General features: G+C 69.3%; 55 protein-coding genes (1 of these 55 only partly in view). 24 read left to right on the forward strand and 31 right to left on the reverse strand.

The features are described 5' to 3' along the window. Positions 1-286: 286 nt before the first annotated feature. From ACX27O_RS26955 to ACX27O_RS26965, 3 genes are all read left to right on the forward strand, one after another. The gene (locus ACX27O_RS26955) at positions 287-1,018 is read left to right on the forward strand and encodes a class I SAM-dependent methyltransferase (RefSeq protein ID WP_030328476.1); all 732 of its coding nucleotides are present in this window, start codon (positions 287-289) and stop codon (positions 1,016-1,018) included. A 443-nt stretch (positions 1,019-1,461) separates the two neighbouring features. Next, positions 1,462-1,929 (forward strand): hypothetical protein, encoded by a 468-nt coding sequence (locus ACX27O_RS26960; protein WP_247680436.1) that lies wholly within the window; start codon positions 1,462-1,464, stop codon positions 1,927-1,929. After that, the gene (locus tag ACX27O_RS26965) at positions 1,922-2,830 is read left to right on the forward strand and encodes an alpha/beta fold hydrolase (RefSeq protein ID WP_210865250.1); all 909 of its coding nucleotides are present in this window, start codon (positions 1,922-1,924) and stop codon (positions 2,828-2,830) included. The genes ACX27O_RS26960 and ACX27O_RS26965 overlap by 8 nt, the downstream gene beginning before the upstream one ends. Positions 2,831-2,963: 133 nt before the next feature. On the opposite strand, the gene ACX27O_RS26970 is transcribed toward ACX27O_RS26965, so the two are convergent. Beyond that, entirely contained in the window at positions 2,964-3,125 is a 162-nt protein-coding gene (locus ACX27O_RS26970) for a hypothetical protein (protein WP_210865249.1), read from the reverse strand. A gap of 237 nt (positions 3,126-3,362) precedes the next feature. Between ACX27O_RS26970 and ACX27O_RS26975 the strand changes: the two genes are divergently transcribed. Continuing rightward, positions 3,363-4,385, forward strand: a complete 1,023-nt coding sequence (locus tag ACX27O_RS26975) for a hypothetical protein (protein WP_210865248.1) — start codon at positions 3,363-3,365, stop codon at positions 4,383-4,385. A 76-nt stretch (positions 4,386-4,461) separates the two neighbouring features. After that, positions 4,462-4,605: a hypothetical protein gene (locus ACX27O_RS26980; RefSeq protein ID WP_156057279.1), complete on the forward strand. Its 144-nt coding sequence runs from the start codon at positions 4,462-4,464 to the stop codon at positions 4,603-4,605. Positions 4,606-4,693: 88 nt separating this feature from the next. Here ACX27O_RS26980 and ACX27O_RS26985 read toward each other — a convergent pair whose 3' ends face one another. After that, entirely contained in the window at positions 4,694-5,218 is a 525-nt protein-coding gene (locus ACX27O_RS26985; RefSeq protein WP_210858597.1) for an RNA 2'-phosphotransferase, read from the reverse strand. Positions 5,219-5,301: 83 nt separating this feature from the next. On the opposite strand from ACX27O_RS26985, the gene ACX27O_RS26990 reads away from it, so the two are divergent. Then, positions 5,302-5,862 (forward strand): hypothetical protein, encoded by a 561-nt coding sequence (locus ACX27O_RS26990; RefSeq protein WP_030328464.1) that lies wholly within the window; start codon positions 5,302-5,304, stop codon positions 5,860-5,862. A gap of 36 nt (positions 5,863-5,898) precedes the next feature. Here the strand turns inward: ACX27O_RS26990 and ACX27O_RS26995 are convergent, their stop codons facing one another. The 5 genes from ACX27O_RS26995 to ACX27O_RS27015 all read right to left on the reverse strand — a co-directional run bounded on the left by ACX27O_RS26995 (position 5,899) and on the right by ACX27O_RS27015 (position 9,425). Further along, complete coding sequence (locus tag ACX27O_RS26995; protein WP_210865247.1) at positions 5,899-6,468, reverse strand: AAA family ATPase; 570 nt, start codon at positions 6,466-6,468, stop codon at positions 5,899-5,901. Positions 6,469-6,620: 152 nt separating this feature from the next. Beyond that, entirely contained in the window at positions 6,621-7,109 is a 489-nt protein-coding gene (locus ACX27O_RS27000) for a hypothetical protein (protein ID WP_210858583.1), read from the reverse strand. Positions 7,110-7,375: 266 nt separating this feature from the next. After that, positions 7,376-8,227 (reverse strand): hypothetical protein, encoded by an 852-nt coding sequence (locus ACX27O_RS27005; protein WP_210865246.1) that lies wholly within the window; start codon positions 8,225-8,227, stop codon positions 7,376-7,378. Between the two features lie 370 nt (positions 8,228-8,597). After that, entirely contained in the window at positions 8,598-8,915 is a 318-nt protein-coding gene (locus tag ACX27O_RS27010; RefSeq protein ID WP_210865245.1) for an NIPSNAP family protein, read from the reverse strand. 39 nt (positions 8,916-8,954) lie between these two features. Then, positions 8,955-9,425 carry an ester cyclase gene (locus ACX27O_RS27015; RefSeq protein ID WP_210865244.1) on the reverse strand — a complete coding sequence of 157 codons (471 nt, stop codon included), beginning with the start codon at positions 9,423-9,425 and terminating at the stop codon, positions 8,955-8,957. 134 nt (positions 9,426-9,559) lie between these two features. Here ACX27O_RS27015 and ACX27O_RS27020 point away from each other — a divergent pair, with 134 nt between their 5' ends. Continuing rightward, complete coding sequence (locus tag ACX27O_RS27020) at positions 9,560-10,186, forward strand: TetR/AcrR family transcriptional regulator (RefSeq protein WP_036410805.1); 627 nt, start codon at positions 9,560-9,562, stop codon at positions 10,184-10,186. Positions 10,187-10,280: 94 nt separating this feature from the next. Then, a complete protein-coding gene (locus tag ACX27O_RS27025; RefSeq protein WP_036410739.1) occupies positions 10,281-11,168 on the forward strand; it encodes a DUF1963 domain-containing protein in 888 nt (295 codons plus the stop codon). 140 nt (positions 11,169-11,308) lie between these two features. Here the strand turns inward: ACX27O_RS27025 and ACX27O_RS27030 are convergent, their stop codons facing one another. Further along, a complete protein-coding gene (locus tag ACX27O_RS27030) occupies positions 11,309-13,156 on the reverse strand; it encodes a heavy metal translocating P-type ATPase (protein WP_210865241.1) in 1,848 nt (615 codons plus the stop codon). Positions 13,157-13,435: 279 nt separating this feature from the next. On the opposite strand from ACX27O_RS27030, the gene ACX27O_RS27035 reads away from it, so the two are divergent. The 4 genes from ACX27O_RS27035 (at position 13,436) to ACX27O_RS27050 (ending at position 17,031) form a co-directional block, all read left to right on the forward strand. Then, positions 13,436-13,831, forward strand: a complete 396-nt coding sequence (locus ACX27O_RS27035; RefSeq protein ID WP_030328446.1) for a GntR family transcriptional regulator — start codon at positions 13,436-13,438, stop codon at positions 13,829-13,831. Next, positions 13,828-14,727 carry an ABC transporter ATP-binding protein gene (locus ACX27O_RS27040; protein WP_030328444.1) on the forward strand — a complete coding sequence of 300 codons (900 nt, stop codon included), beginning with the start codon at positions 13,828-13,830 and terminating at the stop codon, positions 14,725-14,727. The genes ACX27O_RS27035 and ACX27O_RS27040 overlap by 4 nt, the downstream gene beginning before the upstream one ends. Continuing rightward, positions 14,724-15,701, forward strand: a complete 978-nt coding sequence (locus ACX27O_RS27045) for an ABC transporter permease subunit (protein ID WP_030328441.1) — start codon at positions 14,724-14,726, stop codon at positions 15,699-15,701. Before ACX27O_RS27040 ends, ACX27O_RS27045 begins: the two co-directional genes overlap by 4 nt. 265 nt (positions 15,702-15,966) lie before the next feature. Further along, positions 15,967-17,031, forward strand: a complete 1,065-nt coding sequence (locus ACX27O_RS27050; RefSeq protein ID WP_458940286.1) for a trypsin-like serine peptidase — start codon at positions 15,967-15,969, stop codon at positions 17,029-17,031. Positions 17,032-17,173: 142 nt separating this feature from the next. On the opposite strand, the gene ACX27O_RS27055 is transcribed toward ACX27O_RS27050, so the two are convergent. Then, on the reverse strand, positions 17,174-18,160 hold the full coding sequence (locus ACX27O_RS27055; RefSeq protein WP_458940287.1) for an AEC family transporter: 987 nt from the start codon (positions 18,158-18,160) through the stop codon (positions 17,174-17,176). Between the two features lie 789 nt (positions 18,161-18,949). On the opposite strand from ACX27O_RS27055, the gene ACX27O_RS27060 reads away from it, so the two are divergent. Together ACX27O_RS27060 and ACX27O_RS27065 are read left to right on the forward strand one after the other, a co-directional pair. Further along, on the forward strand, positions 18,950-20,605 hold the full coding sequence (locus tag ACX27O_RS27060; RefSeq protein WP_036410737.1) for a glycoside hydrolase family 43 protein: 1,656 nt from the start codon (positions 18,950-18,952) through the stop codon (positions 20,603-20,605). 252 nt (positions 20,606-20,857) lie between these two features. Then, the gene (locus ACX27O_RS27065; RefSeq protein ID WP_210858170.1) at positions 20,858-22,195 is read left to right on the forward strand and encodes a cytochrome P450; all 1,338 of its coding nucleotides are present in this window, start codon (positions 20,858-20,860) and stop codon (positions 22,193-22,195) included. A gap of 66 nt (positions 22,196-22,261) precedes the next feature. Here the strand turns inward: ACX27O_RS27065 and ACX27O_RS27070 are convergent, their stop codons facing one another. From ACX27O_RS27070 to ACX27O_RS27100, 7 genes are read right to left on the reverse strand one after another with little or no spacing between them, the layout of a single operon-like run. Continuing rightward, on the reverse strand, positions 22,262-23,440 hold the full coding sequence (locus tag ACX27O_RS27070; protein ID WP_210858171.1) for an acyltransferase family protein: 1,179 nt from the start codon (positions 23,438-23,440) through the stop codon (positions 22,262-22,264). Next, positions 23,437-24,753, reverse strand: a complete 1,317-nt coding sequence (locus ACX27O_RS27075; protein ID WP_210858172.1) for a glycosyltransferase — start codon at positions 24,751-24,753, stop codon at positions 23,437-23,439. The genes ACX27O_RS27070 and ACX27O_RS27075 overlap by 4 nt, the downstream gene beginning before the upstream one ends. 20 nt (positions 24,754-24,773) lie before the next feature. Next, a complete protein-coding gene (locus tag ACX27O_RS27080; protein ID WP_030328433.1) occupies positions 24,774-25,694 on the reverse strand; it encodes a diacylglycerol/lipid kinase family protein in 921 nt (306 codons plus the stop codon). Continuing rightward, the gene (locus ACX27O_RS27085; RefSeq protein ID WP_030328432.1) at positions 25,681-26,676 is read right to left on the reverse strand and encodes an NAD-dependent epimerase/dehydratase family protein; all 996 of its coding nucleotides are present in this window, start codon (positions 26,674-26,676) and stop codon (positions 25,681-25,683) included. The genes ACX27O_RS27080 and ACX27O_RS27085 overlap by 14 nt, the downstream gene beginning before the upstream one ends. Then, positions 26,676-27,725 (reverse strand): thiamine-phosphate kinase, encoded by a 1,050-nt coding sequence (locus ACX27O_RS27090; protein ID WP_458940288.1) that lies wholly within the window; start codon positions 27,723-27,725, stop codon positions 26,676-26,678. Before ACX27O_RS27090 ends, ACX27O_RS27085 begins: the two co-directional genes overlap by 1 nt. A 1-nt stretch (position 27,726) precedes the next feature. Continuing rightward, positions 27,727-28,713, reverse strand: coding sequence for a UbiA prenyltransferase family protein (locus tag ACX27O_RS27095; RefSeq protein ID WP_210858177.1), 987 nt, complete (start codon positions 28,711-28,713; stop codon positions 27,727-27,729). Beyond that, positions 28,710-29,885 carry an aminotransferase class I/II-fold pyridoxal phosphate-dependent enzyme gene (locus tag ACX27O_RS27100; RefSeq protein ID WP_030328429.1) on the reverse strand — a complete coding sequence of 392 codons (1,176 nt, stop codon included), beginning with the start codon at positions 29,883-29,885 and terminating at the stop codon, positions 28,710-28,712. The genes ACX27O_RS27095 and ACX27O_RS27100 overlap by 4 nt, the downstream gene beginning before the upstream one ends. Positions 29,886-31,006: 1,121 nt before the next feature. Between ACX27O_RS27100 and ACX27O_RS27105 the strand changes: the two genes are divergently transcribed. After that, positions 31,007-31,390 carry a VOC family protein gene (locus ACX27O_RS27105; RefSeq protein WP_030328428.1) on the forward strand — a complete coding sequence of 128 codons (384 nt, stop codon included), beginning with the start codon at positions 31,007-31,009 and terminating at the stop codon, positions 31,388-31,390. Positions 31,391-31,946: 556 nt separating this feature from the next. Here the strand turns inward: ACX27O_RS27105 and ACX27O_RS27110 are convergent. Continuing rightward, complete coding sequence (locus ACX27O_RS27110; RefSeq protein WP_358127756.1) at positions 31,947-32,852, reverse strand: LysR family transcriptional regulator; 906 nt, start codon at positions 32,850-32,852, stop codon at positions 31,947-31,949. Between the two features lie 79 nt (positions 32,853-32,931). On the opposite strand from ACX27O_RS27110, the gene ACX27O_RS27115 reads away from it, so the two are divergent. From ACX27O_RS27115 to ACX27O_RS27130, 4 genes are all read left to right on the forward strand, one after another. Continuing rightward, positions 32,932-33,879, forward strand: a complete 948-nt coding sequence (locus ACX27O_RS27115) for an EamA family transporter (RefSeq protein ID WP_458940289.1) — start codon at positions 32,932-32,934, stop codon at positions 33,877-33,879. Next, positions 33,876-34,505 (forward strand): NAD(P)-dependent oxidoreductase, encoded by a 630-nt coding sequence (locus ACX27O_RS27120; protein WP_458940290.1) that lies wholly within the window; start codon positions 33,876-33,878, stop codon positions 34,503-34,505. The genes ACX27O_RS27115 and ACX27O_RS27120 overlap by 4 nt, the downstream gene beginning before the upstream one ends. Before the next feature lie 183 nt (positions 34,506-34,688). After that, a complete protein-coding gene (locus tag ACX27O_RS27125) occupies positions 34,689-35,918 on the forward strand; it encodes a cytochrome P450 (RefSeq protein WP_210865235.1) in 1,230 nt (409 codons plus the stop codon). Then, positions 35,915-36,142, forward strand: coding sequence for a ferredoxin (locus tag ACX27O_RS27130; RefSeq protein ID WP_458940291.1), 228 nt, complete (start codon positions 35,915-35,917; stop codon positions 36,140-36,142). The genes ACX27O_RS27125 and ACX27O_RS27130 overlap by 4 nt, the downstream gene beginning before the upstream one ends. A 102-nt stretch (positions 36,143-36,244) precedes the next feature. Here ACX27O_RS27130 and ACX27O_RS27135 read toward each other — a convergent pair whose 3' ends face one another. Continuing rightward, positions 36,245-39,043 (reverse strand): ATP-binding protein, encoded by a 2,799-nt coding sequence (locus ACX27O_RS27135; RefSeq protein WP_458940292.1) that lies wholly within the window; start codon positions 39,041-39,043, stop codon positions 36,245-36,247. Between the two features lie 146 nt (positions 39,044-39,189). Between ACX27O_RS27135 and ACX27O_RS27140 the strand changes: the two genes are divergently transcribed. Beyond that, on the forward strand, positions 39,190-39,546 hold the full coding sequence (locus ACX27O_RS27140; protein WP_030328415.1) for a VOC family protein: 357 nt from the start codon (positions 39,190-39,192) through the stop codon (positions 39,544-39,546). Between the two features lie 113 nt (positions 39,547-39,659). Further along, positions 39,660-40,265 (forward strand): VOC family protein, encoded by a 606-nt coding sequence (locus ACX27O_RS27145; RefSeq protein ID WP_210865233.1) that lies wholly within the window; start codon positions 39,660-39,662, stop codon positions 40,263-40,265. Positions 40,266-40,362: 97 nt separating this feature from the next. Here the strand turns inward: ACX27O_RS27145 and ACX27O_RS27150 are convergent, their stop codons facing one another. From ACX27O_RS27150 to ACX27O_RS27180, 7 genes are all read right to left on the reverse strand, one after another. Then, on the reverse strand, positions 40,363-41,616 hold the full coding sequence (locus tag ACX27O_RS27150) for an iron-containing alcohol dehydrogenase (protein WP_458940293.1): 1,254 nt from the start codon (positions 41,614-41,616) through the stop codon (positions 40,363-40,365). Between the two features lie 63 nt (positions 41,617-41,679). Next, on the reverse strand, positions 41,680-43,140 hold the full coding sequence (locus tag ACX27O_RS27155; protein WP_458940294.1) for an NAD-dependent succinate-semialdehyde dehydrogenase: 1,461 nt from the start codon (positions 43,138-43,140) through the stop codon (positions 41,680-41,682). Positions 43,141-43,335: 195 nt separating this feature from the next. Next, entirely contained in the window at positions 43,336-44,412 is a 1,077-nt protein-coding gene (locus tag ACX27O_RS27160; RefSeq protein WP_458940295.1) for an ABC transporter ATP-binding protein, read from the reverse strand. Next, a complete protein-coding gene (locus tag ACX27O_RS27165) occupies positions 44,412-45,479 on the reverse strand; it encodes an ABC transporter ATP-binding protein (RefSeq protein WP_030328404.1) in 1,068 nt (355 codons plus the stop codon). The genes ACX27O_RS27160 and ACX27O_RS27165 overlap by 1 nt, the downstream gene beginning before the upstream one ends. Continuing rightward, positions 45,479-46,390: a carbohydrate ABC transporter permease gene (locus tag ACX27O_RS27170; protein ID WP_030328402.1), complete on the reverse strand. Its 912-nt coding sequence runs from the start codon at positions 46,388-46,390 to the stop codon at positions 45,479-45,481. The genes ACX27O_RS27165 and ACX27O_RS27170 overlap by 1 nt, the downstream gene beginning before the upstream one ends. Next, positions 46,390-47,289, reverse strand: coding sequence for a carbohydrate ABC transporter permease (locus ACX27O_RS27175; protein ID WP_036410793.1), 900 nt, complete (start codon positions 47,287-47,289; stop codon positions 46,390-46,392). Before ACX27O_RS27175 ends, ACX27O_RS27170 begins: the two co-directional genes overlap by 1 nt. 47 nt (positions 47,290-47,336) lie before the next feature. After that, entirely contained in the window at positions 47,337-48,695 is a 1,359-nt protein-coding gene (locus ACX27O_RS27180) for an extracellular solute-binding protein (protein WP_245233510.1), read from the reverse strand. A gap of 356 nt (positions 48,696-49,051) precedes the next feature. Here ACX27O_RS27180 and ACX27O_RS27185 point away from each other — a divergent pair, with 356 nt between their 5' ends. From ACX27O_RS27185 to ACX27O_RS27195, 3 genes are all read left to right on the forward strand, one after another. Continuing rightward, positions 49,052-49,795 carry a GntR family transcriptional regulator gene (locus ACX27O_RS27185; protein ID WP_030328395.1) on the forward strand — a complete coding sequence of 248 codons (744 nt, stop codon included), beginning with the start codon at positions 49,052-49,054 and terminating at the stop codon, positions 49,793-49,795. Between the two features lie 96 nt (positions 49,796-49,891). Further along, on the forward strand, positions 49,892-50,461 hold the full coding sequence (locus ACX27O_RS27190; protein ID WP_210857678.1) for a DJ-1/PfpI family protein: 570 nt from the start codon (positions 49,892-49,894) through the stop codon (positions 50,459-50,461). Positions 50,462-50,480: 19 nt separating this feature from the next. Next, complete coding sequence (locus ACX27O_RS27195; protein WP_458940296.1) at positions 50,481-51,365, forward strand: alpha/beta fold hydrolase; 885 nt, start codon at positions 50,481-50,483, stop codon at positions 51,363-51,365. On the opposite strand, the gene ACX27O_RS27200 is transcribed toward ACX27O_RS27195, so the two are convergent. From ACX27O_RS27200 to ACX27O_RS27225, 6 genes are all read right to left on the reverse strand, one after another. Continuing rightward, positions 51,280-52,074: a hypothetical protein gene (locus ACX27O_RS27200; RefSeq protein ID WP_210865228.1), complete on the reverse strand. Its 795-nt coding sequence runs from the start codon at positions 52,072-52,074 to the stop codon at positions 51,280-51,282. The genes ACX27O_RS27195 and ACX27O_RS27200 overlap by 86 nt on opposite strands. Positions 52,075-52,162: 88 nt before the next feature. Next, positions 52,163-53,455: a serpin family protein gene (locus tag ACX27O_RS27205; RefSeq protein ID WP_458940297.1), complete on the reverse strand. Its 1,293-nt coding sequence runs from the start codon at positions 53,453-53,455 to the stop codon at positions 52,163-52,165. Between the two features lie 134 nt (positions 53,456-53,589). Continuing rightward, a complete protein-coding gene (locus ACX27O_RS27210; RefSeq protein WP_458940298.1) occupies positions 53,590-54,021 on the reverse strand; it encodes an NUDIX domain-containing protein in 432 nt (143 codons plus the stop codon). Between the two features lie 78 nt (positions 54,022-54,099). Continuing rightward, positions 54,100-54,579 (reverse strand): carboxymuconolactone decarboxylase family protein, encoded by a 480-nt coding sequence (locus ACX27O_RS27215; RefSeq protein ID WP_458940299.1) that lies wholly within the window; start codon positions 54,577-54,579, stop codon positions 54,100-54,102. 431 nt (positions 54,580-55,010) lie between these two features. Next, complete coding sequence (locus ACX27O_RS27220; RefSeq protein ID WP_051708153.1) at positions 55,011-55,364, reverse strand: OsmC family protein; 354 nt, start codon at positions 55,362-55,364, stop codon at positions 55,011-55,013. Positions 55,365-55,910: 546 nt separating this feature from the next. Then, a protein-coding gene (locus ACX27O_RS27225; protein WP_210857673.1) for a TetR/AcrR family transcriptional regulator crosses the window boundary here: on the reverse strand, positions 55,911-56,080 show its 3' portion. Its footprint extends 487 nt past the window's final position; the window shows 170 of its 657 coding nt (coding positions 488-657); its start codon lies off the right edge, out of view — the gene reads right to left on this strand; it ends in the stop codon at positions 55,911-55,913.

Consider the following 56,080-nt stretch of genomic DNA (forward strand, 5'->3'; position numbering starts at 1 on the left):
ACAGCGAGGCTTGTGCGAGCTTCAGAGTCGCACTGAGCGTTATCGGCGGGATCGACGTCGCACAGCGCGATGGGGGTGTCGCCGAGCGCGTTCACCACCTTTCGGCCGCGTCGACGGGACCGGGCGGGCCTAGCGTTCCATGGCGGCGACGTGCCTGGGCGGTAACGGCTGCGCGATCTGCCTCAACGAACGGCACCCACGCCGACACCCACACTCAGGACACCAGGCACGTTCATGCCGCTGGTCGAGGTTCGGCCTGAGGAACTGATCCTGGGATGATGTTGGTGTGGTCGACCAACGCGCCAGTTTCGAGTTGCTTGGCAACGAGGCCTTGGAGCAGTCCGCGGTGGTGGCGAACTGCGTCATGAACCGGGAGCGGCAGCTCTCCGGGGTCAACAGCTACACCCGGGAGTTGGGGTTCAACCCTCTTGACGTTCTCGCCGCCGGCCCAGTTCGCGTCGGCGGAGCCGAGCCGTTGGCAGCCGCTGGCTGGTTGGATCTGTGCTGCGGCACCGGTCGAGCGCTTATCCAGGCTGCCGGGGAGCTGCGGCTGGCAGGGTTGACCGAGCGGACAGTCCTCGTCGGGGTGGACCTGGTTGACGCCTTCGATCCCGTCCCCACACCACCGCTGAACCTGGAGTTGATCTGTGCCTCGGTGGTCAACTGGGCACCAACGCGGACGTTCAATTTGATCACCTGTATGCACGGACTGCACTACGTCGGAGACAAACTCGCCGTCCTGACCCGCGCGGCCGGCTGGCTGACTCCCACCGGCCGCCTCGTGGCCGACCTGGACCTGTCCAGCATTCGGCTTCCTGACGGGCGACCCGCGGGGCGGCGCCTCACCGCCCAACTCCGCGCCGCCGGGTTCTCCTACGACTCCCGTCGCCGCCGGATCAGCTGCACCGGCCGCCGCGACGCCCGCCTCCCGTACCGCTACCTCGGTGCCGACGATCGCGCTGGTGCCAACTACACCGGACAACCCGCCGTGCATTCCTACTACACCGAAAACCACTGACCGCACCACCGGTAATGTCCGCACATGCCGCGATCCGCCCGCACAGGCGAGCGCGTCGCCACGGCCCCCGATTCGGTCGAAGCGTCCTACCGCCTCATCGACGCAGAGCGTCACGGGTGCGCGGGCTGAAGCCCCCGCGAGTCCGTCGTCCGCCACCGATTCCCTTGGCGAAAATTTGAGCAGGGCTTCCTGGACCAGGGCTCCGGCAAAGTCGTGAGGTGCTCGGCTTGAGGTGGTTGGCGTAGACGGGTCCTTCTTGGTGGTAGCAGGTCGGGCGTGACCGGTTCAGAAGGTCATCGAGGTTCCTACGCCTGTTGATCTGTCCGAAGTGAGGCATGCCCGCGCTGAACGGTTCCGTCAACCGCCCACCGTGTTCGCGCCATCATGCTTGACACTCGACGTCAAGCGCTTGACAATGGGTGTCAAGTAGCGGAGGAGGCAGCATGTCGCCAACCCACGAGGAACTGACCGAGCATCTCATCCGGTTGATCGACATCCGGCTGCTCGACCCCCTCGAAATCCTGGTCGACGGCCACGACGCCATCGACCCGCTGCGTGCCGTCATCCGGGAGCGGGCCCGATCCTGGGCCACCACGATCGTCAGCGGCGACGACCGGGCGGCCGTCAGCGTGGTGATGCGCGCGATCTCCACCCTCTACCCGGGGGACGGACCGTTCGACCCACCCATCGACTGGTGGCGCAGCCCTTTCGGCCAGGCCGTCGCGCGACGGGTTGGCCACCCGACCGCCGAATCCGTGTCGTACACAGTGGCCGGCGCCATGCTCGGCATCACCCGCCAGGGCGTCCACGACCTGGTCTCCCGCGACAAGCTCGCCCGCCACCCCGAAGGCGGCGTGCGCTCCGCCTCGGTACGCGACCGACTGCTCAAGGAAGGAACCCGACGTGTCTGAGGCCATCATCGACTCCGGGACGGTGCCCATCGCGATCCGCGACGTCGGCGGACCCGGACAACCGCTGCTGCTCCTTCACGGCGCCGGCGGCAACCTCGCCCAGATGACCACCCTCGCCGAGCACCTGCACCCCACCCACCGGGTGGTCGCCGTCGACCTGCGCGGTCACGGCCGGTCCGGAGACGGCCCGTGGCGCTGGGACGACGTACTGGCCGACCTGGCCGCCGTCACCGACCATCTCGGCCTCACCTCACCCGCGGTGGTCGGCGTCTCCCTCGGCGGCATGCTCGCCACCCTCTGGGCGCAGCGTCACCCGGATTGCCCCGGTGCCGTCAGCTTCGACGGCAATCCGCCGTTGAACCGTCCGGACCAGCTCGCCGGGATGGACCCGGAGCAGGTCGAGACCGAGCTTGCCAAGCTGCGGACCGTCTTCGACGGGATGGCCGCGATGCTGGCCGAACCACTAACCGCCGAACAGGTGGCCGCCATGCTTGCGGGGCAGCGAGCCATGGCCCAGCGCTACGGCGCCGCACCCGACGACTGGGCGGCGGCCTTCGAACGCAACCTTGTGCCCGGCGACGACGGCCGCAGCCGGCTGCGGCCCGCCCCGGACCTCACCCGGCAGCTCCGGGATGCCATGGACTCCCTCGACCTGATGCCCGCCTACGGCGACGTCCGCTGCCCGCTGCTGCTCGTTCTCGCCACCGAGGACCTGCCCGAACAACAGCCGTTCCACGACCTGTACGAGGCGTATCGCAAGGTCACCGCCGAACGGCTTGCCGCTGTGGACAACCCGTCTCTGCGGGTGTGGCACCTCGCCGGCGCCAGCCACGCGATGGTCGCCGAACGCCCACAGGAGCTCGCTACCCTCATCACCGACTTCCTCGGCCCTCACAGCTGAGGGTGACCCGCAGGAGCCCGCCTCCTGGCGAAGGTCGGACCCGCCTGCGGTCATGAGGGCCATGGGAGAGACCGAGGTTCGGCGCACCGTCGAGACGGCGTGGCGGATGGAACCCGGGCACCACCGAGACCGTCTACGCGATCACCGACCTCCACGTCCATGAGGCCATCCCGGCGAAACTCACCAGGTGGATCCGTGGCAACAGGTCCATCGAGAACAGGGTCCACTGGGTGCGGGACGTCACCGACGACGAAGACCGCTCCCAGATCCGCACCGGCACCAGACCCCAGGTCATGGCCGTCCTCCGCAACGCCGCCATCGCGCACTACGCGCCGCAGGCATCACCAACATCGCCGCCGCCAACCGCCACCACGCCCGCGACGGCACCCGCCCACTCGCTCTACTCGGCATCACCTGACGACTTTGCCGGGGCCCTGCTTCCTGAACGGTGACCTCGGAGGCGTCAGGACCGACGGCCCGGGTTGTCCGTCGAGTGAGGAGCGGCGGACCCGAGGACGGCAGACGTGAAATGATGGCGCGTTTCTTTCAAGGGCCGTGGATGATGACCGGCGTGACTGAGAATGGCGGCGGGTTCGCGGAGCAGCGCCTGTACGACGCGGTGGCGCAATGGAACGTCGAGACCGGGTACGGCTTGGCGGACCTGATCCATTCCGCTTGTCAGGCGTTGGTCGACGGGCTGGACTCTCCGACGCTGCGTGAACTCGCCGGTGCTTCGGTGAATGATTCTTCCTGGGATATCCGTGATCTCGTGGGCAAGTCGTTTGAGGAACTTGGGATCCCCTGTCCGGGCACTGTTCCCCCGGGCTTCACCCTTGCCTCAGGTGGAGGAGTCGTCCGTCGACCAGGAGTCGACTCTCTCCGTCTGGAGGTGTCGCCGGTGCCCGGCGACGCAGGCGGCGGCTTCCAAGTGCAGGTCTACGTCAACGGCACGGAGATGACCTCTGCCGGAGCAGGCCTCGGGATGGACCCGTACGACGTCCTTGTTCCCACCAATCGTCTCGCGGCCACCCCCGAGCCGAGGACCGTTGCCATCGCCCGATGCGAGTGCGGCGTGTACGGCTGTGGATCCACGGACGTCATCATCGTGCGTGACGGCGATCTGGTGCACTGGGACTGGTCGCTCGAGGTGCCCATGATGCGGGGTGTCTCCTTCGCAGCTGCGGAGTACGACGCTGAGGTCGCGCGGGTGGCTGCGGATCATTCGTGGGAGACGCCGGAGCGTACGGCCGGACGACATGTCCTGACGGACATGGACCGCGATCGGCTGCTCACCTACGGCCTGAGACCCAGTTGGGTCGCCAACGACTACGGCAATCAGGAGCTGTTCCGGGTCGCCTTGCAGCTCGACGGTGACTACCAGATCTTCGTCGACACCCCGTGGCATGGCCGCAGACCTGGGGAATTGGCGGGCGAAGTGTGTGCCACCTTGGCGCTCCCTCCCAGCGCCTGGCACGCCACCTGGCACGCCATCATCCCCACGATCGCCAAACCGCCGAAGATTGCGGGGCCGTCCTGGCGACCCGCGCGGTTCTAGCAGCGGCAGGCCGGCACCCGGCGCCGGGCTTGCTGGGCCGACGCCGGCCTCACGCGGACCTTTGGAGGTACCGCCGATGACCACTCCCGAGCTCGACGATGGCCAGGCGCAGCTTTGGCGGATCACCATCCCCGTGATCGCTTCGGCCAGCGAGGTCGATGCCTTGACCGACCGTCTGGTCGAGACGCTCTGCCCGGACGGCGTCCACGAGGGCCCCTGACTGACTCGTCGCGGCTGTCAGTGGGATTCGGGATAGGCCTGATCGTCCATGGTCGGCTCGTACGAGACGATCTGTTTCGCTGCCGGGTTCAGTCGAGCAGATAGTCGGCCGGGACCGCCTCGGTGAGCCAGACGCCGTTGGCGCTGCGGTGGAACACGTGCCCGGCGGCGGCCATCGCCGCAGCGTCGATGGTGAGGATCACGACCCGACCGGCCCGTCGGGCCCCGACCCGGTGGGCGGTCTCGGTGTCGGCGGAGAGATGGACATGGTGCCGGCCGCCCCGGTGCAGGCCGGTGGCCCGGATCGACTCCAGCGCACCGGCGCCGGTGCCGTGATAGAGCCGGTCCGGTGGGGTGACCGGGGGCAGCCCGAGGTCCACCGGAACCGAGTGGCCCTGGTTGGCTCGGATCCGCAGCACCCCGTCGGGGCCGCGCGCGACAGCGAACCGCTGCTTGTCGTTGCCGGCGACGACCGCGTCCAGCTCGGCCCGCTCGATCCGTAGGGCGGCGAGCAGGGCGTCGACGGGAGTCCAACCGGCCGGGTCGAGCACCAGGCCGGCCCGCCCGGGATCGTGCCGCAGTGCCTTCGACATCCGTTTGCTCAACGTGACCATGCGCTCGCGTTCCACTGTGGCATTGTGGTCGATTTCCGTCGCGTGGATCGAGAGGTTTTCCGGCGGCACCGAACCCGGGCTTGGTGAGCACCTGGCTGGCGGCCGACGGCGACCCCACGGTCAGCGGCATCGCCCACGGCAACGCCGGGCTGCGGATCCGGTTCTCCCGGGCCGGCGCGTTCGTGCTGAAGGCCGACGAGGTGACCGTCCAGAGCCTGGCCAACCTCGCCGAGGTCGACCGGCGGATCCTCGCCCGGCACCAGGCCGGGAAGTGGGAGCGGGGCTGGGTGCTGGTGAGCGAGGTGGCCCGCGGCGGACCGGCGATCACTGTGGTCTCGGGCAGCTCCGACGGTGAGGCCTTCGTCGACCTCGGTGTGACGGCGGCGGCAGCCGGCCAGCCGCTGGCCGCCGCCGGCGCGGGGATCGCCCTCGGTACCCGCCGGGGCCTGGCCGGCTACTTCGTCAGCCCCACCGAGACGACAGTGCTGTGGCGGGGCCGCTGTGTACGGGATCCCTGGTGGTCGTCGAAGGCCTCGATGAGTGACCGGGGCGACCAGATCCACGCGGAGATGGCGGCCGACGACAGGGGCCTCCACGTCGTCGAGATCGAGCACCTTGAGGACATCCCGACCGACGACGCGTGATCAGGTGCCGTGTACGCCAAGGAGCGGTTCGGCGCCTCAGCTCCAGCCCCTTCCAGTCCGAGCCCACAGGTCCTGGTCCACCGGCCGAGGGTCTTGTCGCAGCCACGTGACGATGCTCTGTACGTGGTCCTCGGGTGACCCCGAGGACGATTCCATTCGAAGGGCGTCGTCGAAGTACGGGAACGCCTCAGCGCGCTCGCGGACGAGTGCTTCGTCAAGATCCGTGGCTTGGGTGCGCCCCCGGAAACGGCTCACGGCCTCGTCGGGAGTCACGAAGAACTCGACGACCCAGAGTGGCGCGGCGGATCCCGCCAACGCTTCCACCAGACTGGCGCGCTGGTCACGGCGGGCGTAGGTGCATTCGAGCACCACGGTCTCTCCACCATCGACGAACATTCGCGCGAGGAGGTGCGCACCGGCGTACGCGCGCAAGCGGTCGTCACGATTCCGATCGGACTCAGGGAACAGAAGCTCGAACAGAGCGTCGACCTCCAGGTAGATCCGGCAGTGACCTGAGGCGGTCAGCACCTCAGCCAGAGCCCTTCCCGCAGTGGACTTGCCCGAGCAGGGAGGGCCCGACAACACGACAACCCCGCTGCTGGCCATGTCCCCTCCCGGTCTCATGATCGTCGTCCTCGTCGGAGGCGGCCCGAACTATTGCCCCAGTGCGCGCTGAGATCGGCTGAGGACCCCACGGACCTGCGAATCGGCGGTGACCACCCGGGTGGTGGTCACCGCCGATTGCGTGGTCGGACCGGTCAGGCGGCCGAGCAGGCCGTGTCCAGCTCCTTGACAGCGGCTTCCAGTGCCTTCTTGCTGGGCTTGGCGTCGGCGGACTTGTTGTACGCGTCGCTCAGGCCCATCATCTCGTTCTGGACCTTCTCGGAGGCGGCGGTGACTGCCTCGTTGGCACCCATCGAGTGCGCCAGGATCGCGACCGACCCGGCGGCCCACTGGGCACTGACCGCGAAGTGCCCGGCCGGCGGGCCGATCTTCTCGGCCTCGGCGATCTTGGTCGCGTTGTCCTTGATGTCCTTCTTGATGTCGGCGCAGGCCTTCGCTGTGGCCGCACCGTCGGCTGCGGGGCTGGCCGCGGTGGTGGCCGCACCGGCGGTCGGGGCGGCGCTCGTGGCCGCCGGGGATGAGGAGGTCGAGGTGTCCGTAGATTCGGGCTGCGGATCGCAGCCGGCCGTGGCGATCGCCGCCGCAACGGCCACGCCAGTCAGGACGAGTCGAGTTCGGTTCATCGATGTTTCCCCCGTGATCTTCATGTTCGGCGCACGCTACCAGCCATGGTCGATCCGGTGGGGTCAGTTGATGGTCGACGAGCACCGAGCCCCAGGGCTGCAACTGGACGCGACGCGCGCCTCACCGAGGACCTGGTTGGCGCGGCGGCGCCGTTACTGTGAACGAAGGCAGCCGCGCAGTGCATTCTGTGGCCGTTCCACATACGTGCGCCAATGGCGGCCTCCGGCTCGGGCTGCCGTCTCAGGTCGGCAGAGGTCCGGCCGTTCTACCCGTTGCGAAGGGTCGTGATGATCCGGTCGCGGTCCCCGGACGCGATCGCGTCCAGGATGCCGGTGATCCTGGCATCTTTCTCGGCCGCCTTGATGACCTTCGTCAGGTTCGCGCGGTCGGTGTAGAGGGAGCGCGCGAGTTCGGCGATCGGCAACTCCTCACTCGGCACCCGCGCGTACCCCGCCAAGCCGAACTTGAGGGAGTGGCGGGCTTGCTGGAGCTGTGCCTCGCCCGCCTCGCGCATCAGCCATGCGCTGACGACCGGTCGTGCCATGCCGGGCGGTTGGGGTGTGTCCGAAGCTATTGCATCGTCACCGCTTCCGTACTCCAGGGCAAGGTCGGTGACCCATCGGGCGTAGGTGCCGTAGGCATCAAGAACGTTGTACGTGTGTACGACCTCGATGCCGCCGCCAGCCAACGTACGAATGATCTTTGACTCCTTGGGGCCGACTTCCTCGGGCACGATTGCCACAACCCGGTCCCGCCATCCACAGAACTGACTGGCGGCCCCGGTGCGCAGGCTGTGGGCCAAAAAGACGCGGGCGGCGTCGTCGTATACGTCCTCCTGAGGAGTGCCCGCTGCCACCCTCCACATGAGAGACGGGTCCCCGGGCGTCCAGTCCCCATCCTCATCCAGCGCGATGTCGCTTTCGTACAGGACGGTCTCACCCGACTGCACCACTTCACCGAGCACCCGGCCGGTCTGAGAGATGAAGCCGGCGATGTACTCGGATGTGTCGGTGTCGACCTCTGCGGCAAGACGGTGCCGTTCGGCCGGGTCGTCGACCGGGGTGGCATGGCGTGGGGTGAGCGGGCTCGCGAGGTGCCGGAGATCAGCGAGTGTCATGAGTACACACTACACACCCCTTCGTCGTCCAGATCGGACTGCGCGTCGACGACCTGACGTGAGCGCTACCGGCGCTCCGGCCGCTGAGTCACCGATCAGTCAAGCCAGCAGATCACCGCGGCACTGTCCCGAGCGGCTGCGGCGAAGAAGGCCTGGACGTCTGGTAGATAGTGGGCCACCCGCGCAGCCAGTTGCCGTTCATGCTCAGCGCGCGAGACCGGTACTTCAACGTCACCTGGGCTGTCTGCGCTGGCGGCGTCGTGCATGGCGGCGGCACCGCCGGCGTGGCTCGCCACATCCGACGGTGCCGCGTCCGGAGGTGGTTCGGTGCGAACGGAACCGCCCCACCAATGCGACAGTGAATCCTCGCTCAGGCCAGGGGAGATCCGGCGACCGGATCGAGCAGCAGTTCCTCGACGTCGACGATGTCGCTGACGTCGAAGCCCCGCATGTCCGCCGCCAGTTCGGGGCTCGCGACGTAAGCGGTGGTGAATTCGGCGGGGTGGGTGCCCTCCCGAAATGAGAGCAGGGCGATCAAACGGTGCGCGCCGGCCTGGTGATCGGTCCAGAAGCCGCGCACTGTGACACCGAATGCGGGCATGCTGGCGACATGCCGTGGCCAGTGCACTGTGGCGTACTGCTGGAGCGCTTCTGCCGTGCGCAGGGTGTAGGTCCGGATCTGATACATGATCGGACTCCGTCCGGGGTGTGGGGTCAGTTGATGGAACTACGCCCCTGCGGCCGCTGCCTTGGCGGCCTTGATTGCCGAGTCGAAGTCGGGTTTCACGCCGATTTGTGCGAGCAGTACGTTCGCCGCGTTGTAGCAGTCGAACCTTTCGATTTTCCCGTCCCGGAGATGCCAGAGATCCGCCGTCGGCACGTCGATCCGGTTACCGGTCGGCGGGATTTCACCGGCCGGGGTGGGGAACCCGCCGAGATGCGTTCCCTGAATTCGGAGTTCGACGGCAACGACAGCACCGAGCGCATGCACGGCGAGTAGCTCGCGGTGGACGTCGGGAAAGACGCTGGCGAAGCCCACCAATGCCTGCGGAATCTCGTCCCCGCGGAAGCTCATCGAGTTCGGCATGTCGTTGAACGCCCCGTCCTCGGTGAACAGGGCGCGAAAGCCATCCCCGTCCAGGACGCTTCCTTCCGCCAGCCGGTATGCCTCGCGGACAACCTCTTCGTTGGTTCTCACGTCGCTCTTTCCTAAGCCCTGGTGTCGCTACCGGAATTGAGGTGCCGACGCCCGCCAGGAGTCGAGTATTGACGGGCGCTCCAACCAAGCTAACAGGTTTTTGACCACATGGTCAATAACGTATGCTTGCTCACATGCCTCGTCCCCGTAAGTTCGTCGAGAGTGATGTCGTCAGCAGCGCCGGCGAGGTGTTCGCGGCGCACGGCCTCGCCGCTGCGACGCTGGACGACCTGGTGCGGGCCACCGGTCTGGGGAAGCAGAGCTTGTACAACGCGTTCGGCGGGAAGCGGGAATTGTTCCTCCGAGCGCTCTCCGAGGACCGCGAGGAAGCGACGCGCGCCGTCTCGGAAGCACTCGGACACGAGGACGCCTCGGCGCTGGAACAAATTCGAGGCCACATGCTCCGGCTGGCGATCGAGCTCAGCAGCAGTGATCGGCGGGTCTCGCTGACCACGCGGGCGCTTGTCGAATCGACAGGCGAGGATGACCCGCTGTCGACGGCCACGAAGGCCGGTATCGAGCAGCTCGCCGAGGTCTATGCCCAATGCCTGGAACATGCGCGGGAGGACGGGGATCTACCGGACGACGCGAACGTGCAATCGTTGGCGGTCTACTTCGTCGCCGTCACCCGAGGGATGGAGTTGCTCGGCCGTGCCGGTGTCGGCCGCGCCGTTCTCACCGCAGTCGCGCTCGACGCGCTTCGCGCGCTCCACGGTCAGCGGATGGAAGCTGCCGATGGTTCCCCGTCCCTGCGGGAATGACTGCCGCCGCCGGCGTCGCTCAGGTCGTGATGGGCGGCACCCGGTTGCCGGGCTCCGTCCTCTGGCTGTTGACTGCGTGGCACCATGGTGCGTTATGGATCATGAGGGGCAGTTTCGTCGGGCGGCGCTCGCGTTGGGCCTCCCGGACGACGAGGTCGGCCGGTTCGTCCAGCACCTGCGTCTGTCGATCCGGCTGAGCGGGGGAGTCGGCGGTGTTCCGGTCGGGCAGTTCGGTGGGTTGCCCCGACTGCCGGTGGGCATGGACTGGCCGTCCGACGGGGTCAGCCCGTTGCCGTTCATCTTCTCGGTCGATTGTGCGGCGCTGCCGAGAGTCGACGGTTTCGGCCTGCCGGCAGACGGCTCGCTGCTGTTCTTTCTGAACCACGAGCAGGCCGCCGCCACCGGGGAGCGGCGGTACGGGCGAGTCGTGTATGTGCCGGCCGGTACCGATACCGAGGTGGCGACGGCATCCACCGACGAAGCGTTCGTCGGCGAGCAGTACGACGTCTCTGCCACGCTGCGCGCGGAGTTCCCCGGTTGGTTCGGGGTCGACGAGGACGACGAGGACGAAGATGAGGACGACCTGTCGCCCGTTCAGCAGCAGGTGGCCCGTGACCTCGAACGTGACCTGCCGCACCTGGACGAACTCTGTGCGCTGGCCAACGACCTCTGGCCGCCGAACAGCGAGTACGTCAGCGCTTGGATCGGCGGGTATGCCGACGAGAACGTCGTCCAGAGCTTTGCGGAGCAGACCCTCGCGTGGCGCGAGAAGACCGGCGAGATCGTCATCCCGGTCGCGAAGTGGTATTCCCAGGTGGAGTTGGAGACGCACCGGCTGACGAGTGAGTGGGTGTCGCTCGCCCGCTTTCCCGTCGACAACGAGCTCTATTACCGCAGCGTCGGGAGTTTCGTGATCCGTCACGACGACCTGGCCGCTGGTCGGCTGGACGAGGCGCTTTCCGTGGCCGAGCTGGTCCCATAGAACACCGGCGGCGCCCGCCCGCCGGTGCCTGACGTCCTGCACCGTAGCCTCGCTTCGCCTCGCCGGGCTGGTTCAGAAGGGTCGTCGGGTGCCGACAGGAGCTGACGTGCCCAAGAAGCCGCGCGCCGGTTGGGCAGCGCTCAGACGCGGGTCCCGCCGCCGCCGAGAGCGCGTAGCGCGTTGAGGATCACGGCCACGTCGATGCCCTCCTGCAGGAACGCGCCGGCCACCGGGGGCAGCAGGCCGAACGCGGCGGCGATCATCGCCACCACCGCCAATCCCATGCCCACGCCAGCACTCTGCGCCGCGATCGTCCGGGACCGGCGGGCGATCTCCACCGCGTCCGCCAACCGGTCCAGCCGGTCCACCGACAGCACCGCATCCGCGACGTCCGCCGAGGCCGTCGCCCCGGTCGCCCCCAGTGCCACGCCCACTGCGGCGGTTGCCAGCGCTGGCGCGTCGTTGATCCCGTCGCCGACCATCACCGTCACCGCCCGGTCGGACTCGGTCCGTACCCGGGCCACCTTCTCGTGCGGGGAGCAGCGGGCGACCACGTCATCCACGCCCACCGCGCGGGCCACCCGCTCGGCGACCTCCGGCCGGTCTCCGGTCACCATGATCACCCGTTGGAAGCCGGCCTGCCGCAGCCGTCGTACGGTGTCCTTCGCGTCGGGCCGTACCGGGTCGCGGAGAAGCACCGCCCCGGCGAGGACGCCGTCCAGGCCCACCCAGACCGTCGACAGGCCGTCCTCCTCCGCCTGCTGCCGTGCGCGTGCGGCCCAGTCCGGTAGGTCACCGCCGTGTTGGCCGACCCGGACCAGCCGGCCGTCGACCCGGCCGCTCACCCCCTGTCCGGGCTCCTCCGTCACCTCGGTGGGCGCCACGAGCCGACTGCTCCGGTCCTTGGCGGCCCGCACTATCGCGGCGGCCAGCACATGGGAGGACAGCTGTTCGACCGAGGCGGCCATCCGCAGCAACTCGTCCCCGTCGCCGCCGGGCGCGGTCAGCACCCTGGCCATCTCCGGACGCCCCGCCGTCAGCGTCCCGGTCTTGTCCACGAGCAGCGTCCGCGCCCGGCCCAGCAGTTCCAACGAGCCGCCGTTGCGGACCAGCACACCGCGCCGGGCCGCCCGGGACAACCCCGCCACTATCGCGATCGGGGTGGCCAGCAGCAACGGGCACGGAGTCGCCACCACCAGTACCGCCACCGCCCGCACGAACTGCCCGGAGGCCGCCCACGCGATACCGGCCAGGATCAGGGTGAACGGCACGAACGCCGCCGAGTACCGGTCGGCCAGCCGCACCATTGGCGCCTTCTCCGCGTTCGCCTCCTCCGCGAGCCGGACGATTCCCGCGTAGGTGCTCTCGGCCGCCACCGAGGCGACCCGCAACCCGAACGCCGCGCCCGCGTTGACCACTCCACTGGCCAGCCGGTCCCCGGCCCGGCGCTCGACCGCCTGGGACTCGCCGGTCACCGCGGACTCGTCCAGCGTCGCCGCGTCCTCGGCGAAGCCGTCCACCGGCACGACCTCACCCGGGCCGACCAGCAGTCGATCGTCCTTCCGGATGTCGTTCACGTCGACGTCCTGGATGTCGCCGTTCGGACCGCGGCGCCGTGCCCGGCGGGGTGCTCGCGCCAGCAGCTCGTGCAGGTCCCGGGTGGCCCGCCCCTGGGCGTAGCGCTCCAACGTGTGCCCACTGGCCAGCATCAGCGCCACCACCGCCCCGGCCAGGTACTCACCGACCAGCAGCGAGGTGGCCAGAGCCAGAGTCGCGATCACGTCCACGCCGATCCGGTGCCGCCGCAACGACTGGACCAACCAGCGCAGCGTGACCAGCAGGGTGACCGAGGTCGTCGCCGCCCAGCACACGTCGGCGGCCCCGCGCTGGCCCGCGAACCACAACCCCGCGCCCGCCAGCACCGGCACCGTCAACACGACCAACGGCGCGACGTCACGCCACCGTTGCGCAGCAGACCCGCCAACCACGTCCCACCCCCACGTCGAGGGGCCATCGCGCACCCCTGGCCGGCGAAACCATGGCCGGCCGGGCCCGGCGCCGGCGAGTAACAAGGGTCTCAACAACGCGAGGCCGGCGTGGTCGAAACATCCTGATTTTCCGACGTAGGCCCCGACCGCGCGGGTGCCGGCCGACGCCCGCGCGGGCGGGGCCCCGGATCCGGTGCCGCGCTCGGGCGGGCGGGTGACCTCTCTTGACCGCCACCGTGCTGCTTTACTATGTTCCTAGTAAATCAGTAAGGGGTCATCGTGTTCGTCTTCCGGCTCGACACCCGCTCCGGCGTGCCGCCGTACCTGCAACTCGTCCAGCAGGTCCGCCAGGCGGTGCTGCTGGGCTTCCTCCAACCCGGTGACCGCCTCCCGCTCATCCGAGAGGTGGTCGAGGACCTGGCGATCAATCCGAACACCGTCGCCAAGGCGTACCGGCAGATGGAGCAGGAAAACCTGGTCACCGGCCGGCCCGGCCAGGGCACGTTCGTCAACGAACAGCAGTCGGCCGCGATGTCGCCATCGACGTACACGTCGCTGCGCCGCGGCCTGGCGACCTGGCTGCGCCGCGCCTACGACGCCGGCCTCGACGAGCAGGCGGTCAACGCGCTCTTCACCTCCGTGCACCAGCAGACGCGAAACGAGGACGTGGCGTGACAGCGACCGAGTTCGCGCTGCGCACCGACGCTGTGGGCAAGCGGTACCGGAAGGGCTGGGCGCTGCGTGACTGCACACTGGCCCTGCCGGCGGGCGGCGTGATCGCCCTGGTCGGGCCGAACGGCGCGGGCAAGACCACGCTGCTGCGCCTGGTCGTCGGGTTGCTGGCACCGAGCACCGGCACGGTGGAGGTCCTCGGCCACGACGTCACCGCCAGCACCCCGCAAACGCTGTCCCGGGTCGGGTTCCTGGCCCAGGACCACCCGCTGTACAAGCGCTTCACCGTCGCCGAGATGCTCCGCTTCGGCCGGGCCTGCAACCTGCGGTTCGACCAGGGGCTGGCGGAGCGCCGGCTGGCGAAGCTGGGCATCCCGCTCGACCGCAGGGCCGGCACGCTCTCCGGCGGCCAGCAGGCCCAGGTCGCGTTGGCGCTGGCCCTGGCGAAGCGGCCGGACCTGCTCGTCCTCGACGAGCCGGTGGCCAGCCTCGACCCGCTGGCCCGGCACGAGTTCCTTCAGGTCCTCATGGGCGCGGTGGCCGACGGCGAGGTGACCGTCCTGTTCTCCTCCCACGTCGTGCACGAGCTGGAGCGCGTCTGCGACCACCTGGTCGTGCTCAACAACGGCCGGGTCACGCTCACCGGTGACATCGACACCCTCCTCGTCGAGCACCGGCGGCTCGTCGGCCCGCGCACGCCCACCGACCTCGACCGATCCGGCGCCGTCGTGGAGGCCGTCCACAGCGACCGCCACACGAGCCTGCTGGTACGCGACGGCGGGCTCCCGCCCGCGCCCGGGTGGCAGGCCCAGCCGGTCGCGCTGGAGGAGCTGGTGCTGGCGTACCTGCGTCGGCCGTCCGAGCCGAGCACCACCGTCCCGTCCGGGGTGCCGGCATGACGTGGTTGATCTGGCGCCAGCACCGGGCCGAGGTCTGCGTCCTGGGTCTGTTCGTCGGCATGTTCGCCGTCGTCCTGCTCGTGCTCGGGACGCAGGCCCACGACCTGTTCCCCGGCGGTCCCGCCGGGTGCGCGGGAGACGCCGGTGTCAACGAGGCCTGCGCGGCGTCCTTCCGCCGGCTCGACGAGGAGTACGGGTACGTCGAGAACCTCCTGGCGGGCTTCTATCTGGTCCCCGTCGTCATCGGTGCGTTCCTCGGTGCGCCGCTGCTCGCGCGCGAACTGGAGGACGGCACCTGGCAGCTCGCCTGGACGCAGGCCGTCCCGCGGATGCGCTGGTTGGCGACCAAGCTCGCGGCACTCGCCGGCGTCACCGTCGCGCTCACCGGGATGTTCACCGCGGTGCTCACCTGGTTCCGTCAGCCGTTCGACGCCTGGGAGGGACGGTTCCAGTACGACGCCTTCGACCTGGAAGGACTTGTTCCGGTGGCGTACGCGCTGTTCGCGTTCGGCGTCGCCACCGCCGCCGGGGCGATCCTGCGGCGCAGCCTGCCCGCGTTCGGCGTCGCGTTCGGGGCGTTCCTCGCCGCCCGGATGGCGGTGGCGCTGCTGGCCCGTCCCGCGTACGCCACGCCGCTCACCACCACGGAGCCGGTCGGAGTCGGCGGCACGACGGACCAGGCGGGGCGCCGGGCCGTGCCCGGCTTCGCCGACTGGGTGATCGAACGCGGCTACGTGGACGCCAGCGGGCGCAGGCTGAGCGGGACCGAGTACCACGAGCTGGAGGGCGCCGCCAACCGGGCCGGCGAGAACCTCAACCAGTTCCTGCACGCGCGGGGCATCCAGCGATTCGGGGTCTATCACCCGGCCGACCGGTTCTGGACGTTCCAGCTCATCGAGGCGGCGGTGTTCGTCGCCGTCGCGGCGATCCTGATCGGTGTGGTGGTGTGGCGAATACGGCGCCGGCTGATCTAGCGGCACCGCTATGACATAGATGGGATTATATCTCTTGCGTCATCTCAGGTAGGAAGACCGAAGGCACGTCTCGGTGCTGATTCCTGAGAAGGAGCGACAGATGAAACATGCCCTGCACCGCCTACGAACGGGGGCGGTCGCGCTCGCTGCCTGCACACTCGGGCTGAGCCTACTGTCGGTACCCGCCGCCGAGGCGTACTCGGTTGCCCCTCTCGCGCCATCATCCGAGCGGGCACCGGAATCGAACCAGTTCTCGGCAGAGGGTGTGACCACGATCGGCGAACTCCGCACCGTCGGCAGCTCGCTGTCCTACGCCCCCAACGGCGGGACACAGGTCATCCAGCACCCCGGCGCTACCTACATCAAGGTGCACTTCAGCTCACTGCGACTGGCCGAGGGCGACTACGTCACCGTGTCGAGCCGCGACGGCAAGGAGAGCTACCGGTACGACCGCCACCTGAACCGGGCGACCGGTTCGGACTACACCACCGACGGACAGCCGGGCTTCTGGGCGATGTCGGTGGACGGCGACACCGCAGTGGTGACACTGCACAGCAGCCGCCCCGCACGGGGCAGCGCGGCCACCATCGACCGGTTCTGGCGCGGATACGACCGCACCGAGGTCGCCGCGCACAACTTCTCCACCCAGTCCGTGTGCAGCACCGACGCCCGCCGCGACGTGGTGTGCTACCAGAACAGCCACCCCACCGAGTACGCCCGCGGCAGGGCGGTGGCGCGGTTGCTGATCAGCGGCGGTGGAATGTGCACCACCTGGCGGGTCGGCAACACCAACCGGATGCTGACGAACAAGCACTGCTTCTCGACGCAGTCCGCCGTGAGCGGCAGCGAGATGCAGTTCAACTACCAGTGCGCCACCTGTGGCGGTGCCAATCCCGGCGCTGGCACCAAGGTCAGCGGTGCCACCCTCTACAAGGTGAGCAGCGGCGGCTCCAGCCAACTCGACTACACCCTGTTCTCGGTCAACAACTTCGCCGCCATCCAGGGCTTCGGCACGCTGTACCTGGCGACCACCGCCACCAGCAACGGCACCCGGATCTACATCCCCGGGCACGGCGACGGCAGCCCGAAGCGGCTGTCGATCTACGAGGACGCCCAGAACGGCGCGACCTGCGCCGTCCGGAACGCGAACTACAACACCTGGAACATCAGCTACAGCTGTGACACCTCCGGTGGCAACTCAGGTTCACCGGTGCTGAACGCCAGCCACCGCGTGATCGCCCTGCACCACCTCGGCGGTTGTCCGTCGAACCAGGGCGCGAAGGCGCACCTGATCTACAACGAGATCGCCAGCCTCATCGACAACGGCTGAGAGGGTGAGCCGCCGACGCGCGCCCGGCGCCTTGGCGGCCCATCGGCATCCGTGCTGCCGTCCCGCTGGTCGTCGACGACGGCGGCCAGCGGGTCGGGCGCTCGCCGTACCGAGACGCGTGCTGGACGGGTCAGCTCAGGCCCTAGCCGAGCAGCGTCGCGGCCCCGGCCACTGTGGCCAGTGACAGCGTCGTGGTCACCAGCACCGCCCGGTTGGTCACCGCCTCGCCGACGCCGTACTCCTGGCTGTAGATGAACGTGTTCTGCGCCGTCGGCAGGCCCGCACACACCACCACGGCGAGCATCTGTGGCGCGGACAGGTGCAGGGCCAGCCCGGTCACGTACGCGACGACCGGCTGTGCGACGAGCTTCAGCACGGTGATCACGGCCAGCTCGGCCAGCCCGGCTGGCTCCGCCGGCTCCACCCGCTCCGCCGGCTCCACCCGCTCCGCCGGCTCTACCCGCTCTGTCGGCTCTACTCGTGTCGGCGCCGGAGCGTGCAGCGACGCGCCGAGCGCGACCAGCGCGGCCGGAACGGCGGCTGCCGAGAGCAGGGTGAGCGACGCGCCAGCCGCCGACGGCAGTCGCAGGCCGGCGGCCGAGGACGCGACACCGAGCAGCGATGCCAGGATCACCGGGTTGCGGACCGGCAGGGAGGCGATACGGCGGACGCGTACCCGCCCGGCCGGGTCGCTGTGCCGGTCCAGGGCGACCAGGATCACGGGCGTCACCACCAGCACCTGCAGCAGCACCACCTCCGCCAGGAACGACACGTTGCCGAGGACCTGCGTGGCGATCGGGATGCCGAGGTTCGCCGAGTTCACGTACCCGGCGGCCATGCCCCAGATCGGCCGTTCGCCGGGCCTGCGACCAAACAGCCAGCTCGCGCCGACCCACCCGAACCCGACGACCGCGACGGTGCTCACTGCGAAGGCGAGCAGCGAGCGGCCGTCGAACACGGACAGCGGCATTCGGGACAGGGCCAGGAACAGGGCGGCCGGCATCGCAAGCTGGAACACGAACCGGCCGAGCACCGACGCCGCCCCCTCGCCCAGCAGGCCCCAACGACAGGCCGCGTAGCCGACCGCGGTGAGAATCCAGATCGGTACGAACGCCGACACCAGGCTCATCCGGGCGTCACCGGTGGGCGGCCGTGGCGAGAATGTCGTCGGGCTGCCGCAGGGGGAGTGCGGTTCCGTCCAGGCCGCCGGACGGCCAAGGGTTGTTCACGTGTACGCCGATCGGGAGGCCACACGTTCAGCCTCGCATCCCGTTCGGACCGGGCAAACATCCCATCCGCGGCTGCGCGGGGCCATCACCAGCGCGCACGTCTGCCGCCGTCCGGTGCCACCCCCGCGTTACGCCCGCAGTGTCCTGGATGCCGTCCGGGCGTGCCGGTGAGAGGGCAGCAGATCGTGGCGGCATTAGGCGGCTGACAACGGTGGCGGCGGCCGGGGCCACGCAATTCTTCCGCCGCTGAATGATGTGAAACCGCAGCCAGTCGGGTGTCACACCACGATCGCCGCTTCGGCACGTTGTCGGGGCGGTGGCACCGCTGTCGGGGTGTCGTGGAGCGGACGCGACAGCACCGGTGGCGGTTGCCCGGTGGCCGTACCGGCCACCGTGTCCCGTGCCGTGCCGCCCGCCCGCACCTCTGGTCGGCAGGTCGCCTCACCACCGGATCTGGCCGGCTGCCAGCGGTGCCGGAGTGGGCCGCCCGGCCCCTAATTACGAAGCCTGCAAGAAGGTGGTGAAGGTGAACTATCGGAGCAACTTCCGGAAGCAAGCGACAGTGGACATGACGCGGCTGTACAGGCCAACGCCATTGTCACTAAGGTGTAATAGCGGCTAGTCTGTGCCGATCAGGCGATCGAACCTCGTCGAAACTTTCGACGAGGCTACCGTTACGGAGAAGCGAAATGACGACCGCAACAAAGAGTCCGGCAGCGGCCGGGCCCCACGGCGGCGAGGTGCCTGGCCGGCTGATCCGAAACCCGGTCCTTCCCGGCTTCAACCCCGACCCGTCGATCTTGCGCGTCGGCACTGACTACTACATCGCCACGTCAACCTTCGAGTGGTACCCGGGCGTCCGGCTGCATCACTCGACCGACCTGGTGCACTGGCGCCCGCTCGGTGGCGTCATCACCGAGCGGCGGCTTCTCGACCTGAGCGGAGCGGGCGACTCCAACGGCGTGTGGGCGCCCGATCTGTCCTATGTGGACGGTGAGTTTCATCTCCTGTACGCCGACGTGGCGAGCTTCGCCAGCGGATACTGGGATCCGCAGAACTATCTGGTGACCGCGAGCGACCTCGCCGGGCCCTGGTCGGACCCGGTCGTGCTGCACGGGCGCGGGTTCGACCCGTCGCTGTTCCACGACGAGGACGGCACCACCTGGATGCTGTCGATGGTCGCCGACTGGCGGCCGGGCCGTGACCGGTTCGCGGGCATTCAGATCCAGCAGTACGACCGCGAGGCCCGTCGCCTGGTCGGCACCGAGCGGACGATCTTCCAGGGAACCACCGCCGGCGTCACCGAGGCGCCGCACGTGTACCAGAAGGACGGCTGGTACTACCTGCTGACCGCGGAGGGCGGCACCTCCTGGACGCACCAGGCGACGATGGCCCGCTCCCGTAGCCTGTTCGGGCCGTACGAGGCCCATCCGGACGGCCCGCTGCTCACCTCGCAGGGCCGTCCCGAGCTGGAGCTGCAGAAGTCCGGCCACGGCAGCCTGGTGTCCACGCCGGACGGGCGTTGGTACCTGGCGCACCTGACGGCCCGGCCGTACACCCCCCTCGGCCGGTGCGTGCTCGGCCGGGAGACCGCGATCCAGGAGGTGCACTGGCCGGAGGGGGAGTGGCCGCGCATCGAGGACGGGATACCGGCGGTGCTCGTGCCCGTGCCGGGCGAGGCTGAGCCGGCGGCGGATCTGCCGGAGGAGCGCGACGACTTCACCGAGCCGGTGCTCGGCCCAGAGTGGTCGACGCTGCGCCGTCCCGCCACCGCGGACTGGGTGGATCTCACCTCGCACCCCTCGATCCTGCGGATTCACGGCGGCCAGTCGCCGGTCGGCCGGCACCGTCCGAGCCTGGTCGCGCGTCGCGTCACCGCGCAGCAGTGCGAGCTGACGGCCGCCATGCGTTTCGAGCCGGCCAACTACCGCCAGCTCGCCGGCGTCACCGCCTACTACAACACCCGCAACTGGCACTACGCCTATGTGACCGCCGACGACGACGGCCAGCCGGTGCTTGAGGTGATGTCGTGCGACAACGGCCGGCGGGTCATGCACGACGCGTGCCACGTCGACCTGCCGAGCGCGGGCGACATCACGTTGCGGGCCACCTTCGACGGCCCGAGTCTGACCTTCGCCTATCAACTGGCCGGCGAGGCGCGCTGGGTCGAGCTGCCGGCAGAGCTCGACGCCACCATCCTGTCCGACGAGTACGCCGCGACCCTGGTCGATGGTGAGCCGGAGGGCTGGGGCTTCACCGGCGCGTTCGTCGGCCTGTGGGTTCAGGACCTGGGTGCCGAGGGCGTCTACGCGGACTTCGACTGGGCGTCGTACCGCCACTGGTGAGCACCCGCCGACGCGAGCGCGCCCGCCGCGCCCGTCGCCCCGCACAGCCGGGCGTGCGCCGTCCAGCGGTGCCACGCCCGGCTGTCGTTGCGCGACCGACCGGCGGGGCGTCGGTTGGTGTCGACCTCTTGCCTGCTGGCGACGGCGACAGTGGCAACCATCGCTGCCGGCTGCCGGGATTCTGTGCTGAAAAAGGGGTACGGCGCGTGGAAATATAGTCGACGTCCGTCGATCGACTGAACGGGGATCACCGTGACGACACAGTTGTCCAAGGCCACCGCCGTACCGGGTCCGACCGGGCATCCGCTCCTCGGCATGTTGCCGGAACTCCGCCAGGACCTGCTGGGATCGATCCTGAACGGCTTCCACAGGTACGGCGACGTGGTGGCCTACCACGTCGGGCTGCCACGGGGGCCACGCGCCGTCAGCGTCGACGTGGTGAACGTGCACCACCCGGACGGCATCCACCAGGTCCTCACCACGCCCCAGGTCTTCAGCCGTCGCGCGAGCGCGTACGAAATCCTTCGGGAGTTCATCGGTGAGGGCCTGCTGACCAGCGACGGAGACCGCTGGCTGCATCAGCGGCGGACGCTGCAACCGCTGTTCACGCCGCGCCGGGTGGCCCGCTACACCGAGCTGATGGCCGAGGAGGCGGTCCGCGTCGTCGACGACATGGCGGTCACCGCCGGGTCCGTCGTGGACCTCTACCAGGTCATGCAGCGCTACACGATGCGGGTGGTCGGCCGGGCGCTGTTCGGTGACGACATCGACGAGGTCGTTCCCCGGCTACAGGAGCTCATGCCCATCCTTGGCGACCTGGCACTGGCACGCGCCCTACAGGTCGTCAAGCTGCCGCTGAGCTGGCCGACTCCACGGTCGCGCCGGATCACGCAGGTCCGCGCGACCCAGTACGACATCATCGACCGCATCATCGCCGCCCGGCAGCGAACCGGCGGCGAGGAGACCGAGGACATGCTCAGCCGGCTGTTCGCGGCCAAGGATCCGGAGACCGGGCAGACCCTGTCCATGGAGGAGATCCGCGACCAGATGCTCGTGTTCCTGCTCGCCGGGCACGAGACGACCTCGGCCGGGTTGGCCTTCACCATGCACCTGCTGGGTCAGCACCAGGAGGTGCAGGAACGGGTCGCGGCCGCGGCCGGCACCGGCGACCAGGAGCTGGTGCGGGCTGCGATCATGGAAGGCATGCGGCTGTACCCGCCCGTGTACAGCATGGAGCGGATGGCCGAAACCGACGTCGTGGTTTCCGGACACCGCATTCCGGCCAATACCAAGGTGGTGGTCGCCCCCTGGGTCACGCACCGGCATCCGGAATTCTGGCCCGACCCGGAGCGCTTCGCGCCGGACCGGTTCCTCGGGCAGCAGGACCGACCGCGCTACGCCTACTTCCCATTCGGTGGCGGCCCGCGCAGTTGCATCGGCGAACACTTCGCGCTGCTGGAGATGACCGTCCTGCTGAGCGCGTTGCTCACCCGATACCGGGTCGACACGCGTGGCGAGCGGCTGGAGGTCGTACCAATGGTCACGCTGCGTCCGGCCGGCGCGGTCCGGGCCACGCTGACCGTCAGGTGACCTGATGCCCTGGCTGATCCGGACCGGATCAGCCAGGGCACCGTTCGGTTCCGGGTCCGACTGTCGCTACGTGACCCGCGTCCCGTCACCCGTCGCGACGGGCAGCGGTTCAGCGGCTGGCGTAGCGGCGGCCGCAGGGGCAGCCGCCGGTTTGCGGGGCTTGGCGAACCGGCGCATCATCGGCCGTTCCACGCCGACGTGAAGCAGCGAGGCCAGGCCGAGGGTCACCAGGTAGGCACCGATCATCACGGCGAGCGCGGCGGCGACGCCGAAGCCGTTCGGAGCCATGTTGGCGGCGCCGTACAACACCAGGATGTGCAGGAGGTAGAAGGCGAAGGACGTGTCGCCCAGCCAGCCGGTGACCCGCCCGCGCAGCGGTGAGCGGTGCCCCTCGACGTCCGCCCGGGCCGCGGCGGCCACCAGCAACGCGAGCGGGATGACCATCGCCGCGACGACCGAGTAGAGCAGCGGAACGACCTCGGAGACGCCGTAGAAGGCCAGCGTGACAAGTGCGGCGCCGGGCAGGCTCAGCCTGATCCACAGCCCCCGCATGACGAGCTGGGCGATGACGATTCCGAGGACGAAGTCCAGCATCCGGATCAACGGAAACTGTTGGACGAACCAGAACTGCGGAAATGCCGCGTCCGCGTAGGTGTACGTCGGCTCGGCCGGAAGAAACGCCAGGGAGAAGGCGGGCGCGAGGAGCATCGCGGCGACGATGCCACCCGCGAGCGACCAGAGCCAGGTGGCGTTGAGCCGTCGGATGCCGGCGAGCACCCACGGGAACGACGCGTAGAAGAAGATTTCACAACTCAGCGACCAGCTCGGCGGATTGACCCCGTTGAAGATGAACTCGTTCGGGATCCAGCTCTGCACCAACGCGAGGTTCGCCACCGTCGGCCACAGCGGCGCGCCGCCCCGTACCAGGATCAGTAGGAGGATGAACACGGCGCAGACGACCAGGTGGTTCGGCAGGATCCGGGCGGCCCGGCGGCGCCAGAACCGGCGATTCGGCTCGTGGTCGGGAGCCGACCAGGTCAGGACGAAACCGCTGAGGATGAAGAAGAAGCCGAGCGCGGCGGAGCCGGTACGGCTGAGAGCGAGGTACCACCAGTCGTCGATCCGCTCGTCGGCGAAGAAGCCGAACAACGTCGTGTGCGAGAAGAAGACAGTGACCGCGGCGAGCCCCCGCAGACCGTTGAGGGTCGGCAGTTGCCGGGCCATCCGTCCCGCCTGCGGGGTCATCGGCGGCCACCTTCCGTCGTTTCGGACATCTCCTGTCGGCGTACCGGGCGGCGTGTCCGGAACGCCTCCTCGGCGATGTCGGCCGCCCGTCGTACGCCGTCCAACTCCGCGATCCGGCGTTTGTAGTGCTGCGCCTTCGCCCGGTAGGCGGGGTCGCCGCTCACCGTGTCGATGGCCGCCCGCAGCCGCGCCGGAGTCACCTTGTGCACCGGGATGAACTCGCCGGCGCCGAGGTACGTGAGTCGGGCGGCCACGCCCGGTTGGTCGTTGCCCACGGGCAGCGCGACCATCGGCACGCCATGGGCGAGCGCTTCCAGTGTGGTGTTGATGCCGGCGTGCGTGATGACGAGAGACGCCCGTGCCAGCAGATCGAGCTGGGGCGCGTACCGGACCACTATCGGGTTTCCGGCAAGGCCGGTCGGCGGTTCGACGTCGGTGCTGCCGAGGGAGATGACCAGTTGCGCGTCGAGCCCGGCACAGGCCGTGGCGATCGCCTCGAATATGTGCGGGAGGCGGTTCTGGAGGGTGCCCATCGACGCGTAGATCAACGGGCGGTCGTCGAGCTGCTCCCACGGGAACGACACCGGCTCGGTGCTGTCCTCGTCGTGGAACGGCCCGGTGTAGTGGAACGAGTCCGGCAGGCGGGTGCGGGGGAAGTCGAAGAACGGCGGCTGTTGGGTGATCTGGGCCAGATCCGAGCCGTCGTTCACACTTTTGATCAGCGGCAGGCCCCACGCGGCACGACGGTCGTTGATCCGTTGCAGCACCGGCCGGATGACCCAGGCGATCACCTGGTCGCCCACCATGTTGCGCACCCGCGCGAGCGGCGAGGGATGGTACGGCCACGCCGTCATGAACGGCGGCACACCGGGTTCGGTGTTCAGCGCCAGCGCGTTGCACACGTTCACGACCGGAATGTCGAGGTGGTCCCCGACGGTGTTGCCGGCGCCGTAGACCTGGTCCACCAGCAGCGCGTCGATGCCGTGCCGCTGCACCAGGACCGGCAGGTCCCGCAGCAGAACCTCGACCTCGCGCACGTACCCCCGGACGATGAAACGCACCGCGGCCAGGCCGGTCAGCCGACCCTGCTCCTCGGAGAAGCGCGCCAGTGAGCCCACCGGAAACTCGCGCTCGCCGATCGGTGCGAAGGCGAACCTGGCCGTGAACGACTTCGTTCCGGCGTCCGGCAGGGAGATCAGGGTGACCCGGTGGCCCCGCCGGAGCAGTTCTCTGCCGAGCGTGGCCATCGGGCTGAGTTGGCCGGTGTAGTCGGGAACCACGAGTCCGATGTGGAACATGGTCGGGGCACTCACGTGTCGCTCCCTCGCTGGGTTCATACCACCGTCGTCAGGCAGGACGGATGTATCGAAAACTCGGCCGGGGTGTATCCGACGATCTCGCCGTCGACCTCTACCGGCAGCGGGCTGTCCGCGTCGACGCACACGGTGCGGACCTCCTGCCGGTGGATCGCCGGATGTCCCGCCGCGGCCCCGCGGAACACCTGCCACATCAGCCCGGCCACGCCGAGGCGGCCGACACCCGACACCCGCACCGCGTCCAGGTAGCCCGCTGGCGGGGGTTGCGTGCGGCCGAAGGTCAGCCCACCGGCGAAGTACGGCACCTTGAGCACGGCGAGATTGCTGATGCTCTGGTGCGACGGTTCGCCGTCGAGTTCCAACCGCACCGCCACCGGCCGCCAGCGGGCCAGCGTCCGGATGCTCGACGCCGTCTCGGCGAGCTGGAGGTTGAGCCGCTTGAGCACCCGGTTGACAGGTGTCTTCTCGGTGAACCGCTGGCCGATCACGCTGATCAGCCCGACCGTGCAGCTGACCAGGAAGTACCGCTGGTCCCGGGTGCCGTCGGGCCGGGTGAAGGTCACCGTTCCGACGTCGGTCTCCCGGTCGCGGGTGCGGTCGAGCAGGTCACCGAGGTCGGTGACCGGCCGCAGGCCACGAGCGAAGTCGTTGCAGGTGCCAGCCGGCACGTACGCCAGCCGCACCTTCTCCCCGCCCGCCTCCAGCACCCCGTTGGCCACCTCGGACAGCGTGCCGTCGCCGCCGATCGCCACCACTGTGGCGTACCCGTCCTCGACCGCCTGCCGCCCGAGGGCGATGCCGTGCCCGGGATAGCGCGTGGACCAGCACCGCGCCTCGGGCAGTTCCGTGGCGATCCGCCGCATGATGGTGTCCCTGCGCTGGACACCGGACGCGGGGTTGGTGATGCAGACGACCGGGTCGTTCTCATCGGCTGCCATGCGCCTGCTCCAATTCCAGTTCCGCCATGGCGAGGCTCAGCGCCTCCTCGAAGCCGTACCGGGGTGAATAGCCGATCGACCGGATCCGGCCGACGTCGTACCGCATGCCTCCGGCGACGGACCGAACCGCGTAACGGGTGAGCAGCGGCCGGCCGGATCTGATGCCGATGCCGGCCATCCCGGCGAGTTCGGACACGGCCCCCGCGGCCAGGGCAGCGCCGAAGGGGACCGAGGTGGTCGGCGGCCGTGCCCCGATCCGTTCGGCCACCGAGGCGAACAGCTGCCCCAACGTCAGGCCGTACGAGTCACCGACGATGAACCGGCCGCCGGCGCAGCTGGCAGTGGTGCCGGCCAGCACGATCGCGTCGGCCAGGTTCGCGCTGTACGTCAACTCGATCGGCGGTAGCCCACGGTCGAACTGGACGAGCTGGTTGGCGCGCAGCCCGCGCACGAGCTCGGGCAGGAAGGTGCGGTCGCCGGGGCCGAAGACCCAGGCGGGGTACACCACAGTGACATCGAGACCATTCCCGTGGTACGACCACGCCAGGTCTTCGCCGGCAGCTTTCGACAGCGGGTACGGGTAGCGCGGCACCCGCCGTGGCGACGCCTCGTCGATGACCTTCCTGGCGTGGAAACCGAAGACGTCGACGGTGCTCAGGTAGACGAATCGGGAGACGCCGCAGCGCCGCGCCTCGTCCAGCACCGCCCGGGTGCCGTCCCGGTTCACCTGCCAGATGCGTGGGCCGGGTCGCCAGTCGGTCAGATCGGCGGCCGCGTGCACCACCAGGTCGACGTCCGTGCAGGAGCCGCGCAGCGACTCCGGGTCGGTCAGGTCACCACGGTGGGCCGAGTACGTCGCGTCGTCCGGCGCGGGTGCCCGCACCAGCCCGCGTACCGACCAGCCCTGTTCCCGCAGGGCTGCGGCGACCGCGCGGCCGACGCAGCCGGTGACGCCGGTCACCAGAGCGAGACCCGACCCCATCACGAACCCTCCGCCAGCAGGGCCCGCAGGTCGGTGAGCAGCGACCCGGCCGGGTCGAGTGCGCGCATGCGCGTCAGCAGGTTTCGCAGTTCACGGCGCTGGCCTGACTCGTCGACCATCAGCAGCTCCGGACCGGCGACGAGGTGTCCGACATGAAACGGACGCAGTCCCTGTTGCGTGAGCGCCTGGGAGCACGCCCGGGCGTCGGCGGGATCGATCGCGTACAGCAGCTCGAACTCACCCCACTCGGCGGCAGCCGAACACCACCGGGGGAGGCCCGCCGAGTCGGCGACGGCGGAGACGATCGGCGCGTACACCTCGTCGTGCAGCATCACCTCGGCCCCCAGCCCGTTGACCTCGGCGAGGCTGACCGCCGCGCTCAACAGACCGTCGCTGGTGTCGATGCACGCCCGGGCGTAGCGGCGCAGCGGTTCGCACGCGGTCACCCGCGCCTCAGGCAGCCACGGTTCGCCCGCGCCCGTACCGCCCAGTGCCAGCGCGCGGAACCCGACCGCGTTGCCGGCTCCGATCGGGCCGGTCACGTACAGCGCGTCGCCGGGCCGGGCACCCATCCGGTTCAGGATGGATTCGCGAGGGACGGTTCCCAGGGCGCACGAGGTGAAGCTCTCCTCGTTGGCCCAGTTGGTGTCGCCACCCACGATGTGACAGCCGTACCGCTCGGCGGCCTCGGATGCGCCGCGCCCGAATTCACGGGCCTCCTCGAGGGTCCAGCTGTCCGGGCGCAGCGAGCAGGAGATCAGCACGGCGACCGGGTCGGCGGCCACCGCGGCGAGGTCGCTCACGCTGACGGTGGTGGTCAACCAGCCCTTCGCGTACGGCGTGGTGGCGGTGGCCAGTTCGGCTCCGTCGTTCAAGGTGTCGACGGTGACCGCCAGGAGCCCGGCGGCGCCCAGGTCGAGGAGTTCGGCGTCGGCCTCGAAGGCGTTGTTGAGTTGCCGTGGCGACCGGGTCATGCGCTCGCGGATCGCCATGATCAGGCTGCTCTCGGCCGCGCTCAGCGCCAACCGGTTGCGGGTGGTGGAGGTCATGTCACGCCTGCCGGGAGGACTGGGTCGCCCGCAGCGTCAGCTCCAGGTAGACCATCATCGGAACGCCGACGATGAGGAAGAGCGTCGGTCGGTGCAGCGCGCCGAGCGACAGGAAGAACAGTGTGGTCGCCCTGATGAACCAGACCAGTGCCTCGTACGCCCGGGTCTCTGGCGCCCGGTTGAGTGTTACGAGGCTCTGCGTGAACCCGAGCGCGGACGCAATGAGCAGCACCCAGCAGACGATCTCGGCGTAGGCACTCGCGCTGTCGGCCTCCGCCACGGCGGCGGTGCCCGCCGCTATCACCGCCACGACCGGAAATATCACGGCAATCCGGCTGGAGGCCCTGGTGCCGATGGCCACCGGCAGCGTGCGGTAGCCGGCGACCCGGTCGCCCTCGATGTCCTTGAAGTACCCGACGAGGCAGAAGCCGCTGAACGTGACAGCGACCAGTGCCGTCTGGAACCACGTCACCGCCGGGATCTCGAGCCATCCCGCGTCGGGTCGGACGGCCACGGCGCCGAGCACCGTGAACAGCGCCATGTCGACGCCGTTGACGAGATTGCCCAGCATGGGGATGCGCTTGGTCCACGAGTAGACCAGGTGCCCGCCGATCGCGATGACGCTCCACAGCGCCAGCGTCGGTGCGACCACGATCGCCACCACCATCAGCGCAGCGGACAGCGTGAGCGTCAACGCCAAGCCGATGTGGGGGTTGATCAGCCCGGTGACGAACGGACGGTCCGGAGCGTTGACCGCGTCGGCCTCGCGGTCGAACCAGTCGTTGATGACCACGCCGACGCCGTATCCCAGGGTGCAGAACAGCAGCCCGATCACGATGCTCGCGGCGTTGGCCCCGGCCGGCGGTGCGGTCATGCCGACCAGACCTGCCGACAGCGAGAAGGGCACGAAGTGCAGGCGCCACATCCGCGCCCAGGCAACCACCAGATCCCAGGTCCTGACTGCGGGTTCGAGCTGGTTGACGGTCATTGGTCCTCCACTGACATCAGGTCGCCGACCTCGGCGAACGCGGCGACGACGCGCTTGAGCTGCTCCGGTGTGTGCGTGGTGGAGAAGCTCGCTCGCAGCCGGGGCGAGGCGGCCGGGGGGATGACCGCGTTGACGTAGACGCCCCGGTCCAGCAGGTTGCGCCACGCGAGCAGGGTCTGCGGTACGCCGTCGAGCCGTACCGACACGATCGGCGTCTCGCTCGGGACCGGGTCGTAGCCAAGGGCCATCAGCTCGCGACGCACGTACGACGCGTTCTCCACCGCCTGCTGGCACAGCCCCGGCTCCGCCTTCAGGATGCGCAGCGCGGCGTACGCGGCGGCCAGGCTGGCCGGCGGGGCGGACGCGCTGAAGATGAGGCTGCGCGCGTGGTGGCGCAGGTACTCGATCACATCCGCCGGGCCGGCCACGGCACCGCCGATCGACGCCAGCGACTTGCTGAAGGTGACGGTGATGAGGTCGACCTGGTCGGTGACGCCGAAGTGCGCGCTGGTGCCCCGGCCGTCGGCCAGTACGCCGATGCCGTGTGCGTCGTCGACGAGCAGGCGGGCCCCGTACTGCCGGCACAGCCGTACGACCTCGGTCAACGGGCACAGGTCGCCGGCCATCGAGTACACCCCGTCCACGACGACCAGCCGGCCGGCGTCCGAGGGGCTGGCTGCCAACTGCCGCTCCAGGTCGTCCATGTCGTTGTGGGCGAACCGTCGCGTCTTGGCCCGGCTCATGCCGCAGCCGTCGTAGACCGAGGCGTGCGCCTCACGGTCGAGGATGACCACGTCGTGACGCGACAGCAGGGATGCGATGACGCCGACGTTCGCCTGGTAGCCGGTCGGAAACACCAGTGCCGCCGGCATACCGAGGAAGTCGGCCAGCTCCTGCTCCAGTGCGTCGTGCAGCGGTGTGTTGCCGTTGAGCAGGCGCGAGCCCGTGCGCGATGTGCCGTACTCCTCGATCGCCGCCTGCGCCGCGGCCTTCACGCGCGGGTCGGAGGTCAGCCCGAGGTAGTTGTTCGAGCCGCACATGAGGATGTCGCCGTCGAGTGTCTGCGCGACTGTCGCGTCGTGCCCCTCGAAGGGAATGAAGTACGGGTAAACGTTGGCTGCGCGAGCCTCCTGGCTCTCGGTGTATGACTGGCAGCGACCGAAGATATCCACTGTCACCACGGTTCGCGAAACCCCTCTCATCTGGTGCCCCGTGTGCATCGGGCCGTTCAACGGACCTGCTGCTCCAGTAGTCGGCACAATCGCTCCGGACAGTGGCGCGCCGGCGATCGGGATCGGCCAGCACGTAGCCGCTGTGCGGAGGGAGGTGGCCGGTCGTCTCACACCCGCTGGTGCCGCCGGCTCGCAGGCTGAGCCAGCGCGGGGACGCCGCGGCGCGGCTCGGTGAACCGCAGCGCGAGGGCGTTCCTCGTCCCCGGCGGAGTGAGGGCGACGTGTGTGCAGAAGACGGTCGAAGGTGCTGCTGATGCGCCTGGCCCGGCCGGCCGGCCCGACGAGCGACGGAACCGACGCGGGCTCCCGGCCTTGGACACGCCGCCGGGTGCGATGCCGGCGGCGTTGCTGGTATCGCCGTCCGACCACCGTGAAGGCGGGAATGCCTGCCGGGCCGTCGCGGCCTGCAGTGCGGTCCGAGGCTGGCGCGCACCAGCCGACATCACGCCAATAGGCTCGTGAAGGTCGGCACTGGCCTTGTCATCGTGTTTCGCCGCATTCCTCTGGCGCAGTGGCAAGAATCCAGGGATGTGGCGCTATGGCAGCGCAGGAAAAGTGGCATTGCAGCGGCAGCGCATAGTTCATTACTCCCCCCGATCCGCTGGCTGCATTCACCAGCGGCGATCGCTTGACGATCTCTCTGGAGCAGGATGCTACGCCGGATCCGCAGCGCACGTCCAGCCCAATGTGGTCGTCGGATCCGCCCGGACACCGCGCCTCAGCTGCCTTGCGGGAGTATTGCGCCAGGTGACAAGCGAGTGGGCGGGATCGAGCGCCATCTCCGCCCGTTGGGCAAGATCAACGAATAGGCGTCAGTGAAAGTGGCGGCCCACCGCGAGGCGTCGCCGCTGTGCGCCAGTGCCGCTACGGATCGACGGTTACTACGGGTAGTCGCTGGCGGCGACCGGCTGCCGTGGGTCGTCGAATCCGGCATGGACGGCATTGAGCTGGTTCGCTTGCTTCCTGACCTGGTCGGGGCGGTCGCGACGGCTCCTCTTTGCCCCATTTGGCCGTCATGCGATGGCGGCGAATCTCCGCATGGATGTGGATAATGATTGATCGTGGCGCATCGCAGCAGACTCTCGACGATCCTGATTGACGTACCCCGAGGTGAGGCACCGGCAGCTGCCGCCTTCTGGTCGGAGGCCCTCGGCGTGCCTGCCCGTACGGTCCCCGACGAGCAGCAGTTCACCTCCCTGCACGGCGCACTGCCCGGGCTGGTGCTGGCGGTGCAGGCAGTGGATGACCAGGCTCGCTACCACGTCGACATCGAGACCGACGACGTCGAGGCGGAGGCCCGCCGACTGATCGCCCACGGCGCCGTCGAGGTCGGCCGCTGGCTGGAGTGCGTAACCCTGCGGGCCCCGGGCGGCCATCTCGTCTGCGTTATTCCGTGTCACACTGATCCGGAGACCTTCGAGTCTCTTTCCCAGGCGTGGGAGTGAGCGCGGGCCACGATTTGATCGCGGCGTCATTAATGCACAGCACCGTGAGGTCCGGGCCGAGCGAAGGAACTGTTCTGCGCATTTCTCGGCGGGCAGCCACCTGAACCGACGCGGCCCACCTCTCGTGCTGTTCGTAACAGTCGCAGGGATCTGATTCCGCCGCGAATCTGCTGGGGGAATCGCCACCCACCTGGTGGGCCCGCTGCGGTTTGGGGGAGTAGGTAGGCGATGGTCGCCGCCATTTCGTCAATACCTCCGACGCAATCGATCGACGTCGCCCATTAATGCGTTCCGGGCGTGTGCCACGCGAAGGCGCTGGTCATTTTGGTACCACTGGGTTCCTCGTCAGGCCGCGTCGTCCCACGTCGTAGGCCAGCTGATGAGTGAATACCTCCCGCCCGGGAGTCGTCACCCGGTGCGCGATCAAGCGGTGGAAGCCCATTGCGGCGACGATCGAGGAGATGGTGACGACGCGTCCCCGCTCGATCATCGCCAGGGACGACCTCTCCGCCACATATTCACCGCCAGCCGCCGGGCACGTCCGCCAGGGTCGTGATTACCGGCCGGGTCGCTGCCGCTCCGGGTGTGCCCCGCCCGGGATCTTCAGAACAGCGAGAAAGGCGTTTACCGCGGGGGTCCGGCCCAGGCGACTCCAGACGAGGTGCTCGACCCGGGCCGGCGCGTCGGCGACCGCAATGGTGGTCACCCCATTGAGTCGTGGCACGTAGGCGGAGGGGAGCATGGCGACGCCGAGACCGGCAGCGACGAGGTCGGCCATCAGGTCGGCGGCGGTCACTTCGAACGCGACGTCGCGGGCGAGGCCGGCGGCGGAGAACGCCTGATCGGTCTGGGCCCGCCCGGCGCTGCCCACCGGAAAGTCGACGAAGACCTCGGCGGCGAGCCGGTCGAGGTCGACTGCCGGTTCCTCCGCGAGCGGATGGTCCGGGGCGATCACGGCGACGAGCCGGTCCCGGGCCAATTCGTGCACGTCGACGCCCTTTGGTTGCACCGTTTCCGGCAGCCCCAGGAACGCCACGTCGATGACGCCCTGCCTGACCTGCTCCACGAGTGCGTCGCTCCCGCCGACACGGAGGCCGACGCGAACGTACGGGTACCGCTGGCGGAACACGCGGAGGGTGGCCGGAATGTCGACGGCCGCAACCGTGGGGATCAGACCCACCCTCAGTCGTCCCCGTACCTCTCCCACCGCCGCCGCGACCTCGGCGGCCGCGCGTTCGGCGGCGTCCAGACACTGGCGGGCGGCGGGGAGGAACGCCGCGCCCGCCGGGGTCAGCCGCACCCGGCGGCTGGTCCGCTCGAAGAGCCGCGCACCGAGTTCCCGTTCCAGCCGCGCGATCTGGTGACTCAACGCGGACTGGACGACCAGGCACCGTTCGGCGGCCCTGGTGAAACTGCTCGTCTCGGCCACGGCGAGGACGTAGCGCAGTTGGTGAAGCTCCACCGATCCATCTTCTCTGTAGATCGGTCGGATGACAAACATGCATTGGACTCATCAATGAGCGCGCGGCGAGACTTCTGACATGACACGTTCCGGAGCGCAGAGACCCGTCGGCGGAGCCGGCTTCTCCAACAACCTGCCGCGTACCGCACTGACCGCGCTCGCGCCGCTGGCGTGGGGCACCACCTACGTCGTCACCACCGAGCTTCTTCCGCCCGGCCACCCGTTGTTCGCCGGACTCCTGCGCGCGTTGCCCGCCGGACTGGTGGCGCTGGCGTTCACCCGTACGCTGCCGAGCGGCGCGTGGTGGGGGAAAGCGGCGACGCTCGGCATACTGAACATCGGGCTCTTCTTCCCGCTGCTCTTCGTCGCGGCCGAGCGGCTGCCGGGAGGCGTCGCGGCGACCCTGGGGGCGGTGCAGCCGCTCGTCGTCGCGGTCCTGGCCGCGACGCTCCTGCGGGAGGGATTCTCCGCCTGGCGCGCCGTCTGGGGCGTCACCGGGGTGCTGGGCGTCGGCCTGGTGGTGATCGGACCGAATGCCACGTTCGACGCCGTGGGGATCGTGGCCGGCCTCCTCGGCGCGACCACGATGGCGCTCGGGGTGGCCCTCACCAAGCGTTGGCAACGTCCCGCCGGGGTGAGCCCGATGGCCTTCGCCGGTTGGCAGCTCAGCGCGGGCGGTCTCTTCCTGGTGCCCGTCACCTTCCTCGTCGAAGGACCACCACCAGCGATCGACCCGCCCGCTGTTCTCGGCTACCTCTGGCTGGGCCTGGTCGGCGGCCTGTGCGCGTATGTGCTGTGGTTCCGTGGCGTCATCGCGCTGCCGGTGACCTCCGTCGCCGTCCTCGGTCTGCTGTCGCCGCTGGTCGCCGCGCTGCTCGGTGCCGTCCTGCTCGATCAGACGCTCGGCCCGATCGAGCTTCTCGGCTTCGGGCTCGCACTGGCCGCAATCGTCGCGGGGCAGCTACCCGCGCCGACCCGCCCGCGCCACCCGGGCGCCCAACTCGTACCGGAAGGGGCAACTCGATGAAGATCGCCGTGGTCGGAGCCGCCGGAATGGTCGGTTCGCGCGTCGTCGACGAGGCCGCACGCAGGGGACACGACCCGATCGCCATCGTCCGAAGGCGGAGGCCGGCGGCACTGCCGCGCGGCGTGACCGCCGTCGCCGGCGACACTGACGATCCCGGCCGGCTCAGCCGCCTCTTCGACGGCACGGACGCGATAGTGGCGGCGATCCGTCCCGCCCCCGGGTACGAACACACCGTCGCCGCGACCACCACGACGCTGCTCGACGCGGCCGAGGCGGCCCGGACGCGCATCGTCGTCGTTGGCGGTGCTGCCCCGCTGCGGATCCCCGGGCATCCCGACCGCCTCGTCCTCGACAGCCCGGAGTACGTGCCGCGGGCCTGGCGAAGCATCGCCGCCGCCAGCATCGCGCAACTCGGCGCCTGCCGGGCGCACCGGGCCGACTGGGTCTACCTGAGCCCGCCCGCCATCCTCGAACCCGGAACCCGCACCGGTACGTACCGACGGGGCACCGCGACGCTCATCACCGGTGCCGACCGCGCGTCCCGAATCTCGGCGGAGGACCTCGCCGTCGCCGTCCTCGACGAACTCGAGAGCCCGGGCGGGGACAAACACTTCACCGTGGGATGAGTTCCCCGTACGGGCGCGGACCGGCCGCCATGGCGATCATCCTCATCTATCGATACGATCCGACATCGACATATCACTGAGCGTTGATGTGTGCTGTCGTGAGGTTCTGGACGCTGGCAGTCCGGCGCCGCCACCACACGGCGCCGGCCTGAGGATCACGCCGCCTCGACGAAGGGAATCCGGATGACGGAGAGCGCGCCGACCACCGAGAGCCGAACCGTTCCACCCGCGCGGGCGTACCCGTTCAGCGTTCCTGACCGCCTCGTCGTCGACCCGACCTACGGCCAGCTGCGCGAGAGCGAGCCGATGACCCGGGTGCAGCTCCCCTACGGTGAGGAGGCGTGGCTCGCCACCCGGTACGAGGACGTCCGTACGGTCCTCGGCGACGTCCGGTTCGGCCGCGCCCCGGCCGTCCAGCGCGACGAGCCCAGGCTCACCCCGCGCCAGCAGTACAGCGGCATGCTGACCATGGACCCGCCCGATCACACTCGGCTGCGCCGGCTGGTGGCAAAGGCGTTCACGGCCCGCCGGGTGGAGGCGCTGCGCCCCCGCACCCAGGAGATCGCCGACACGCTGGTCGATGACATGGTCCGCCTCGGTCCTCCGGCCGACCTGGTGGAGCACGTCGCCACACCGTTGCCGATCCAGGTGATCTGCGAGCTGCTCGGCGTCCCGTACGCCGACCGCGACCGCTTCCACACCTGGTCCGAGGCAATCGTCTCGACCACCTCGCTGCCCATGGAGACGATCCAGGAGTACCTGAACAATCTCTGGGGCTACATCGGTGATCTGGTCGCCGAGCGCCGCCGCGAGCCGGGGATCGACGACCTGCTCGGCGCGTTGGTGCGCGCCCGCGACGAGAACGAGGATCGGCTCAGCGAGACCGAGCTGGTGGAGCTGGCCGGAGGGCTGCTCGCGGCCGGCCACGAAACCACAGTGACCCAGATCCCCAACTTCGTGTACGTCCTGCTGCACAATCCGGACCAGCTCGCTCGGCTACGGGCCGACCCGTCGCTGGTGCCGGCCGCGGTCGAGGAGTTGTTGCGGTACGTACCGCTGGGCGTCGGTTCCTCCTTCGCCCGGTACGCCAAGGAGGACGTCGAGGTCGGCGGGGTGCTGGTCCGGGCCGGTGAGCCGGTCCTCGGCTCACTGTCGTCGGCGAACCGGGACGCTACCGTCTTCGCCGACCCGGACCGGCTGGACCTCGGCCGCGAGCAGAACCCGCACCTGGGCTTCGGGCACGGCGTTCACCACTGCGTCGGCGCGCAGCTGGCCCGCATGGAGTTGCAGGTCGCCGTCGCCACACTGGTGACTCGCCTGCCCGGATTGCGGCTCGCCGTACCCGAGGAGGAGTTGCAGTGGAAGCGGGGCATGTTGGTCCGGGGCCTGCTCGGCATGCCGGTGGCCTGGTGAGTGCCGCCTGGCGGATCGGGGTGGACTCGCGCCGCTGCATCGGCACGAGCATCTGCGCCGGTACCGCACCCGAGCACTTCCGCCTGGTCGGCGGCCAGTCCGCGCCGCTTGCCGACGTCGTCGCCCCGGCCGAGGCCATCGTCGACGCCGCCGACTCCTGCCCGGTGGAGGCGATCACGGTCCGCGACGCCACCGACGACACGCTGATCGCACCGCAGGAGTGACCCGACGTCGAGCCCGGCCGTCCGCACTATGAGCGGAGCAGCTGTGGAGGCCGGCAGACCAGCGACGAGGCGGTCATGGCGGTGCACCGGATCGGCGGAAGCTCAGGTCGAGGTGATCTGGAGTCGGCAGGGGACCATGGGGGCGAGCCCAAGGTCGCCGAGTATGGCCGCGCCCCGCCGGGCATGGCCGCCACCGGCGAACACCAGGGTCCGTGCGGACTGGTATCGGCAGCCGGCGGCGTCGAACGTACCTGCCGCAGCGAGCAGCGCCTGTTGATCGCCGTCGAGCAGCGCTTCCGCTCGTTGCACCATGGCCTCCGCGACGACGTTGCCGGCCACGACGGTCCTGGCCTCGGCCAGATGGTCACGAGCGCCCGGGCCCCCGGCGAGCACCGCGGCCTCGGCGCGCAGCGCGACATACCAGTGCAACCAGATCCAGGTGACTGACTTCCACACGTCGCCCGGCTCGGGAGCCATCCGTTCCAGCGCCTCTGGCGCCTGCCCCCGGTGCAGCAGCAGCATCGCGTCGAAGACCGGTCCGTAGCCATAGGTCTGTTCGTGTGAGACGCCGAGCTGTTTCAGGACCGCGGTCCAGACGCTCTGGGCCTCCCGATCGTCACGGAGACCATGGATCATCGCAACGCCGGCTGCCGCAGGACCGAGGACTGACCTGGCGGGGCTGCCGGCCCGCTGCCACGCGTCGAGGAACCGCACACTGCCGGCCAGTACGTCGTCGGTGTTACCCGCGAGCGCGTCGGCCACCAGCAGCCAACTGGTGGCACGATGACCAACCTCCACGAGCAGCGGGTGGTCGGCGATCTGCCGTGCCAACCGGCGGGCGGCTGGCAGATCGCCCGCGCCAAGGCTGGCCTCGGTGGCGTTGCCGAGGGCGTCGAGCAGTTCATGGGTGTTGGCCGGGGCAGCTGGTAGGGACGAGAGCAGCGCGACCCGGCGTCGCGCCGTGGCTGCGCTGGTGAACGTCTCGCCGGCCCAGCACTGGGCACCGGTGAGCGCATCGAGCGCCGCGGCCTCGGCGAGCGGGTCGCGCGTTCGGTGTGCGAGTGTGACGGCCCGCTCGGCGCGCGCGATCGTCTCGGGTACCGCGTTTTCGGGTGGGCCCTGGGCTGCGCCGAACGCGTCGCTGAGCACCCCAGCCTCGGCCAGCGCCACCGCGGCCTGGGCGGCCGGGTCGTCGCCGGCCAGCTCTCGTGCCTCGCGGATGAGCGCGATCGACTCCTCCGGCGGCGGAAGTAGTTCGAACCTGCTCCAGAACCGGTAGGTGTTGGTGGCAGCGGTCGCCAGGTCGGAGGCGGCACCGGCGGCATCTCCCGCTCGGCGGGCGGCCTGCGCGGCCGCCTGCCAAAGACGGTGCATGTCGTCACCGCGCATGCGGCATCCAGCCACGGCAGCGGCGTGCCGGAGCATCGATGCCTCGGCAGCGGGCTCGACAGCGAGCGCGGCCGCCTGCTCATACCGCAGCTGAGACTCGCCGACCAGGTTACGAATGAAGGCCATCTCCGCCAGCTGGCGGGCAAGGTGATAGGCGTCCATGCGTTGCTCCGGCCGGTCGACCGCCCACGACAGCGCGGCGCGAAGCTCGTCCGCCACCGGGTCGAACCGGGCACGCCAATCCGCCCGCACCACCGCAAGGTCAGCGGCAGTGGCCAGACACCAGCGAAGGTGCCGGTGACGGGACTCCACCAGCTCGCCGGCCTCGGCGAGCCGCTCCGTCCCGTACTGGCGGATGGGTTCCAGCGCCCGGTACTCGGTTCCACCAGGGAACGTCCTCACCACCAGCAGGCTCTGTTCAGCGAGCCGGGCCAGCCCGTCGGCGACGATGCCCTCCTCCGTCTCGGCCACCTCCGCTGCCGCCGAAGTGGTGAACGGCGCCACGAAGACCGACACCCGGCGCAGCAGCGCCCGGTCGGCAGGCTCCAGCAGGGCGTGGCTCCAGTCCAGTGTGGCGCGCACCGACCGGTGCCGGTCATCGGTACGGGCACCGCCGGTGAGCATTCGGAGCGGATGGGACAGGGCGGCGGTGATGCCATCCAGACCCAGCATCGGATAGCGTGCGGCAGCCAACTCGATCGCCAACGCCATTCCGTCGAGGCGCTCACAGATCGAGGCGACCTGGTCGCGCAGCGGAGGATCCAGCGGCCAGCCCACCGCTGCCGCCCGTTGCATGAACAACGCGACCGCGTCCGACTCGCCGTCGACACCCAGCGACAGCGGCGGCACCGGATACACCCGCTCGAACGGCACCATGAGCCGTGCCCGACTGGTAGCCAGCACCGTCACTGCCGGACACGCCGCCAAGAGCCGCTCGAGAAGGACCGCCACCCCGTCCAGTACGTGTTCGCAGTTGTCGAGCACCAGCAACGCCTGGCGGTCGGCCAACGCGGCGAGAACGGACTCGGTCATGTCCCGACCGGGCTGCTCGCCCAGACCGAGCGCCACGGCGACCGCAGCCGCGATCATGTCGGGGTCGGCGACCGGAACCAGATCGACGAACCACACACCGTCGGGGTAGTCACCACCTGCTTGCGAGGCCACCGCCAGCGCGAGGCGGGTCTTGCCCACTCCGCCCGGCCCGACCGCACTCACCTGACGGTGAGCCCGGATCAGCTCGCTCAGCTCAGCTCGCTCGCTCACCCGACCGACGAACGAGGTCAGCGGGGCCGGCAGAACCGGCGCCTGGGGCGCGGCACCACCGCCGGCCACCTCACGCGCCCGCTGGGCGAGCGCACGGCGATCCGGGACCTCCAGCTTGCGCAGCAGCGAGGAGACGTGTGTCTCCACGGTACGCACCGAGATGAAGAGTCGTGCGCCGATCTCCGCGTTGCTGAGATGGTCTCCGAGCAGGGCAAGCACCTCGGCTTCCCGAGGGGAGACGTCAACCACCACCCCATTCTGTCGTACGCCTCTCCGTGTGCCGGTTCCGTGGTCGACTCCGTGGTCGCCACGGATCCGCGCCGGGCACGCCGGAGGACATGCTGTGGACACGCAACCGACCGGGCCGGCAGCGGCCCGCGACCTAGGGAGTGACCATGGCGAACTCGTCCACGCAGGGCATCCGGACCGTGCTGCACCCGGTGTCGGATCTGGCCAGCGCCACGGCGGTGTACGAGGCGCTGCTCGGCGTACCGCCGACGGACGAATCGGTCTACTACGTCGGCTTCAACGCGGCAGGCCAGCACATCGGCCTGGTGCCGGGCGGTGGACCGCAGGGCCTGACCGCGCCCCTGACCTACTGGCACGTCACGGACATCGAAGCGAAGCTGGCCGAGCTGAGCGCCGTCGGCGCCACGGTGACCGAAGCGGCACACGATGTCGGCGGCGGCCGCCTCGTGGCTACCGTCGCCGATCCCGACGGCAACCTGTTGGGACTGCTTCAGGACAGGTGAGCGGCAGGGCTCGTCCGAGCCGCCGCCGCGTTCAGCACCGCCAGATCCCCGATCCGCCTTCACTCCTTCGCGGTCCGGCAACCGAGAACCGCACAGCCCGAAAGGAACCACTCATGCTCACCATCGACTCCGTCACGCTCGAAGTGCCGGCCCCGGCGCCCGCCCAGGACTTCTACACCGCGGCCTTCGGCCTCGGTCCCCGTCTGCGCGTCGGCGCGTCGGACGCACCCACCACCGGTTTCCGTGGCTTCGCCGTCTCGCTCGTGGTGTCCCAGCCGGGCACCGTCAACAGCCTCTTCGGCGATGCCCTTGCCGGCGGAGCGACGACACTGAAGCCGGCCGCGAAGAGTTTCTGGGGCTACGGCGGGGTACTGCGTGACCCGTACGGCACGATCTGGAAGATCGCGACATCGGCGAAGAAGGACACCGGACCGGCCAACCGGCACATCGACGAGATGGTGCTCCTGCTGGGAGTGGACGACGTCGCCGCGACCAAACGGTTCTACGTCGACCACGGTCTCACCGTGGCCAAGAGCTTCGGCCGCAAGTACGTCGAGTTCGCCACGTCGAACATCAAGCTGGCGCTGTACGGCCGTCGTGCCGCCGCCAAGGACGCGGGCGTCTCGCCCGACGGCACCGGATCACACCGGCTCGTCATCGGCAGCGGCGCCGGAACCTTCACCGACCCTGACGGTTTCGAGTGGAAGGCCGGCGAATGAAACCGCCGCCCACGTCGGCGTGCCGGGAATCGCCGACGCCGCGCTGCTCACGACGTGTGCCGGGGGCTGACGGTACGGGCCCCCGGGACGGTCGTCGTCAGGGGAAAGGCAGGTCGCTGGCTGTGCTCGGGGTCAGGACGTGTCGGGTCCGGTCCCCGGTCCAGGCCGCTTCGAGGATCGCGGTCAGGCTGGCGGTGTCGGTCGGGCCCGGATGGTTCTGGATCAACCGGGTGACGCCACTGGCCATCTCCGCGAAGCGCGGCAGGTCCGCGCGGGCCACGCCGATGTCGGCCAGGGTGCGGGGGATGCCGATGTCGGCAAGGAGCCCGTCGAGCCAGGTGAGGAACACCTCCGCGGCCTCGGCGTCGGAGGCGTCGGCGACGTCGAGCCCGCACACCCGGGCGAGGACGGCCAACCGGTCGGCGATGGCGTCCCTCGCCGCGTCCAGCGCGTAGGGCAGCAGCAGCCCGACGCCCAGGCCGTGCGGCGTGTGCGTGGCCGCGCCGATGGGGTACTGGAGAGCGTGCGGGGCCGCGTTGCCCGCGTGGGAGAAGGCGATCCCGGCGAGCATGGACCCGTAGGACATGTCCGCGCGGGCGTCCGTGTCGCCTCCGTTGCTGACGGCACGACGCAGGCTACGGGCGATCCGTTCCGCGGCCAGCAGCGCGTAGTGGTCGGTGACCGGGTTGCGACCGAGGAAGACCTGCTCCACCGGGTCGCGCGGTCCGTGGGCGCGGGGCCGCGCGGTGTAGCTCTCCACCGCGTGGCAGAACGCGTCGATGCCCGAGTGGGCGGTGACGCTCGCCGGGCAGGAGTAGGTGAGTTCGGGGTCGACGATGGCGAAGTCGGGCACGATGTGGACGCTGGAGACGCCCACCTTCAGTTCGCGGTCCGGGTCGGTCAACACCGAGACGGGGGTGAGCTCCGAGCCGGTGCCCGACGTCGTCGGGACAGCCACGAGAGGGATCGTCGGCCCCGGCACCTTCGACTCGCCGTAGAAGTCGCGTGGCGTCCCACCGTGGCACCGGATGACGCCGACGATCTTGGCGAGGTCGATCACCGTGCCGCCCCCGATGGCGAGGATCACGTCGGCGTCCACCTTGGCGGCGGCCGAGACGGCGAGTGCGACATCGGTCAGCGGCACGTCGGGAGTCGCGTCGGCGAACACCTCGACGGCCTCGACCTTCTCCCGCACGGCGGCCACGATCTCGGCCACCCCCGGCTGCCCGAGAAGAACCTGGTCGGTCACGACGAGGACTCGCGAGCCACTCTCGGCCACCACTCGTGGGATGTTCTGCGCGACCCCTTCGCCCACTATCAGTTGGCGTGGTCCGCGGACGGTCTCAAGCATGTCGGTGCCTCTCCGGAACGTCGGCGGCGATGTGCGGGGCGGGTGCCCGGGGTGGCAGGTCGGTCACGGCAGGTCGATCGCCGCGTAGGTGACGTCGAGATACTCGAGGATTCCCTCGTGTGATCCCTCCTTGCCGATCCCGGACTGCTTCACGCCACCGAACGGAGCTGACGGATCCGATATCAGGCCACGGTTGATGCCGAGCATCCCGGTGTCCAGCCCTTCGGCGAACCGCAGCGCCCGCTGAAGGTCACGGGTGAAGATGTACCCGACCAGGCCGTACTCGGTGTCGTTGGCCTTCGCCATCACCTCGTCGTCGGACGTGAACGAGATGATCGGCGCGACCGGGCCGAAGATCTCCTCCTGCAGCATCCGCGCATCGTCGGGCACGTCGGCGAGGACTGTGGGCGGGTAGAAGTGGCCCGGCCCATCCGGACGCTCACCGCCCACCAGGACCCGGGCGCCGCGGTCGACCGCGTCGGCGACGAGCTCGTCAATCTTGGCGACCGAGACCTCGTCGATCAACGCCCCGACGGTCACGCCGTCGTCGAGACCATGGCCCATCGACAGCGCGCCCATCCGCTCGGCGAAGCGCGCCGTGAACTCCTCGCGCACCGGCTCCTCGACGTAGATCCGGTTGGCCGCGATGCAGGACTCCCCGATGTTGCGCATCTTGGCCACCATGGCGCCGTCGAGCGCGACGTCCAGGTCCGCGTCGGCACACACGATCAGGGCCGCGTTGCCGCCCAGTTCCATTGAGGTACGCAGCACGTTGTCCGCTGCCTGTCGCAGCAGCACGCGCCCGACCTCGGTCGACCCGGTGAACGAGAGCTTGCGGGTCCGACCGTCGGCCAGCAGCGCGGAGACCACCGCGCCGGAACGCTTGGTGGTCACCACGTTGACCACCCCCGGGGGTATGCCGACCTCCTCCATGATGCGGGCCAGCAACAGCATGGTGAGTGGCGTCTGGGCCGCCGGCTTGGTGATCGTCGTGCAGCCCGCCGCCAGGGCGGGAGCGATCTTGCGGGCACCCATGGCCAACGGGAAGTTCCAGGGCGTCACGAAGACGCACGGCCCGACCGGCTTCGGTACGGTGAGGATGCGGTATCCACCTGCGGGAGCGGTGTTGTACCGGCCCTCGACGCGCACCGCCTCCTCGGCGAACCAGCGGAAGAACTCGGCGCCGTAGGCCACCTCCGCCCGAGCCTCGGCGAGCGGCTTGCCCATCTCGAGCGTGATCAGCCGGGCGACCTCCTCGGATCGCCCGGTCAGCGCCCGGTACGTCGCTGTCAACAACTCTGACCGTTTCCGCGGTGGGGTCGCCGCCCACTCCGCCATCGCCGCGCTCGCCGCGTCCAGCGCGGCGAGTCCGTCACCGACGTCGGCGTCCGCCACCTCGGCGATGGTCTTGCCGGTTGCGGGGTCCTCGACGGCGAACGTGGCTCCGCTTGCGGCGTCGCGCCAGGCGTCGCCGATCCGGAGCCGCCGGTGCTCCGGGGCCAGGACGTTCATCGGATCACTCATTCCGTCGCCTCCTGTGATCTTCCTGGTGATGTCCGTCGTGGCTCAGCGACCGCGGCTGTGCGCACGGACCGACGCCACCGGTCGTCTTCTCGGGCCGCGCCCGGCCGGGCGTCGTCAGGCCGTACGCACTGCTGACGGTCCGCCGGCCCCCGGCTGCCACTCGTTGGCGCGTGGTGCCGTCGCCGCCGGCCGCGGTTACCGCCCCGCCTCGGACAACGACAGCCCGGAGCCCGCGTCGAACAGGTGCGCACGGTCCAGGTCGACGGTGACCGACAGTCGCTCGCCCGGCGTACCGCTGACGGTGGGTCGTGCCTTGACCTTGACGATCTCCGTCCCCACCCGGACGTCGACCACCGTTCGGTCACCGAGCGGCTCAAGCCCGTAGAGCTCGCCCGACAACGACGCGTCCCCACGCTGCTCGACGGAGAGGTCCTCCGCGCGCAGGCCCAGCAGCAGCGCCTGACCGTCCTCAGCCGTGGCCCAGCGGGGTCGCGGCAGCGTCCAGCCGTCCGCGCCGACCAGACGATCTCCCTCGGCGCGGCAGGTGAGCAGGCTGATCGGCGGGCTCCCGACGAATCCGGCGACCCACTGGTTGGCGGGACGCTCGTACACCTCGGTCGGCGTTCCGACCTGTTGCACCTTGCCCTCCTTGAGGACCGCGACCTGGTCGGCCATGGACAGCGCCTCGACCTGGTCGTTGGTCACGTAGACGAAGGTGGCGCCGAGGCTGCGGTGGATGCGGGTGAGCTCGGTGCGCATCTCGACCCGGAGCTTGAGGTCGAGGTTCGTCAGCGGCTCGTCCATCAGGAACGCGCGCGGGCTACGGACCAGTGCCCGGGCCAGTGCGACACGCTGCATCTCACCGCCGGACAGTTGGGCGGGACGACGCTGCAGGAGGCGTTCGATGTGCAGCAGGCTCGACATCTTCTGCACGGCGGCGGCGATCTCGCTCGACGAGCAGCGGCGTGCCCGCAACGGCGAGGCGATGTTCTCGTACACCGTGTGTCGCGGGTAGAGGGCGTAGCTCTGGAAGACCATGGCCAGGTCGCGTGCGGCCGGGGCGTCGCCGGTCGCGTCCCTGCCGTCCAGATGTACCGTGCCCGCCTCGAGCTTCTCCAGGCCGGCGATCGCTCGCAGGGTCGTCGTCTTGCCTGCCCCGGAGGGCCCGAGTACGACGAAGAACGAGCCGTCCGGCACGTCCAGCGTCACCCCGTCCAGCGCCTGGACCTTGCCGAAGGACTTGCGCAGCCCTTGTGCTGCAACGGTTCCCATCAGGCCACCAGCTCTTCCGTGCTCACGTCGTAGACCGCCGGGGTTCCGCCGGTGTGCCGCAGCCCGACCTTCGCGTCAGCGGCGAAACGAACAGTTGGTGGCATCCGGACCCGGACGTCACGTTGGCCGCCGTGGTCGACCACGTAGATGATTTCGTCGCCCAGCCACTCCACCGAGACCACCCGGGCCGGGATCGAGCCTTCCGCCCCCGGTGCGGTGACCTCCAGCGCCTCCGGCCGGACGCCGGCGACCAGGCGACGATCGCGTGGCAGGCCCGACGGTGGCGTCAGGACCAACCCGCCCTGAGCGTGCAGCCGCCCGTCGGCGATCTCCACCTCGATCAGGTTCATCGGCGGGGAGCCGATGAACGCGGCGCAGAAGAGACTCGCCGGACGGTCGTAGACCTCCAGCGGGGTGCCGATCTGCTCGACGCGGCCCTTGTTGAGGATGGCGATCCGGTGACCGAGCGACATCGCCTCGACCTGGTCGTGGGTGACGTAGACCATCGTCGCCCCCAGCTCTCCCTGCAGGTGCTTGATCTCCGTGCGCATGTCCGCCCGCAGCTCCGCGTCCAGGTTGGTGAGCGGTTCGTCCATCAGGAACGCGCGCGGTCGGCGTACCAGGGCGCGAGCCAGCGCCACACGCTGCTGCTCCCCGCCGGACAGCTGGCGCGGTCGTCGGTTCAGGAGCGGACCGAGCCGCATCAGCCGGGCGGCCTCCTCGACCCGCGCGTTCACCTCCTGCTTGGGCAGGCCCTCGGCCCGCAGTGGGAACGCCAGGTTGTCGCGGGTTCGCAGATGCGGGTAGAGAGCGTAGAACTGGAACACCATGGCGATGTCGCGCTCGGCCGGCCGCAGGTCGTTGACCAGCGTGTCGCCGATGCGGATGTCGCCCGCCGTCTGCCTCTCCAGGCCGGCGATGGCGCGCAGCGTGGTCGTCTTGCCGCAACCCGAAGGGCCGAGCATCACGAACAGCTCGCCGTGGCCGATGGACAGGTCGACGTGCTCGACCGCTACCGTTCCGTCGGGGTAGCGCTTGTGCAGCGCGGTCACCTCGATGCCCGCCATCAGCGCCGCACCGCCCCGAGCGTCACACCGGCGATGAGGTGCTTGCGCACCAGGTACGCGAAGACGAGCACCGGTAGGGCGAACACCACGGAGGCGGCGGCCACGAGACCCCAGTCCGTGGTGGTACCGCCGATCAGGCCGGCGATGGCCGGGGGAGCCGTCCGCACGCTGTCGCTGGAGGTGAGGAAGGTGGCGAACACGAACTCGTTCCACGAGAAGATGAGGGCGAAGACCGCCGTCGCGGCGATGCCGGGCACGAGCAGCGGCAGGGTGTACCGCCAGAACGCCTGCAGGCGCGTGTACCCGTCGAGCATGGCGGCGTCCTCGTACTCGGCGGGCACCTCGTCGACGAACCCCTTCATCATCCAGATCGTGAACGGGACGTTGAACGCGGTGTAGATGAGGATCAGGCCGAGCTTGTTGTCGTAGAGGCCGATCTGCCGGTACATCAGGAAGATCGGGATCACGACCACCACGGGCGGCATGAAGCGGGTGGACAGGATGAAGAACAGTTGGTCCTTCTTGGCCTTCACCGCGAAGCGCGAGTAGGCCCAGGCCGCCGGGACCCCCAGCACGGTGGCCAGCACCGTGGAAGCTCCGGCGACCACCACCGAGTTGAGGAAGTTGACGGACACCGGCGTGCGGCCGTCGCCCTGAGCGACGAACACATCCTTGTAATGCTGCAGAGTGACGGCGAAGTCGAAGAACTTGGCCGGGATGGCGTAGACGTCCCGGTTCTCCTTGATCGACGTCTCGAGCATCCACAGCACCGGAAAGAGCATCACCACGGCCAGGACGGTCAGCAGCGCGATCTCCACCACGGAGCGGCCCCGACCGCCGAGGCGGCGCGCGGGGGGCCCGTGGTCCGGGGCTGGACCGGTGGACACGGCCTCGTCAACGGAGACGGCCATCAGTCCTCCTTGAGCTTGTTCAGGTAGCGCAGGTAGAACTGCGTGAGGACGATGACGACGAGGACCATGAGGATCCCGTACGCCGAGGCGGTTCCGGAGTTGAAGCCCAGGAACGCGACTTTGTAGATGTGGAACGACAACGTCTCGGTGGAGACACCCGGACCTCCGCTGGTCAGGATGTAGACGAGGTCGAACAGCCGGAACGCCTCGATCGCCCGGAACATCACGGCGATGAGGAGCAGCGGCCACACCAGCGGAAGAGTGATCGTGCGGAACCGGAACCACTCGGAGGCCCGGTCGATCGAGGCGGCCTCGTAGAGGTACTTGGGCACCGCGGTGAGGCCCGCGAGCGCGATGAGCATGATGAACGGCGTCCACTGCCAGGTGTCGACGACGATCAGGGAGACCAGTGCCGTCCGCTGCCGGGTGAGCCACTCCACCTGCCCCAGGCCGACCGAGCCGAGCATGCTGTTGACCACGCCGAACTGCGCGTCGAGCATGAACCGCCAGAACAGCCCGACCACGACCGGCGACAGCATCATCGGAACCAGGAACAGGGTGGTCAGCGCTCCCCGCCCGCGCGTGCGCCGGGAGATCAGGTAGGCGATGCCGAAGCCGAGCACCGTCTGCAGGCCGACCGCGCCGACCACGTAGATCAGTGTGGTCAGGGCCCTCGTGTGGACCTGCGCCGACGTCAGGATGGCGGTGTAGTTGCCGAACCCGATGAAGTTGGCGGGCCCGCCGCGGGTGGCCGAGTAGTCGGTGAAGGACAGGTACAACGCCCACAGCAGCGGGAACACCGACATGCCGAGCAACAGCAGCATCGCGGGGGAGATGAACGTGACGGCGAGCCAGCGGTCGCTCAGCCGCCGGGACCGCCCCGGTGCAGGTGGCGTCACAGACACCACCTGCCCGGGGTGGTCGGTGGTCAGCGGTGCGGGGTCTTTCACAGTCCGCCGCCGCCCTTGCGGTTGCTGGAGTCGAGCACGTTCTGCTGCTCCTTGGCGATGTCGTCGAGCGCGTCCTTCGGCTTCTTCGCGCCGTTGAGCGCCGCGTTCACGTTGGTGTTCTCGATGTCGACGAGGCGCGCGTACTCGGGCACGTTCCACATGTCCCGCATCCGCGGCACCGAGTCGGCGTACACCTTGTTGAACGGCCCGGCGTTGAGGAACTCCGGCGACGCCAGGGCGTCCGTACGCGCTGGCACGCCACCGGCCGCGGCCCACTTCTTCTGGACGTCAGCCTGCTCGAACCACTTCATGAAGTTGAGGGCTTCCGCCTGGTTCGCCTTCGAGGAGTAGGCCGAGATGTGCATCCCCATACCGCCGAGCGGGACCAGGTTCGTCTTCTGGCTCGGCAGGGTGGCGAAGCCCAGCTTGTCGAGAATCTGCTCCCGGCTGGTGCCGAGCGTCGACTGCTTCGGGTCGAGCAGGCCGCCGCTCGCGGCGATCCAGTTGAACGCGATGCAGGCCTTGCCCTGAGCGACAGCCGCGTTCACCTCGTCGATGAACCAGTTGCCGGAGCCCTTCGCGGTCAGCGGCTTCATCTTGTTGACCAGGACGTCCATCGCCTCCTGGCCGGCGGCGTCGTTGAGGACACCGTCGATCTTGCGCGTCTTGGGGTCCCAGAGGTTGCCGCCGTAGACGCCGTTGACGGTGTTGTAGGTGACGGCCGCGGCGTCGGAGCCGTTGGCCTGGTGGAAGGCCAGCCCGCTGACACCGGGGTTGTCCGCCTGGCACTTCTCGGCGGCTGAGATCATCTCGTCCCAGGTCTGCGGTGGCTTGTCGCCGATCAGGTCCTTGCGGTAGATCATCGTCCAGGTGTCGCCGAGCAGCGGCAGCCCGTACAGGCTGGCGTTCTCGTCGCGTTTGCCGGTCTCCGCCTGGGGGAACTGACCGTACGCCGCCAGGAGGTAGGGGTTGTAGGCGTTGACGTCGATGTTCTCTTTGACGAAGTCGGTGAGGTCGAGGATGTTGCCGTTCGTCACGGCCTCGCCGATGTGTTGCGAGTCCAGGATCGCGATGTCGAAGTCGGTCTTGCGCGCGGCGAACTGGGTGAACATCGCGTCGTGCCAGTTGGCGTTCGGCACGGTGTTGACCTTGATGGTGGCGTTCGGCCGCTCTTTCTTGTACTCCGCGTTCGCGAAGGCTTCCAGTGCCTGGGCGGGGGGCCAGTCGAACCAGATGAAGCTGAGGGTCAGCGGGTCCTTGGTGAGCTCCGGGATGGCCGCCGGCGCCTTCGGGGCGCTCGCCTTCGCGCCGTCGTCCTTGCTGTCGCCGCCGCACGCCGCCACGGTCGTGGCCATCAGCAGCATGGCTGCCGTCGCCAGCTGCACCTTCCGGGCGGGAACGGACAATCGTCCTGTTCGCTTCTGATATCGCATCTTCGGGCCTGCTTTCTGGGGTGGGGACTTCTAAGGCCTCGCTATGTGCTTCGCCGTGCAGTTGCGGGGTTGCTCAGGCGTGTCGCCGCCGGGCTGTCGCGGGGTGCCGACCCGCGGGCTGGCGTCACAGGTGCGATGGCGGGCGGTTCCGCGATGGCGCAGAATGAAGATCATCCAGCGCTTTTCCTATACGATCCGGTGTGGGGCGTCAGCATGTCGCAGCGTTGTGACTGATGTCAACAGGTTCCCGAAGGCGCAAGAAAGGACCTCACGTCACGATGGACGACGAAGCGATGATCGCGCGGGGCCGTAGGGCCGTCGCGGGCGGAACGCCGCCGGGAAGATCCGGCGGCCGGCTTGCCGACGAGGTGTACGACACGCTGCTCGGACAGCTGATGTCGCTACGGATCGAGGCCGGCTCCCGCGTCACGATCGACGTCCTGGCGCGAGAGCTGGGGGTGTCGCAGACGCCGATCCGGGACGCGCTGAACCGCATGGAGGCCGAGGGCCTGGTCGTGCGGGTGCCCCATGCCGGCTACCGCATCCCTCCGCACATCACCCGCCAGCGATTCGAGGACATGCTCGAGGTCCGCCTGCTCCTCGAACCGGCGGCGGCGCGCAGATCCGCCGAACGCGCGACCTCGGAGCAGGTGGCCGGTCTGCGACGAATGCTGGAGGAGATGGCGGAGCTGGAAGGGGGCAACGGGCCCACGGCGTACGGCGCCTTCGGGCTACGCGACGCCGCCTTCCACGATCTCGTCGCCCTGAGCGCGGAGAACCAGGTCATCCGTGAAGCGCTCGCTCGCCTGCACAGCCACGTGCACCTCTTCCGGCTCCACCACGACACCCAGGTCACGCACCTGGCGATGGCCGAGCACGAGGACGTGGTAACCGCGATCGCCGCGCGTGACCCGGACGCCGCCGCGTACGCGATGCGTCGGCACATCCTGCGCTCCGGCGAGCGTTTCCGGCGACTGTTCGACGGCGTCAGGGACGCGGACGGGATGGCGGCAGACGCTTGACGGGCGGGCCGGGCCGGGGAATGCTAGCGCAATCGGATCGGATTGGATTCGATCGGATCCACCACCTCACCCGCCCCCAGACGCGAGGAGAAGCAGGTGCCCAGAGCGCTGCTGCTGACCGGCGACGCCGCCGAGGAACTCGACACCATGTATCCCTACTACCGCGTGCAGGAGGGCGGCTGGGACGTGGACGTCTCGTCACGGACGATGCGTGACGTGCAACTGGTCATCCACGAGTTCGACCCCAACTCCGACGCCTACGTGGAGAAGAACGGCCGGAAGCTGCCGGTCGACGTGCCCTGGGCCGACGTGGACGTCGAGCGCTACGACGCCCTCATCATCCCCGGCGGCCGCGCCCCCGAATGGATCCGGGTCGACGCCGACGTCAGGCGCATCACCGAGCACTTCTTCGCCCGCAACCTCCCCATCGCGCTGGTGTGCCACGGCGCGCAGGTGCCAGCGGTGTACGGGCTGCTCAAGGGCCGCAAGACGGCCTGCTTCCCGCCCATCACCGGTGACATGGAGAACGCCGGCGCGACCGTCATCGACGCTCCCGACGTCGTGGACGGCAACCTCGTCTCCTGCCGGGGCTGGCCCGACATGCCGCAGTTCGGCCGGGCGATGATGGAGGTCTTCTCGAAGTCCGTCAACCCCGCATCCGCATGAGCACAGCTGGCCTGTGCCGGTGACGGCACTTCGGACCGTCACGGTCGACGGCTCCCCGGTCCACGTCCTGGAAAGCGGCACCGGACCCGCGGTGCTGATGCTGCACGGCTCCGGACCCGGCACGACCGGGTCCGGCGCCTGGGCAGCGACGGCGCAGGCGCTCGGCACGTCCTGGCACGTCGTGGCTCCTGACCAGGCGGGGTTCGGCCGTACGCCCGTCCCGGCGGGCTCCACGGGCGGGCTTCGGCTGTGGACGGAGCAGGCCGCGGGCCTGATGGACGCTCTCGGTATCGAGCACTACGCCGTGGTGGGTCACTCCATGGGCGGTGCCGTGGCGCTGGCGTTGGCGGCCGCACGCCCCCGACAGGTCACCCGGGTCGTGGCGGTCGCGACGATGGGCGCCCCCGGCGCGCCCCTGTCCGCCGGGCTCGACGCGATCTGGGCCGCCCCCGCCGGCCCGCTCGGGGCACGAGACATGCTGAGTCGCCTCGTGCTCGACCAGGCGCTCGTGACCGAATCGGCAGTCGACGCCCGGGCGGCCGCGATGCGAGCGGGGGAGGCGGCCTTCGCGTCGTTGTTCCCTCCACCCCGGGCACGATGGGTCGACGACCTCACCCTCTCGGCGCGAACGCTGGCAGCGATCAGCGCGCCCGTGCTGCTCGTGCACGGCGCCGAGGACCGCATCACTCCGCTCGAAACGGCAACCCAGCCCCTGCTCGAACACCTGACCGACGTCCGTCTGCACGTGTTCGGCCGATGCGGGCACGTGCCGGCGATCGAACACCCGCACGAGTTCAGGCAACTGCTGTCGTGCTTCCTCAGTCAGCGCTCTCGGCAGGGTGCTGACGAGGGAGCGCACCTATACGGCCAAGGAGATGAGCGACCGTCTGTCCCAAGTCCGTAAGCCGGTAGTTTGTCGGCAACCGTGGTTCAGGCTCGCCCATCGTCTGTTGCGCGTCCCGCAACTCATCTCTCTCCTCGCCGGACAGGTGTTGTTGACTACGTGGGACCGCTTCGATGAAGGTCAACTTTGCCAACTTCTGGACGAGGATCGGCGCAACATGGGCGATGCCTCTGTCTCGCTTGGCGATATCTTCTACGCGGAACTGCTCAGGTGCCTTGTTTATCACTGACAAGCATCGCGCGTCGACCCCTTCAAAATCCTCCAAGAGTGCAATCAGCATGCGCATCTCGTCAGCTCTGGACTTGTCTTTTGCGCCCACGACAAAGGCCCGAGCGAGCACCCTGATCTTCCACTCGTCGGCTGTGGTGGTTGAGGCCCCGACGGCCTCGCCCAGCAACTGCCGGGTCTTACGATCGGATTGCTCTCCCGCAGCGAGGTCATCGACAGTTGATCCGCTCTCCGACTCAACGGCCTCGCTAAAGCGCTGTGCACCTTCCGCAGCCCAGAGACGGTAAACCAACGACACCGACTCCTCCACGACGGAGCCCGCAAGTGCGCTGGCGGGAACGGCTGCGACGCCGAGTTCTGGTCTGTTGAGCACCGCCGCTGCCACCGTCAGGAGAGCTGCAACCGCAGGTGCCACTGTGTTTCCGGCGGCACGTTGGACGATAGCGACTGCTCGATCTTGTGCTTCTCCCATGCCGTCCATTCTGCTCTGCCTGCGCCAGCCGATTCGCCCTGCGCTCACGTTGTGGAAGGCCGCCTTTGGGCAGGGAGACGCCAATTCCGCCGTTCGCTCAGGCTGGGCCGGTGACCAAGGGGTCGTGGACCCGGCCGAGGAACAGCGGTACGCCGGTGAGGCGGTCGTGGATGACGTACAGGAATGGTCGGTCCACAAAGAACTGCGGCCCTTGCGGAATCGACGGCGGCCGGACGACGACGGCCGTCGCGGCCGCGGCTTCGGTGCCCTTCTCGTCCACCGCGATGAACGTCTCGTGCACCACGTCGTCGATGCACAGGGACGGGTCAGCGCTCATGCCGGTGAAGTCGGCCTGTGCGGTGAATGCCGTGGGAATGCCGAGGCTGCCCAGCGCGGCTCCCAGCTCGGCCGGCAGACGGAACCTCCATCGGGGCAGGCGTAGTTGGACGTCGGTGACCTGGAACCCGGTCAGCAACGCGCCCAGCCAGGTGGCGTCGAGGTTCGCCTCGACCGCGGCGAGGTCGCCCCTGGTCGGCATGACGATGGCCATGGCAAGCCCGTCGCCCGCGTACGGCACGTCGACCGCGCGCCAACCGTCGCCCTCGAGGTAGCCCATCCGGTCGAACGGCCCGCGCATGATCGAGACGTCGACGACGCTGCCGTCATCCCGTGTGAACGGCCCCAGCGCCGTGGCGGTGGGGGTGAACGGGTACTTCCACGCCGCCATGAGGTAGATCGCGTTGGTGAGGATCAGGCGGGTGTCGGGGCTGACGCCGTCTGGCTGCAACAGCTCCGGAATCTTCGCGTTGGTCCGATCGGACACCCAGGTGTTGATCTCCTGGCGGGCCCCCTCCGGGTTGCCGCCGAAGTCGACCGGATGCGGCGCGGCGCCGTAGTAGCCGGCCAGAGTGTCCCGGAACCCGGGCCGCAGGCACAGGTCGCGTCGTGTCCACAACGCGTTGGCAGTGGTCAGCCGAGGCTGCTTGGTTCCGTCCCCGTTCTGGTAGCGCTCGGCGAGCGTCTGATCGACGGTGTTGAGCCCGCTGTCGAGCGCGCTGGGACGCGGGTGCGGCGCGTGGAGCACGGCGTCCATCTCGTCGGCCGTCGTCGAGCGGGCGCCCGCCCGGGTCATCGCGAGCGCGAGCCCGACCGAGTACGGTGCGCACACCACATTTCCGCCTGCCTCAGTCGAGGCCAGTGTGCGGTAGAGGTCGGCCGTGAAGCCACGAACCGCGGTGGCGGCGGCCTGCATCGTGGCCGGGTCCGGTGGTACGCGGGCCGCATCCGTCGAGGTCGACGACGAGCCGAGCCAACGGGAGTGACCTGGGGCGGCGGTGAGGGCGGCGGCGGCAAGCGGCACCGCCCGCAGAACAGATCGACGCGAGACCATGTGTCGACGGTAGAGCAGTCCTACGGAAACCCACCAGACACAGAGCCGAATTAATCGAAGTTCGGCAATGTCTATCGTGAGTGCGCCGGTTGTGGTGCCCGGGGGCGTGGTGGTGAATCGGAGCCCGCCGGACGCTAACCGTCTTCGTCGTGGCGGGACAGCAGGCCGAACTCCGGCAGCGATCGAAGCAATGCCGGCAGGGCGTCGAACACGAGCGGAAGCTCGGCCATCTGGCTGAGCGTGGCCCAGGCGATGTCGTCATGCTCCTCGGGTGCCCGGTTGGTGGGGGAGCCGACCCAGTCAGCGATGTGCCAGACGCCCACGTTGACGGCGTCCTCGCCGCTGCCGGCACGCAGGTCGCCCAACCGTGACGAGGACCGCGCCACGATGTGCACCCCGAGCTCCTCGTGCATCTCACGCGCGAGGGCCTGGAGCTCCGACTCGCCGGCGTCGACGTGCCCTCCGGGCAGGTCCCACAGATCCGGGTACGCCCGGCGGGCCGGGCTGCGGTGGACCAGCAGGACCGCGCCGTTGGTGACGAGCGCGCCGCAGACGACGACATGCATGACGGGATTAGAGCACGGGGATGGGACAAGCCCGTCCCGGCTCGACACCGTGGGCGGCTGGCCGCAGATGACGTCGCCTCACCCGGGAGTCGCCGTGGTGGGCACGGCACCCTCGGCGAGCTTGAGTCGCGTCCAGACGTTCATGTTGATGACAACGCCCACGATCTCCAGGATCTCGTCCTCGGTGAAGTGCGCAGCCATCCTGTCGTGCGCCTCCTGGAGCCGGGTGTTGACGGTGGCGTCGGCGGCCCGGGTCAACGCCTCGGCGTAGGCCAGCGCGGCCTGCTCCTCTTCGGTGAACAGGTGCGTCTCCCACCACGCGGTGAGGGTTTCGACCTTGGCGGACGGGATGTCGGCGGTACGGGCGGCGGCGTGGTGCACCAGCAGGCAGTAGCTGCAATTGTTGAGCTGCGCGACGCGTAACCGCAGAAGCTGGGCCAGGGCCCGGTCCACCCGCAGGGTGGCGGTGTGGCCGAACGCTGCGGCCCCGGCATTCGCCAGCGCCGTGAGGTGTTGGTTTGTGGCGTTCAGCCGTACGTTTTGAAAACCGGTATCCACGCGGTGACCTCCTCCACGTCCCAACGACAACACCAGTGCCGGGGATGTCCATAGCGGTACGAACCGCCTGCTCCGGGTCGTACCTCTGCTTCTGGGGTTTGCGGAGCGGCCTCGGTCAAGGCCGTGATGTCGTAGGCGCCGTAGTGGCGGCGGCCGTTGATGAAGAACGTCGGGGTGCTGGACACGCCGCTGCTGTCGGCGGAGTCGATGTCACTGTCGATCCGCCCGGCGTGGGCCTGGCTGGTCAGATTCGCAGGAATGCCCGCAGCGGTGACCTGAGGTGCCGCTTCCGGAGGTTCGGCTGGTGCTGGTCTCGGTCACCCGTCACCTTTCGACGTGCTGACCGAGCCAGCACGGATAGCTGGAGCACTCACCGGCGACATCCACGAGAGAGGGCTCGCCCGCGGCCGTAGCCGTCGCCGGCAGTGTGCTCAGCGCGGTCCGACGAACTCGGTCCGCACGCTCCACGCGAACTGGATCAGCAGGGTCACCGGGGACCTCTCGGCGATCTCGTGCATCACCGCCAGGTCGTCGGGGTCAGGGTCCTCGCTGAGCGTGATGGTGCGCTGCAGGTAGCGCTCCGCGCCTTCCTGCTCGGGTTCGTGGTAGTTGATCTCGACGGTGATATCGCCGGCGGTGTCGTACTTGTAGTCGACGTACTGCCGCAGCGTCTGGGCGGTGCACGACGCGAGCGCCATCAACAGGTACTCGGTCGGGGTGGGGCCGTCACCGATCGCGCCGTTGTGCGGTTCGTCGGCGACGAGGGTGAAGCCGCGGGTGGTCATGTCCGTGCGTCGGCGCTCCGTGGCCGGAAGGACAACTCGGGCCGATGCGACGACATGATCATGGGTGGTTTCCATCAGCCGCGCCTTCCTCTACATCCAGTGGTGAAGGTCCAGGGATACCGAGCTGGCAGCAGCCGCGCCGCAGTCTGAGCGGGGCCGTGGCCAGGCGTCAGCCCGGGGCCGGTACGTCCGGAGGTTAGCCTTCGCGGACTAGATAGTCCAATCGGCTACTCAGCTCAGAGTCGCCCTCGGCGGCTGAATCTCGACAGCAGGGCAGCCTAAGCTCGGGCGATGAGTGGCGTGCGCCGTCACGTCCCGGACCGCCTCGGTCGATGTCACGGCTTCAATTGGACCGAAAGGTCCCTTTGATGTGGCGGCTACAACTGGATGCCCGCCGGGCGGGAGTCAGCGTCGATCGACGGCGGAATCAACACTGCCGGCGGTGGTTGCGCAAGCTGCGGCGCCTCGCTCTCACGATGACGCCCTCATCGGCCTCCGGCTGCTCGCACCCACCGCGAGCAGCCTCATCACCACCAATGGGGCCAATTAACGGGTCGGTTCACCGGACGGCTGCACGAGGAACGATTTGATGTGGTCCAGCGCCATGTCCAGTGCGACTTCCATCGGGGCGACGTCGTGCGCGGCGTTCGCCAGCAGGTAGCCGCCTTGTAGTGCGCCCATCAACCCCGTGGCCAATTTCTCCGGGTCGGCGTCCG

Source organism: Micromonospora sp. SD19, assembly GCF_054462275.1.

What these genes read in the sequence shown, in the direction of transcription:
- ACX27O_RS27115 (WP_458940289.1), top strand. Translation starts at nt 32,932, where the DNA reads ATGACACGTTCCGGAGCGCAGAGACCCGTCGGCGGAGCCGGCTTCTCC.
- ACX27O_RS27000 (WP_210858583.1), bottom strand. Translation starts at nt 7,109, where the DNA reads ATGAACCGAACTCGACTCGTCCTGACTGGCGTGGCCGTTGCGGCGGCG.
- ACX27O_RS27005 (WP_210865246.1), bottom strand. Translation starts at nt 8,227, where the DNA reads ATGACACTCGCTGATCTCCGGCACCTCGCGAGCCCGCTCACCCCACGC.
- ACX27O_RS27020 (WP_036410805.1), top strand. Translation starts at nt 9,560, where the DNA reads ATGCCTCGTCCCCGTAAGTTCGTCGAGAGTGATGTCGTCAGCAGCGCC.
- ACX27O_RS27090 (WP_458940288.1), bottom strand. Translation starts at nt 27,725, where the DNA reads ATGACCTCCACCACCCGCAACCGGTTGGCGCTGAGCGCGGCCGAGAGC.
- ACX27O_RS27055 (WP_458940287.1), bottom strand. Translation starts at nt 18,160, where the DNA reads ATGAGCCTGGTGTCGGCGTTCGTACCGATCTGGATTCTCACCGCGGTC.
- ACX27O_RS27060 (WP_036410737.1), top strand. Translation starts at nt 18,950, where the DNA reads ATGACGACCGCAACAAAGAGTCCGGCAGCGGCCGGGCCCCACGGCGGC.
- ACX27O_RS27185 (WP_030328395.1), top strand. Translation starts at nt 49,052, where the DNA reads ATGGACGACGAAGCGATGATCGCGCGGGGCCGTAGGGCCGTCGCGGGC.
- ACX27O_RS26985 (WP_210858597.1), bottom strand. Translation starts at nt 5,218, where the DNA reads ATGGTCACGTTGAGCAAACGGATGTCGAAGGCACTGCGGCACGATCCC.
- ACX27O_RS27155 (WP_458940294.1), bottom strand. Translation starts at nt 43,140, where the DNA reads ATGAGTGATCCGATGAACGTCCTGGCCCCGGAGCACCGGCGGCTCCGG.
- ACX27O_RS27210 (WP_458940298.1), bottom strand. Translation starts at nt 54,021, where the DNA reads ATGCATGTCGTCGTCTGCGGCGCGCTCGTCACCAACGGCGCGGTCCTG.
- ACX27O_RS27085 (WP_030328432.1), bottom strand. Translation starts at nt 26,676, where the DNA reads ATGGGGTCGGGTCTCGCTCTGGTGACCGGCGTCACCGGCTGCGTCGGC.
- ACX27O_RS27165 (WP_030328404.1), bottom strand. Translation starts at nt 45,479, where the DNA reads ATGGCGGGCATCGAGGTGACCGCGCTGCACAAGCGCTACCCCGACGGA.
- ACX27O_RS27205 (WP_458940297.1), bottom strand. Translation starts at nt 53,455, where the DNA reads ATGGTCTCGCGTCGATCTGTTCTGCGGGCGGTGCCGCTTGCCGCCGCC.
- ACX27O_RS26960 (WP_247680436.1), top strand. Translation starts at nt 1,462, where the DNA reads ATGTCGCCAACCCACGAGGAACTGACCGAGCATCTCATCCGGTTGATC.
- ACX27O_RS27180 (WP_245233510.1), bottom strand. Translation starts at nt 48,695, where the DNA reads ATGGCCACGACCGTGGCGGCGTGCGGCGGCGACAGCAAGGACGACGGC.
- ACX27O_RS27025 (WP_036410739.1), top strand. Translation starts at nt 10,281, where the DNA reads ATGGATCATGAGGGGCAGTTTCGTCGGGCGGCGCTCGCGTTGGGCCTC.
- ACX27O_RS26970 (WP_210865249.1), bottom strand. Translation starts at nt 3,125, where the DNA reads ATGACCTGGGGTCTGGTGCCGGTGCGGATCTGGGAGCGGTCTTCGTCG.
- ACX27O_RS27160 (WP_458940295.1), bottom strand. Translation starts at nt 44,412, where the DNA reads ATGGGAACCGTTGCAGCACAAGGGCTGCGCAAGTCCTTCGGCAAGGTC.
- ACX27O_RS26980 (WP_156057279.1), top strand. Translation starts at nt 4,462, where the DNA reads ATGACCACTCCCGAGCTCGACGATGGCCAGGCGCAGCTTTGGCGGATC.
- ACX27O_RS27045 (WP_030328441.1), top strand. Translation starts at nt 14,724, where the DNA reads ATGACGTGGTTGATCTGGCGCCAGCACCGGGCCGAGGTCTGCGTCCTG.
- ACX27O_RS26995 (WP_210865247.1), bottom strand. Translation starts at nt 6,468, where the DNA reads ATGGCCAGCAGCGGGGTTGTCGTGTTGTCGGGCCCTCCCTGCTCGGGC.
- ACX27O_RS27200 (WP_210865228.1), bottom strand. Translation starts at nt 52,074, where the DNA reads ATGGACGGCATGGGAGAAGCACAAGATCGAGCAGTCGCTATCGTCCAA.
- ACX27O_RS26975 (WP_210865248.1), top strand. Translation starts at nt 3,363, where the DNA reads ATGGCGCGTTTCTTTCAAGGGCCGTGGATGATGACCGGCGTGACTGAG.
- ACX27O_RS27080 (WP_030328433.1), bottom strand. Translation starts at nt 25,694, where the DNA reads ATGGCAGCCGATGAGAACGACCCGGTCGTCTGCATCACCAACCCCGCG.
- ACX27O_RS27095 (WP_210858177.1), bottom strand. Translation starts at nt 28,713, where the DNA reads ATGACCGTCAACCAGCTCGAACCCGCAGTCAGGACCTGGGATCTGGTG.
- ACX27O_RS27070 (WP_210858171.1), bottom strand. Translation starts at nt 23,440, where the DNA reads ATGACCCCGCAGGCGGGACGGATGGCCCGGCAACTGCCGACCCTCAAC.
- ACX27O_RS27220 (WP_051708153.1), bottom strand. Translation starts at nt 55,364, where the DNA reads ATGACCACCCGCGGCTTCACCCTCGTCGCCGACGAACCGCACAACGGC.
- ACX27O_RS27120 (WP_458940290.1), top strand. Translation starts at nt 33,876, where the DNA reads ATGAAGATCGCCGTGGTCGGAGCCGCCGGAATGGTCGGTTCGCGCGTC.
- ACX27O_RS27170 (WP_030328402.1), bottom strand. Translation starts at nt 46,390, where the DNA reads ATGGCCGTCTCCGTTGACGAGGCCGTGTCCACCGGTCCAGCCCCGGAC.
- ACX27O_RS27125 (WP_210865235.1), top strand. Translation starts at nt 34,689, where the DNA reads ATGACGGAGAGCGCGCCGACCACCGAGAGCCGAACCGTTCCACCCGCG.
- ACX27O_RS27010 (WP_210865245.1), bottom strand. Translation starts at nt 8,915, where the DNA reads ATGTATCAGATCCGGACCTACACCCTGCGCACGGCAGAAGCGCTCCAG.
- ACX27O_RS27145 (WP_210865233.1), top strand. Translation starts at nt 39,660, where the DNA reads ATGCTCACCATCGACTCCGTCACGCTCGAAGTGCCGGCCCCGGCGCCC.
- ACX27O_RS27140 (WP_030328415.1), top strand. Translation starts at nt 39,190, where the DNA reads ATGGCGAACTCGTCCACGCAGGGCATCCGGACCGTGCTGCACCCGGTG.
- ACX27O_RS27150 (WP_458940293.1), bottom strand. Translation starts at nt 41,616, where the DNA reads ATGCTTGAGACCGTCCGCGGACCACGCCAACTGATAGTGGGCGAAGGG.